Source organism: Bradyrhizobium oropedii (genome assembly GCF_020889685.1).
Classification (GTDB): Bacteria; Pseudomonadota; Alphaproteobacteria; order Rhizobiales; family Xanthobacteraceae; genus Bradyrhizobium; species Bradyrhizobium oropedii.
Genome location: NZ_JACMYO010000019.1, coordinates 1 through 57,671, shown reverse-complemented (window position 1 = coordinate 57,671; position 57,671 = coordinate 1). Strand labels below are relative to the sequence as shown.

Here is a 57,671-nt window from a genome sequence, read left to right as displayed (position 1 = left end):
AGAGCCGCTGTGCCTTGGCAAGCGTCTCCTCATACTCGGCTTCAGGATCCGACATCGCCGTTATTCCACCCCCTGCATGAAAGACGGCCAGGTCGTCGTCGATCACCACGGTGCGGATCGCAATGTTTGTGTCCATCTGTCCATTGAATCCAATGAAGCCGATTGCCCCGCAATAGACCTCTCGCGCCACTCCCTCGATGTCCGCAACGATCTCCATTGCTCGCACCTTTGGAACGCCGGTAACGGAGCCGCCCGGAAAGCAGGCGCGAAGCAGACTGACGGCGTCTTGGTCCGCAGCAAGCGCGCCCCTGACAACCGAGACGAGATGATGCACTGACGCATAGGATTCCAGGTTGCACAGTGCGGTAACCTCGACCGAATTGTCGGTACAAACGCGTGACAGATCGTTGCGCAGCAGGTCGACGATCATGATGTTTTCGGCACGATCCTTCTCGGACGCCAGAAGGAGTTCGGCGCGGCGTCCATCATCCGCGGAATCGGCGCAACGCGCGATCGTGCCTTTGATCGGGCGCGTTTCGACCCGCCGCCCGTCAAGTTTCAGAAATCGCTCGGGCGAGCTCGATGCGATAGTCAGCCTCTCGTAGCGCAAGAGAGCCGCGAATGGTGCCGGGTTCAATGACCGGAGCTGGCAATAAAAGGTGAGCGGATCGAACAGGGGCGAAACCCTGGCACTGAAGCGTTGCGCGATGTTCGCCTGGAATATATCTCCCTCCAAGATCAAACCGACGACGCGCTGGACCGCTGCGATGAAGCGTTCACGGCTATAGTTCGAATGCCATGTGCCCGCCGTGCCGGGGATTATGATCCGCGGCGATCTTGGCCTGGCAAGCAGTGCTGCAAACTCGTCGGCGCGACGACGCGCGCGCTCGGCTCGTCGAGTGAGGTCCCGCTCCGGCCATCCGGTCGAGACGATCCAGCACCTGTGGTCCCGGTGATCGAAGCTGACCACCACATCGTAAAAATGCAGGATTGATTGGGGCAACCGGAGACCGGGAATTGAGGGCGCCGGCAGCCGCTCGAGCGTTCGGTTCAGATCGTAAGCAAGGAAGCCGGCTGCGCCGCCCTGGAACGGGGGAAGATCGGGGCGATGCGCTTCTTTGTATCTGGCAAGAAGGTCGCGGAGGACTTTCCATGGATCGCCTATAAGTGCCTCTCCATTCCAACTTGCTTGTCCATTGGCAACCAAATAGGTGCTGAACGGCTCGCAGGCCAGATATGAGTAACGCCCAAGCAGCTCATGGCGTGTCGCGCTATCGAGAAAGGTAAGGTGTGGCCGCTTCGCAAGGCATCGCAGCGCGTTGACAGGATCAATCCACGGCAACTCGCGGACATTCATGGGCTAAGCTATCGGTTGCCGACGACCAGCAGGTTGCGAGGCCCGCTCCGATCGTGATGCCGTCTTGGAACAAACGCTCCTTCCGTCCGATGCGTACAAGACCGTGAGTTCGATCATCAGGCTACTTGCGGCTGGATGGTCGGCTGCGCCGAGCAACTTGGCTTAGGCCTGCGGTTCCGGCGAAATACACATTTGTTGACAGCTCGTAGTCAGCCGCAAACCGCAGCTCCCGGAGTGGCCGTACGCGCCGGATCGCTTCTCGATACAAATCGTGCGTTTTGTACGCAGCGAGATCCGCCTCGCTGTCGAATTCACCATACACCACGACATCGATGTCGTTGCCCAGCTGATCGCCCTTGCCGTTGCGGGCAATCTCGAGCCGGCGTGCACTTGGGATAGAGGTAAGAACCGACAGACCTTCAATGATTTGGTCGATATCGGCCTTTTCCTTGGCTGTGAAGAAGACGATGTGACGGATCATGGTGGCCGTAAATCTAACGCGCAAGTTGGCTGCCTTCTATATCGGGATCTAGCTCGAGGCAATGCCGGTTGGCTTCGACAGCCGAAGAAAGGGCACGATCGGCGAACGTCCAGACGCCGTGTTTTGGGCCGACGCGAATTCGATCTTCGTGGGCAACTTGCTTTTGACAAACCGTGATCGTAAGTCGACGCAACGCGATTGGCCGGCCCGGCACGACGTCAGGTCCGCAACCTCGCTCGGTCAAACAGCGCAGCACGTGCACCGTGAACACTTCAGGATAGACGATCCATGCAGGTCACATTGATGAAGGGAAAAATCCATCGCGCCTCGGTGACCCAGGCCGATCTGCACTATGAAGGCTCGATATCGATAGATCGTAGGTTGCTGGATGCGGCGGGTTTCTTGATCAACGAACGCGTCGAAATCTACAATATCGAAACCGGAGCGCGGTTCGCCACTTATGTGATCGAGGCTCCGGAAGGATCGGGCACAATAGGTCTAAATGGCGCGGCCGCGCGACTCGCGATGACCGGGGACAAAGTGATCATCGTTGCATATGCCTCTTTTGACGAGATGGAAGCCAATGCATTCAAGCCGCGCATCGTGCTGGTTGATGCGGAAAATCGCATCTTGGCGGCCTGAAAGCGAAAGGGTCGAATCATTTGGCATTCGACAGGCCATGGACTCCTGCTCGATACAGCGGAAACAATGAGCTTAATCGAGCCGACCAACGTGACCGAGTACGTAAGCCGCCGTGTACCTTTTCGAATGACACCACCGGCTGCGCTGCTTCAGGCCGCGGACAGGGCTGATGGTGCTTCGAATGGTGATTTCGCGCCAGCAAGCGCAGCGCGTATGAAGACGGCCATCTTGGCTACTCGAGGGCGGAAGGCGGTCGGGGCGACGGGGCGGGGCTCCTGCGCAGCTAGCGGGGAGCACGACAGTCTCGAAGCGGTAGCTGCCCTCTTCTTTTGGGAAGAGACGGCGGTTGTTCTTTGGCAAGATTATCGTGATCGATGAAGCGAAAGTCGGCCCAGCCCGCTCGGCGCCGCCACAAATAATCGTGCGCACAAGTCGAAACGCGAAACTGTGGCGGCCGATAGGGGGCGATCGATGTTTCCGGCCAGAGAAGCCGTACAGTGGTCGCTCGACGCGTACCGTTTTTTCATCTGTTTGGATACATCCTGCCGCACGTAAATTCCTTGGTCCGATCCGAACAATATTTGTGCGTCGACAACAATCTCAATCTGTCACAACGCATGAAACGCACTCAGGGATGGCGCGATGGCATGCGCGGCAAACTTCCATCGTCCAACATATTAAGTTCGACATCCGGCCGCTTGCAGAGCGCAACAGAGCATCGATCTTGCCCGAACGGCAGGGAGCCTGGGATACAAAGCAGATGCTCAGGTCATTTCGCTTCGACCGCACAGGTCGTTTTGGCAGTATCGGCGCTCCCAGGGGGCCCGGTACAGCGGTTCACAAAGCGTGGGCGATCCGATCCTTGCGCAGGTTGTTTCCGCAACTCGCGGATATTGGGACCGCAACGTAATCGCTTGCATAGCCGCCGGTCTCATGCTGGCCCACTCGGTCAAATCGCCAGCCGGATTAGCCGAATAGGCACGGAGAGCGAAATTATCTGTCGTCGGCACAGCGGGCGCCCTCATTGTCGTCTGAAACGTAGCAATGGCAGAGCTGTCGCGTTGTCCATCACGGGTCGCGTTGGGAACGTCACTGTCCGCAAAACGATGATGCGATGAGCCAGCTCAGCTGCCCAAGCCGGGCAGCCAGCTGACCGCTGTAGGAATTGGAGTGTCTGGACCCTTCAAGGGGGAATGCTAGATGAACGGCTACGTTTGATGCAGCACGATAGCGGCGGCGACGTCTGCGCCCAGCCGCTCATGGGGAACAGGGAAAACAGCGGCTTCCTCATTATTCGAGGCCACGCTCTGCGAGCACCCGGTGCATGACCTCGCCTTTGATCTCGCCTGCGATTTCGTTTCGGACTTGGGCTCCGAGCACCCGCTCGGCATCCGGGTCGCCTAGCAGACCATGCTCGGCCAGTCGCTGCTCCAACCGGGTTTGAAACTCCTCGCCCATGGCCTCGACGAGGCGGTCTTGCATTGCTGCATGTTCGTCCGGGGCGATGCGCCTCAGCACCGTCTCCCAGGGTTGCCAGCGGGTTGCCATGTAGTCGGTGAATTGGTTCGCTTCCTGCTCCCGAACCAGGTCCAGCGCCCGCGCCGCATCATCCGGGGTCACGTGAGAGACCGCCAGGAAGCGCATGTCAGGGGCGACGTGACTGAGCTCGAGCGGCTCGCGCAGCAAATGTTGATAGGCCAGGTAGACTTCGACGTCGTCTATGCTCGGGTCGACGCTGAGGAGCGAGTTGACCCTGTCGCGCGCGATCGCGTCCAGCGCCTCCAAGCGGAACGCAACACGGCCGCGCTGGATCAGTTCGCCAAGCCGATCGTCATATCGACCGTCCTCGACGTCAGCGTTAAGGCGCGCGGTCTGCATACCGTTCCAGTGCAAAGTAACACGATCCTCGCAGCTCGCGTTGGCCTCGGAAGCCTGTGTGAAAAACTGCTCGCGCAATCTCGGATTGGCCGCCGCCTGTCGCAGGTCATCAGCCACTGCCTGCCGAAACTCGCCATTGCCATAGTTCACGGTCCCTCGCAGCCTCTCCAGGAACCGCGCGTAGTCCTGGGCGCCAGGCTCATCCGCAAAGTGCTGCCATTCGGCCAGCGTCGCCGGGTCGTCGGCGAGCCAGTGCGCGGCAGCCTCATATAAAGATTGCTGTGCAAGCTGCGGTGGCATTGCAACCGCCGCCAGATTAGCGAGGACATCGTCCGGCAGCGGGTTATCCCCGAACTCGAGGTTCTCCAAATGCGGGTAGTTGAGACTAAGATGCGGTACAAGACCCTCAACAAGACCCTCAGGCAGGCTGGTCAGCTGGTTGCCGCTAAGATTGAGCGATTGGAGCGTGCTCGGAAGGGGGTCGGGGAGGTTGGCCAATTGATTGCTGCTGACATCGAGTTCAATGAGCCCCCATGGGAGGGATTCGGGGAGGTCGGTCAGGTGATTTCCACTAACCGCGAGCGAAGTGAGCCTGCTCGGGAGAGGGTCGGGCAGGCTACTGAGTCGGTTGTCATTTGCGTTCAGGATCTCGAGCCCCGCCGGGAGGTTGGCCGGCAGACCGGTCAAGCTGTTATCGGCCACCTCTAGCCGGGAGAGAGTCGCCGGAAGAGCGTCCGGCAAACTGGTCAACCGGTTATGGCTAATGAGAAGATGCTGGAGACCGGGTGGGAGCGTAGCGGGCAGGCTGCTTAGCTCGTTGTGCCTGGCGCGCAGTTCCAGCAACCTTGGCGGCAGGGCGGCGGGCAAAGCGGTCAGGGAGAGGGAGGACAAATCTAGCGAATGCGAGCCCGTGTTGTCCGCAGCCCTAATTCGCGAGCGCCCCTCTCGCCGATTCTCGGCTTCGCCCCGCCCCTCTTCGGCAACCCAGTTTTCCAGGACCCGCGCGCGCGAGGAGGCGGGGGTCCGATACCCTGTCAAGGCTTCGACCCAATCCGCCACGGCTCGGTTGAAGCCGCCGAGGTAGCTTTCCTGCTCCCCCTCATCAAAAGTGTCCGGGGAAGAACCTGCACTCCGCTGCGCCTGTCCTGCGTCCATCAATTTCTCCATCGTCAGAACAAAGAATACGCCCGCCGCTTCTCAGCCGCGAAGCAGGTGGTTGTGATGGCCATTCGAGAGCCAGCGCACGTGCGCTGCGGCTCCAGCCCCGACTCGAGCCGATACAGGTTCACACGAATCCCACCGCGGCAAATGGATCGATACTGGCTGCGAGGCTTCCTGCCATTTCGTTGACCAGATAAGTCCGGAGGACCGTCAACGTGGAAGCGTTCTGCCCTTAGCAAGCCTACCTGTCGATCAGCTGACGAGTGGCGCTGCCGAACATCCTTTCGCTCGACTGTTGCCATCAGCGACCAAAGTGGGTCCACCTTGCGTAGCCGATATCGGCGACACTTGGCCGATCTGCCGTTGGCCCGGCGGGTCGTATCGCTCCTGGTGATCACCCGCCGCTTCCGCTGCGACGCCGTCCTGTGCGGACGCCAGATCTTCCTGAGCATTTCGCCGACGGATATTGGCGCCATCGGCGCGACGCACGGGCGCGGCTGGACGCTATCGTCCATTATCTCGATCTGGTGCTTGGCGGCCGACCCGCAGCGGGCTTCGCAAAACGCCTGATGCTGCCAGTAAGCAGACACGCTTCTGCGTGTGTCCGACGCCGCAGCCGTTCGCCGGCCGATTGCCTCAAGGTCATCGGCGTCGACGACTGGGCCTGGCTGCGCAATCACCGATACGCCGGCATCATCCGCAATCTAGAAAGGCGTCACCTTGCTGTCGGATCGCGAGCCCGTGACCGCCCAGCGCGAAGGGGCGAGGTGTTTCGGACGTCCTGCCCGCCTAAATTGACGATCGCAGCGACAATCTTCTGGCTTAGCTGATCGTGCAAGCCTTTCCGGCCGATCCCGTCAACACCGGCCCGGCTTTGTTCTGGAAGACGCCGTCATTTCAAGTTCCCTGGAGCCGGTGGACGGCGACGAGAACGCCGGAATTGTCTTCACCCAGGCCTCCCAGAAAGCCACATGGCGCGTTGTGTCCGGCATGACAGCCGGTCTCGTTACGCAGTTACCAATCTCTTCGTCATCTTCGGTCCACATCGGGGTTGGCGCCACGTCGAGGTCACCGACCGTCACGTCGCTGTGGACTGCACTCACTGCATGCGTGATCTTGCCGACGTCCATTATCCCGCCGCCTGCCATGACCCGCCATGAAAGAGGAAGCATAGGCGAACAGCTAGTCCAGTCGGGGCAAATTCCCTGAATCGCGGAGTCTTGGATCTTGCCCAATCTTACCCAACGTTCGTTTGAAAAGCCGCTCTAGGTGGAAAAATGACGGATTAGCATCCCTGCACTGCGGCCCTGGAAGAGGAGGGCGCGTGGGTTTACGGGCCAAAGAGCCCAGAGGAGGGAATGATGACAAGGAAGCTCGCCGCTTTTCGCGGTTGTTCGATGAGTCTTGCCCGAAACGTTCTCATCTGCTCCACGCTTTTGGCCGGAACGGCCATGGCGTTTACCCAAGCCAAGGCTGACGATATCAATTGGCGCCAGTTCGAAGGCGCGTCGATCGTCTGGGCCTACGACATTCATCCGTATGCCGACGCGGTCGCGGCCCAGTTGCCGGAGTTCGAGAAGCTCACGGGCATCAAAGTGACGCCGGAGCTTTATCCGGACGATGCCTATTGGAATAAGTTGACAATCCAGCTCAGTACCAAGTCATCGAGCTGGGACGTTGTGGGTACGGGCATTCAACCAGCTTGGGATCTTGCGCCAGGTCAATTGCTTGAGCCGCTCGACCGCTATCTGAACGATCCGAAACTCACGGCGGCGGGTTACGACTACAAGGATTTCTTCCCTGCACTTCGGGATGCGCTGACCTGGAAGGTCAAAGAAGGGCAGATCGAGCCGGGAAGCGGACAGGTCTGGGCCATTCCGCATGGCTTTGAGAACATCCAGCTGTTCTACCGCAAGGACATCCTCGATAAGTACGGCGTTAAGGTCCCAACGACTCCGCCGGAGATGTCCGCGGCCTGCGAAAAACTGAAGGCTGCGGACCCCGCGATCACACCTTTGGGCGTGCGCGGCGTGCGATTTTGGAGCAGCATCTACACGGCTGCGATCTCGATTGCCAGGTCCTACGGGGTGCATGATTTCGTCGTCAAGGACGGCAAGGTGGACACCGGCCTCGACTCGCCAGAGTCGATCGCGTTCCACAAGGACTATGTGGACATGATCAAGAAGTGCGCGGCTCCGTCCTTTGCCAACGACAACTGGTATCAGGTGGTCGATGGCATCAATTCGGGAAGAACGGCGATGGCGATCGATTCCAATATGTTTGGCTTTTGGAATGACGTGGCCGGCAAGCCTGCCTCGGGGAAGATCGCGTTCGCCCCTCCGCTGCGCGCTCCCAACAGCAAGAATTTCGAATCCAACATCTGGATCTGGTCTCTTGCGATGAATGCCGCGTCTCGGAAGAAGGGGGCAGCCTGGATGTTCATCCAATGGGCAACGTCGAAGCAGGTCGAGCTGAACAGCGCCGTCGCCGGCAAGCTCGTTAACTCTCCGCGTGCCTCTACCTGGAGTGACAAGGCCTGGCTCGAATATGCGGCAAAGCCGGAGTTCAATAACTTCGTCGATACGTTCAAGACCGTGCAGGATAGAGCGAAACTCGCATTTACAGCTCGTGTTGGCTTTGCAGAAGCAATGAATGCTTGGGCCGTCGCTATGCAAAAAATGGTCAATGGAGCTGACGTGAAGGCCACGCTGGCCGACCTCGCCTCCGAGATCCGCTCGTCCATGTGAAACGCGCTGGGCGGAGAGCACATCGCCGCCCCTGCATTTTAAAGATGAAGTGAGATGGACATCCGAGGATCCCACGGAATCGTGACGCTGCAGTCTTCGACCAGCCAACTTGCATCGCCAAAAGACAAGGCGGTCACGAGCGCACAGGATTCGCGCCTTGATTGGTGGAGCATTGCCGCAATCACGCCCGCTATCATCGTACTTCTTGGTTTTCTTTTCCTGTTTTTCTATGGCGTGTTTCAGTCGCTGACCGATCTCAAGTTCGGTCGGCCTCTAGTCCACTTCATCGGCCTCAACAACTACGCGGCGTTGATCAAGACAGGAGATTTTTGGAACAGCGTTCGTGCCACTCTCGTTTACGCCGGTTCGGCAGTGCTTGCGCAAGCTGTATTGGGTCTGGCGCTTGCCAAGCTGTTCGCAACTGACGTCTTCCTGGCGCGTGTGATGCGGCCCGTCATTCTCTTGCCGCTCGTCCTGCCTCCGATGAGCGTAGCGCTCATGTGGACGACAATGATGGACCCGCAAAACGGGATTATGAACTACCTGCTCTCCCTTGCGGGCATAAGCCGATTTGCATGGATTTCAGATCCAAACACGGCGATGTTCTCGCTGGTCCTTATTGACGTGTGGACCTATACGCCATTCTTCGCGCTAATCATCTTCGCCGGTCTTCAGGGCATCAATGAAGAGATCAAGGAGGCCGCGCGTGTAAATGGCGCGAAGGGGTGGGCAACCTTCTTGCACATCGAGTTGCCGCTGATTACGCCATACATTCTGATCGCCGCCGTGTTTCGGCTGATCGAATCCCTCAATCAGTTCGACATCATTTTTGGGACAACGCAAGGTGGGCCTGGAAATAGCACATCAGTACTTTCGGTGCGGGCTTACATTACCGCGTTCCAGAATCTCGCCTTTGGGCGTGGTGCCGCACTTATGGTCGTCAATTGGATGATCGTGTTGATCGGAACGTTTGCCATGGTGAAGCTATGGCGCCTCGTTCGGCAGCGCGTAGGCTGAGGAGGCAACCTATGCGATTGAAACGCCCGACCTCCACCAATTTGATTCTGAACCTGCTCGTCGGCATTTGCGCATTGATCCTGGCCTTTCCACTCGTCTGGATCGTGATGACGTCGCTAAAGCAGCAGGCTGAGGTGATGACCTGGCCGCCAACCTTCCTGTTCGTGCCGACACTGGATAATTTTCGTGTCTTGTTTGATGTCGCACAGGCCGGGGCGACCAGCTATGGCACCATCAAAGTCGACTTCTTAACGCCGATCACGAACAGCGTCGTCATTGCGCTGGGCTCCGTAATCATCTCTCTGCTCATTGGGGTGCCCGCCGGCTACGTCCTGGCGAGGCGAGACATACCCCTCAAGGAAGACATTGCCTTCTTCATTTTGGGCTTCCGCTTTGCCCCGGTCCTTTTGGTCGTCATCCCGCTCTTCAGCGTGTTTCAGGCGATTGGACTGTATGACACCTATATCGGGATGATCTGGGTCTACCAAGTCGTCACATTGCCAATGATTGTTTGGCTGAGCCGCTCCTATATCGAAGAGATCCCGAAAGACATCGAGGAGGCAGCTGCCATGGATGGCGCCAAACCGGTCCGAGTCGTGCTGCACATCGTACTGCCGCTTCTGAAACCGGGCCTGATCGGAGCCTCGTTGCTGATCTTTCTACTCGCTTGGCATAACTTCGCCTTAGGTCTGATTCTTAGTTCGACCAAGGCGCCGGTAACGGTCGCTCTTCTCAAGTTGCTCAATCCAGGCGTGCAGTTTTACCCGGTCATGGCCGCAGGGCTGGTTGTGACGATGGTCATTCCCGTCATTCTGATCGTAATCGGTCAGCGTCACCTTGAACGCGGCCTAACCTTCGGTGCCGTAAAATGAGCGTCCGGCCATTGATGTTCTTCGGAACGACGAATCTCGATCTGTGCTTCAATGTCGAGCGGCTTCCAACGCCGGGTGAAAGCCTGATGGGTACGGTGAGCCGTCACCCTGGAGGAAAGGGCGCGAACCAAGCCGTTGCTGCCGCCCGGCTCGGCCTGAAACCACACTTCTACACGCATCTCGGTGATGATGATGCCGGTCAGTCGCTTTTAAAATCGCTGATGGAAGCTGGCGTTTGCACTGACGCAATTACGGTCTGTGCAGGCGAAGTCTCGGGCTTGGCCTTGGTTATGGTCGCTGACGACGGCTCCAACATGATCGTCATAGACCCAGGCGCCAATTCGAAGGTGGGGCCGGACATGATCGAGAGCGCAACCAAATTCATCGAGCGCGATTCAATCGTCGTCGCCGAAATGGGGATGCCGATCCCTGCGCTCAATCGGCTCTTCGAGATGAAGCGAAAAAAAGGCTTTGAGCTTATTTTCAACCCGGCTCCGGTGAGGCCAGGTCTTCCATCGGCGGCGTGGAGAAGCGTAGATTTCGTCACGCCGAACCAGACGGAAGCGTTCGAGCTGACAGGCATCGAAGTGTGTGACTTCGATAGCGCCGCGCGCGCGGCGGGGAAGCTGCTTGATCTCGGGCCCGGTGCCGCGCTGATCACGCTCGGGGCGCAGGGAGCTTATTATGCTGATGCCACGCGCTCCTTTGCTCTGCGGGCGTTTCCCGTCAAGGTCGTCGATACCACGGCCGCAGGCGATGCTTTCAATGGTGCATTCGCAGCATCGCTCGCTCAGCGGCTGCCTCTAGAGGAAGCAGTGAGGAAGGCGCTAGCGGTTGCAGCGTTATGTGTAACACGGCGCGGTGCTCAAAGCTCAATGCCGACAGCCCAGGCAGTTGACGAGTTTCTACAGTCTCAAACGATCTTGGAGTTGGAATGACCGAACAGTTCTCAGTTTCAGACCGAACGGTGCTCGTCACCGGGGCAGGTGGCGGTATTGGCTCTGCCATTGCTAATGCGTTTCGCCAGGGAGGCGCGAACGTCGTCGCCACCGATGCCAATCTAGAGAACCTCAGAGATACTCTGCCAAGACTGCCCTATGGCAACGGCATACTGCCCATGGCTATGGATGTCGCGCGCGAGGAAGACGTCGGAAGGGTCCTCGAAGAGATCGCCAAGCACTTTGGCCGGCTGGACGTGTTGGTCAATAATGCAGGCATAAAGTCGGCCCAGCCATTGCTTAGCGGCAGCGCTGAGAAAATTGAACGTACGATCCAGATCAACTCAATCGCTATCCTGCGCTGTTCAAAACTGGTCGTCGAGCGCTTCATGAAAAGCAAGGGCGGCCGCATTGTCAATGTCGGCTCCTCCCTGTCATCGCAAGGTGCAGTTTTCAACTACCAGGCCGGCGGAGGCGACTATTGTCTTTCGAAGGCAATCGTTCACGACTTAACCAAACTACTTGCCTATGAATGCGCGCCCCTCAGCATCAACGTGAACGCGATCGCGCCTGGCATCATTGATACTCCCATGCACGGTCGACCGCGGGAGGAGACCGAAGCGCGCCATGGTGGTCGGATTCCGTTGGGACGGGTTGGAGTGCCAGAGGATATCGCGGGGCTGGCGGTCTTCCTCGCGAGTCCTGCGGCTTCCTACATGACAGGACAGATCGTTCACGTGAACGGCGGGATGCTGATGAATGGCTAGCCCAAGCTCTCACCTCAACTGGCCGTCGGTCGCTGGGATCATTTCGGATCTCGATGGCGTCCTCTATCGCGGAGATGCCGCAATTGTCGATGCCATAGAAGCGTTTACGCGATGGCGGGCGGCCGGACTGCCGTTCTGCTTCGTGACAAACAATTCGACCCACACGCAGGAGGACGTCGCTCGCAAATTGGAAGCGTTTGGCCTTGCAATCGCGCCGAACGAAGTGGTTACTAGCGCGATTGCGGCCGCAGAACTCGCGCGCGCGAAGTACCCGGACGCGAGCCGCGTATATGTCATCGGCGCGACCTCCCTTGTGAATGCGGTCGTCGCGGTAGGTCTGGACGTGACTGACCAAGAGCCGGAGATCGTGGTGATGGGTCTCGATCGCCACATCACACATGAGAAGATGCGGATTGCTGTTGAGGCGATTTTGAACGGAGCCGCCCTCATCGGCACCAACCCTGACCTCCTATTGCCGACCGCCAATGGATTCGAACCGGGAGCGGGAGCAACAATTACGGCTGTGGCTGCTGCCGCCCAGGTCAAACCCCTGATCGTTGGTAAGCCCGAGCCACACATGATCGAAACGGCGCTTTCCCGCTTAGGGACGGTGCGCAGTGCCACACTGATGATCGGTGACCAGGTTGCGACGGATATTCAGGCCGGTAAGCGAGCTGGCCTTCCAACCGTGCTGGTCACGACCGGCGTTCCGCCGCGAGAGAACCCCACCCTGGCGCGACCAGATTTCATCGTATCGAGCCTGGCAGACATTGAGATCCCGGCCCTGGTTGGAAGCCCGCGACAGAGGAGAGCGTGATGGCCGACGTTCGTCTGGAAGGCCTCAGCAAGGCCTACGGGACTATCCAGGTACTGCGGAACATCGACCTGGTAATCGACCATGGCGAGTTCGTCGTCTTCGTCGGACCATCCGGGTCGGGTAAGTCGACGCTGCTGCGCATGATCGGAGGGCTGGAGCGAATTAGCGGTGGGCGTCTGCTGATCGATAACGAAGTCGTCAACGACGTTGACGCGGCTGATCGTAACCTTGGCATGGTGTTTCAGAGCTACGCTCTCTATCCGCATATGACTGTCCGCGAGAATCTCGCCTTTCCTCTACGCATGGCGAAACTTAGTAAAGCCGAGATTGATACCAGGGTTGCGCAGACTGCGTCGCTGTTGCAAATGGATCATCTCTTGGATCGTAAACCTCGACACCTGTCCGGCGGGCAGCGGCAGCGCGTGGCAATCGGGCGTGCCATTGTGCGTGAGCCAAAGGTGTTCTTATTCGATGAGCCGTTGTCCAACCTGGATACGGAATTGCGCGTCCAAATGCGGGTTCAGATTTCCAAGCTTCACAAGCAGCTTGGCAACACGATGATTTATGTGACGCACGACCAAATCGAAGCCATGACCATGGCCGACAAGATCGTCGTGCTCAAGGACGGCGTTATCGAGCAGGTGGGAAGCCCACATGATCTCTACCACAATCCGGCGTCCCGGTTTGTCGCGGGATTCATCGGCTCGCCCAAAATGAATTTCCTAGGCGGCAAGGTCGAGGCAGCGCATGAGTCGGGCATGGACGTTCGACTGGACGCGGGTGCGGTGGTCTGCGTCCCCGTGGAGCCCGACAAATCGCTCGTCGGCAAGCCGATCACGCTTGGCATTCGGCCCGATGATTTCTCCCCATCGTCCGCAGAGAAGGATATCGCGATCGATCTCGATCTCGATTTCGTCGAGCATTTTGGCAGCGTCACTTACGTTTATGGCAACGCCGGAAAGGAGGCAGTCGTGGCAAAAGCGTCAAAGCCCGATCCGCTCAAAGGCTCCGGCAAAGTTCGTCTTGCGGCTTCGCCGGCGGACTGCCATCTGTTCATGACGGACGGAAAAGCCCTGCGACGGTTGCATGCACCCGCAAATTGGAACTAATTTTAGTTAGTCGCGCCAAAAAGCGAACGCGGTCTATAGCCACGGACGGTCGAGGTGAAGGGAGGCGGTATCAGGCAGTTCTTCCGGAATTCCCGTTCGTTTGTGCTGGGGGCGGGGATCGGATCGGGCATGGCTGCGAGAGCGGCCGAACGAGCAGGGGCAGATTTCGTGCTTGCGCTCAATGCCGGCCGATTTCGCGCGATGGGCGGCTCTTCACCCGCCTCAATCCTTCCAATCCGCAATACCAATGAATTCGTCGCCGGCTTCGGTCGGACCGAGATCCTGCCCAGCACGAAATTGCCGGTATTCTTCGGCGCTTGTACCTTTGATCCGCAGCTCGATATCGATCGCTGGCTCGACCGGATCAGTAGATGGGGTTTTTCGGGGGTCACTAACTTCCCTTCGGTCATCCACATTGATGACTACAGGAGGTCGTTGCTTGAGAAATGCGGCCTAGGTTACGCCCGCGAAATTGAGCTGCTGGTGAAGGCGGCAAAACGTGGCCTGATGACGATCGCCTATACTCGGACCCAGTCCGAAGCAAGGCGCATGGTTGAAGCCGGTACTCAGGCCATCTGCATCAATTTCAATCTCAACCGTGGCGTTGAAAGCGCATCTGACCCATCGATCAGCTTGTCGGAGCTTGCCGCGCGCACGAGCGCAGTTGCGCGTGTGGCTCAATCCGTCGACCGAAACGTGATCTGCCTCCTTGGCGGCGGACCGATAACGAAGCCTGACGAACTCTTGGATATCTGCGGCGAAACGGGTGTCAAGGGCTTCATCGGGGGCTCCTCGCTCGATCGGGTCCCGCTAGAGATGTCTGTCCTTGAGGTCACCTCCGGGTTCAAGACTCTTCACTTGTTGCGGGAGAAGGTCGATCTTCTTGAGCGCCAACTCCAGTTGAGCGGCTTCAGGCACGGCGTCATCGCACAGTCCTCAATCATGAAACGCGTTCTTGAGACTGCAAGGCGCCTGGCGTCCCATCCCAGTCCTGTGCTCGTTTGGGGCGAGGCCGGCTCGGGCAAGCGGAGGATAGCCAGCCTGGTCCATGCCTTCAGCGACCGCAAGCACGCGAAGGCAGCGTTGTTTCAATGCCGACCCGGTTCGGCCATCGATACGGTCGGTGCGCTTTTCGGGGCCGAGCGCGATCAGAGCAGGAGACGCCAACTGTCGCTGCTGGAAAGTGCAAGCGATACGACCGTGTTGCTGCTGCATCTCGATCAGCTTTCGCGTGATGGACAGGAACGGCTTGCCGATTACCTCGAGACTGGTAGTTTCGCGCCCTTGAACGGCGCATCGATTGTGCGCTCCAGTGCTCGAATTATCGCAACTGCGACGGTTGCTCGCGGCGCGGGCCTTCCAACGGTGCTATGTCCCCGGCTGCTCGGCTTGTTTTCGGGGCTTGACATCAAGCTACCTGCCTTGCCAGACCGACTGGAGGACCTCCCTCAGCTGGTTCAGCATTTCACAGTCGAGGCGAAGGGGGATTCGAATGCCCAAACGCTGGCGATCGAAAATTCTGCGTTTTTGGCGCTCGCTGGCCATAATTGGCCCGGCAATTTAAGGGAATTGCGCCAGATCGTGAACCAGCTCGTGACGCTCCCAGATGCGCATATCAGCGCGGGCGTCCTCAGGCCGCTGTTGAATGCGTCGGCACCAGCTAAGCCGAAAAATGCATTCTCCGAGCGGGAATGGATCATAGAAGGCTTGAAACGGAACAGGCTTCATCGCGGAAAAACAGCTAGTTCTCTGGGGCTTTCAAGAAAAACCCTCTACAACAAAATCAAAAAGCTGCGGATCTTAGAGTAGCAGTCCCAATGTTCACGTTGCTCAAGCTAGCCGCCTCGAAGCGGCCCCGTCAAAAAGCGTGAACATTGGTTAATGACGATCCGTGCTGGCCACGGCTTACCAGCTCCATTTGCTCAGTGAATTTGGCGTGAAGCACACCGTCGGTCGCCAATCGCTCGCTCGCTACGGAGCTTTCGTCCACAGCATGCCATCGCACCATATGTGTTCCACGCGTCCCCACTCGCAGGCCGCTGCGACATGCGGGAAGAACCCACGCCCATGTTGGTTGGCGCTCGTATTGCAAAGCAGCGGAATGCCCGTGAGCGATTCGTATTCGACGAGAAGCTCGGCAATTTTGTGCCGAGAGGTCCTGCGAATCGTCTGCAATCTCGCAGATCCGTCGAGATGTACAACAGCGGGAATTTTATCCCGCCATTCTGCTCGTGTCTGGTGATCGAAAAGCATGTAAGGGTCCGGCGTCCCGGGACTGAAAATATCCGGCGCACGATCTTCCAGGCATATCGGCGCCACTGGCCGGAAGTGTTCGCGATGTTTGATGTCATTGAGATAATCCTTCATTCGCGGCGATGTGGCGGCTGCCAGAATGCTTCTGCTACCCAATGCCCGAGGTCCAAGTTCGCCGCGGCCGGCAAGAAAAACCACGGGCTTGTTACTGGCGAGAATAGTTGCGAGTTCATGCATGCTACACGGCACGGCGTCCCATTCGGGCGGCACATCGCTACCATGCAGTGCCGGACCACTGTAAACCGACCATTCCAGCGGCCCGAAGCCTTTGTCCGCCGCCATTGCAGAGCAAGCGGCCCCGATCGCAGAACCACTGTCGTTCGGAAAGGGAGGCACCCAGACTGCGTCGAACAGGGCTGTCGCACGTAGTGCACTGTTCCACTTGATATTGAGCCCGCAGCCACCGGCTATGCACAAATTGCGTGTCGCAAAGCACGAGTGCCGCTGCAAAGCAATTGCCAATTCGCGCACGAGCAGACGCTCGAGGAAGCAATGAAACGATGCGAGCACATCTTCGGGTGCCTTGGCCTCCAACCGGCGCTCGCTAGCATCGAAGAAACCATGCACAGCCGCAAGCTCAGATTCCATACTCTGGATGTCGGTACGATAAGTGGCAAGCTTCGTGTCAGCCGCAAAGTGCTGCTGGTAGAGCTCCTGAAAGAGCGCGACGATGGTTTCTTCAACGGACCCGAGGGCGATATAGGCCATCAGCTTGCCTGCAAGACCCAAGTTGAGCTTGCCAGCACCGCCAGGGTCCAGCTTGCCGGGGTCGCCCAGGTCCCAGTTGGCGCGGTTCGCCTGCTTGTACGGTCCAAAGTGAAGGCCTGCAGCGGCATAGACGTGCCCAATCACCGGGAACAGGCACTCGATGAACCGGGCGCCCTGGCGTCCTACATGATAGAGACGTGGAAAGGTGCCGCCATCCCACAAGAGGCAGAAAGCAGGCTGTCCAGCTTTGGCAAAGGGGCTGGTGCAGTACGCGGCGGCGAGGTGGCTCGTGACGTGCGGATAGCTTCTATAAGGGAAATCCCTGCCGTCGAGCCTGAGGCCAAAACCGTCCTGCGAGCTCAGAAGGCCCTCTGCGTGGCGTTCAATATACGATGCGCCTTTGAGAGTAATAGGAACGTTACCGCTGAGGATCTGGAACTCGGAGGCCACCTTCCCAACCCAGCCGTCGATGACGAACTGATCAACCTCCCGCGGGTCTAGGCCATGTTCCGCCAACGCCAGCACGATTGCATCGAGATTCTCGATCGTTTGATACCGCGGATTGTTGCTCCGCTTCTCCTGCTCGATACAAAAGATAAGCCGCCCGTCCTCAACAAGGGCGATCGCTCCGTCATGCGTCAGCTTGATACCGCAGATGCGCATAATGCCTCTGTGTCTAATGCGGGCAATTCGATTATTCGAGGATCAACTCGGACCGCGAGGGCATGCGGGTAAGCAGTCGCCGTGGATCGAATTATGCACGCGCCGCTCACCCTCAATCTCGATCAGCATGTCATCCAGCGCGTATGTCCTGACGGTGTTGGCATCAGCGGCGTGCTCCAACCGGAGGTCCGATCATTAGATGCCGCGCGTAGTGCAGTGCATGATTTGCGCCAATGCGAAGGAAGCCATGGTGGTTTCCCGGTCGACTCTCGCATTCACGACCGAGCAGTGCATCGGGATCGAGAACGCCGCTCAGTACTTCAATCCGATCTCGACCATCGTGAAGGGAGGGATTCCTTTGCAGAGGAAAGTACAAGCTGTAGCAGGGGCGCGGGACACCTCATTCTCCTAGTCAGCTCCAATTGGCTCGCTTCGCCAGGGTCGGTTGCGTCTTTGCAACATTGTCTGTTCTCGCATGATCACAGGACGGGACGACTTCTTAATTTCAAAGCGCGTGCCAATAGCCAGTGCTGCTTTTCTTTACTTATTCTCATCGGGCGGGTGTCGCGAATAGAACGGAATGACCTGATCCCGACAGTGCGTTTGGCGCCCAACGGAGAAGTGGGGATGGCCGCAGAGGCTGCCAAACAGCGACGTCTAGTAACAGCGCGATGGAGTGACGGGGCCATGACGTTCAGGGCACCAGGGTTTGCGTGGATTGGATGATAGACGCTGGAGAGCAGGCAATTATCGTAAGAAATCGCGGCCCGCTCGGGGATGCAGTGAGGCGCTGCGGGCAGCGCGCCGAAGAGGTCCCACGGGCGCGAATACCTTAGGACTGGGCGCATCCTCGTCGTTGCGCTAATCTTGGTCGCTTACGACTCTGCTTCGACACTCCAGTCGAATTAGTCGAACTGGGCCTTTCTGCGCCTGGAGCCCACACAGCGCGGGCGGGCTGTAATGTCCTTCGGCATTTCGATGGTTTCAGCCAAGGCAATCGCACCCAGAATAAATCAGCTGTTTGGCTGCGGTCGCGTATTCAAGCTGCCGAGCGCCACACTGTTGGTCGACAACGTACGCGATACTGTCAGCCTTTACTTACTCCCGCCGAACCTGGTTCCTTGTCCTCAGCATGGATAAAGAAAAGTGAGACTTAGCCGCTTTATCGCAAGCAGCCGGCCTTGCGGATAATAGTGGCGTAGCGGAAGGTGCATTCCAGCTCCGTCAACTTGTCAGCCAGACTCGAGATTTGTAGTGAACAACGAACCCTTGATGCCGGACATCCGCGAGTTCCTAGGGCTCTGGGAGCGAACTTTCAACACGCACGCACCGGATCGTCTGGCTGCGTTATACACAGATGACGCGATGCTTCACGGTACATCGAGCGCTAAGCTCTATATCGGCGTCAAAGAGATAGGCACTTATTTTCACGGCAGCGCTACCGTGAAAATGGACGTATGGCATTCCGTGGTGTTGGCGCACAACGTTTCCTTGGTGGTGGGAAGTTATGTCTTTTCACAGCTGTGGAAAGGTCATCAGGTAACCACGCCGGCTCGATTCACTTTCGTACTACGTCGCCAGGACGGCGAGTGGAAAATCGTACATCACCACTCATCCGCGACCCCAGACTGAAGGCCGAACCAAGCTAATACGCGCGGATATGCAAGCTCGTCAGCTCTTCATCCCGGCTATGCGGGTCCGAGAGGCATCACACTGCGGACGCCGGCTACTTACCGCCTATGGCTCTTCATTTTGACTGATGCGTTTACGCCGGCAGCGGCAAGGTGCCCTAGCCGCTTCTGCCGAGCCGGTCGCCACATACAATTATTGGTTGCATTTTCAGCATGCGGTCGTGCGCGAAAAGAAGCGCTGCCGATGGCGTGTGAGTGGAAAATTTCTGCTCTCGGCGGCCTCTTTCTTGGCGGAATTACCCAAATTTACCCACTGTGAACGATCCACTTCAGGTTCGACCAACCTGCAGTCGAATAGGCTTGCCGTATTGAACCCATCGCAGAGTGGGTCTGCCGTCGGAAAGTACAGGAGCGCCCAGTGTCAGTTGTCCCGCCCACACCCGCCCAGTTGCGTGATGTCGCCTCACAATGCGGCCTTTCACTTACCGACGAGGACATCGTCTCCTTCCGCGGCCTGATCAACCAATCCCTCGAAGCTTACAGATACATCGAAGCCGTTCCGGACGAGTTGCCTCCGGTGAAATATGCGCGCACCCCGGGTTATCAACCCCTGGTAGAAGAAAATCTGCACAACGCCTGGTACCGCAAGGCGAGGATCGAAGGAGCGCCGGGCGGAAAACTCAAGGGTAAGACCGTCGCTCTAAAAGATAACGTCATGTTGGCCGGGGTCCCAATGATGAACGGTTCGGCGACACTCGAGGGATTCGTACCAGATATCGACGCAACCATTGTCACTCGCATGCTTGATGCGGGTGCCGAAATTGCAGGTAAAGTGCATTGCGAATGCTTTTGCACATCCGGTGGTAGCCATACCGGTGCGCTCGGACCGGTGCACAATCCTCATAGAATGGGTTACTCTGCGGGCGGCTCCTCTTCGGGCTCGGCTGTTGTTGTGGCGCTTGGCGAAGTCGATATGGCGATCGGCGGCGACCAGGGCGGCTCAATACGCATGCCGTCCTCGTTTTGCGGTATCTACGGGATGAAGCCTACTTGGGGTCTTGTCCCCTATACCGGCATCATGCCTAACGAGCTGACGCTCGACCACACGGGCCCGATGACCGCAACGGTCGCCGACAATGCGTTGCTCTTGGAGGTGATCGCCGGAGATGATGGTTACGATCCGCGCATCAAAGCACCAAAAGTCGAAGAGTACACGAAAGCACTCGGTCAAAGCGTCAGCGGATTGAAGATCGGCGTTCTGAAGGAGGGCTTCGAACAGCCCGGGGCGGAAGCTGGCGTCAATGGAGCGGTTCGTGAAGCGGCCAAACGCTTCAAGGACCTTGGGGCCTCGGTTGAAACGGTCTCTGTACCAATGCACCTCCAAGGTGCCGCGATCTGGACGCCGATCGGCACCGAGGGCGCCACACAAACCATGATGTTCGGCGACGGCTTTGGTACCAGCCGATCCGACCTCTTTTCACTGTCGCTCATGGACTTCCATCGAGGGTGGCGCCAGAAGGCGAACTCCCTGTCCGAGCAGGCCAAGTTGTTCCTGTTGCTCGGCACCTACGTAAACAATACGTACGGGCCGCGATTCTACGGCAAGGCCGTCAACGTGTCTCGCCGCCTGAGTGCAGCTTACGACAAGACCCTTAAGGACTACGATCTGCTTCTTATACCGACGACGCCGATGAAGGCGACGCAACTCCCTCCACATGACGTCAGCCGAGAGGATTATATCGCTCGCGCGACAGAGATGTTCACCAACACGGCTCCGTTCAACATCACGCACCATCCGGCTATGTCGCTGCCATGCGGAATGGTGGATGGCCTGCCGGTGGGCTTGATGCTCGTTGGTCGCCACTTCGAGGAAGCAACCATCTACAGGGCGGCGCATGCGTTCGAGCGGATCGGAGACTGGAAGAAGATGTGACTAGAGCATGATGCCGGCAGCAACGGACCACCGCAGCGTCCGCGTTACGTTGTGAAACTCTTCGCTTAGCCGGGGTGACCGTTCTGACGGATAGGAAAACACGTTCTCTGTTCCGAATTGTTCCATCGTGAAGACGTGCGCCTGCCGACCGACGTAAACGAAAGGCAAATCATCTACAACAAACAAGTACGAGGAGGGTCAATCAATGCGAAGACTGTCGACTTACCTTTTTGCTACCGCGGCATTCCTGGGCGTTGCGGGTGGTGCGAGCGCTGAGGATGTCCTGTCTGAAGTTTCCACATTGGAAAACGAATATTTCAATAACTGGTCGCAAGGTGCCGAACAGGCCGCAAAATCCCTTAGTCTAAACTATCGCATCCTTTCGGGCAAAGGTGATGCCGCAAAGCAGATCGAAATCTATGAGGCTCAATTCGGTGCCGGTGTCAGGATCACGTTCGGCGAGAATCTCGTTGCGGCGAACATAAAGCCCATCGTTGAGATGGCGAAGAAGGTCGGTGCGGTGCATGTTGCCGTTTGGGAATCGTTGCCCGGCTTCCATCCGTTGGATGCGGGGGGCGACAACTATGCTTTTGCAACGTTCTTCTCGCCGGACGATGTCGAAAATAGCTATAGAATTGCCAAATTGCTTTTTGACAAGATCGGAGGAAAAGGCAACGTCGCGCACATTACTGGTTTTCCCGGGGTAGATGCAGACATTTCCAGGACCGCGGGTTTCGATAAAGCCTTAGCCGAATATCCCAACATCAAGCTCGTCGCGCGCCAACCGGGAAAATGGAATCAGGTTGACTCTCGCAAGGTCATGGAAGACCTGTTAGTGGCTCACTCCAAGATTGATGCTATCTTCGGGCAAAACGACTCGATTGCACTGGGCGCGATGCAAGCCGTCGAAGACGCTGGTGTGCACATTCCGATCGTCGGCCTCGATGGCAATCGAGAAACCCTCAAGCTGGTGAAGGAAGGCCGCATTCTTGCGACAATGGGCTTTACCCCACAGTGGCAAGCCGGTTTTGCCCTCGTGCGGGCATACGATGTCGCAAAGGGATTTAAGCCGAGCCCATGCGAACGCATGATGTACACGGGAGCCACGCTGATAACCGCTCAGAATGTGGACAAGTATCAAGCGTTTCTCGCCGGCGAGAAGCTTCCGTTTGATTGGAAGAAAATGTCGCGGGTTCTTCATCCCAGCGACTGGGATGCTCAAAACTATGTGTGGCCGATCGACGTGAAGACGTACTGGGGAGCGCGCACGCCGGCCGGATACAAATTTCCGAAGGCTTATCAAGACGCCGTTGATTCCGGTTGCGTGGATCAGCTCAAGGCCGAGTATAACGGCCACTATAAGCAGCGCATTCCCGAGTGATAGCTTCGGTGCCCCTCTCTCTCGCTCTGGAGAGGGGCATCGTGTTTACCTCACGTTGACGGACCGCAAAAATGCTAGAAGCGTCGGTGGTTGGACGTAGAGATAGCGAGCTATGGCGGCGTGCCATAACGATCGTCGTCTTTACCATCGCGATTATATCTTTTGGTGTCGCGGCTCCATCGTTCTTCACCATCGCAAATATCAGGGCAATCGAACTATCGAGTTCTGTCCTCTTGATCGCATCCATCGGGGCGACCTTCGTGATCCTGATGGGCTCTATCGACCTATCGATCGGAGCGGTTGCTAGCTTTTGCGGCATGCTGGTCGCTCGGCTCGCGCCAGACCTGGGCTTATGGTCGGTTCCCATCGCGTGTTTGGTCGGCTTGGTGTTTGGTGCGATCAATGGGCTGGTCTACGTCTATCTCAGAATTCCCTCGATTCTGGTGACGCTTGGAACAGCAACAACCATTTCAGGAGCGGTGCTTTTCATCTCAGATGGCCGGTCCTTATCAGTATCGCACGCGGCCGTAATCGATATGGCCCAGGGCGCGCTGGCCATTATGGTCCCCAATGCGGTACTGGTTTCGGCGGGGATCTACGGTGTTGCCGTTCTCGTAGGTGATCGCACGCGTTTCGGACGGATGACGCTCGCGATCGGAAGCGACGAGCAAGTAGCCGCGCTCATCGGAGTTAAGGTCAATACGATCAAAATCCAGGCGTTTGCATTGTCCGGCCTTCTTGCAGGAGTTGCCGGTGTCCTGTTGGCCGCTCGTCTGGGGTCCGCCACAGTCACAATGGGCAGTTATATGACTCTCGACACGATCACCGCAGTGGTCGTTGGCGGAACTGCGATAACGGGCGGGTTAGGCAACGTGCGCCTGACGATAATCGGGGTTCTTTTCATAACGATCCTTTCAGACGGCATGAACATTCTTGCCCTGCCGCCCTATCTACAAACAATCATTCAAGGGACCGTCATTCTGCTCGCTGTTCTTCTGAACACGAATCGTGCGAGCGCGGAGGACGTGAAATGAGCGGCGTGCCGACGCCCATCTACACGATGCGCAATGGGTCGAAGCGCTTCAATGGCATTTGCGTGGTCGAAGGGATCGATCTCGATGTATTTCCGAACGAAATAGTTGGGATTGCCGGCGAAAACGGAGCGGGCAAATCAACGACCCTCAAAATGATTGCCGGCATCCATACACCGAACGCGGGAAGTATGAGACTTTTCGGCAAGAGCTTCACGCCGACAAGCTATACTGAGGCCGTCGAGGCCGGTATTTCGATGGTCTTTCAGGAGCAGGCCCTTATTCCAAGCCTGGCTGTCTACGAAAATATATTTCTCTCTTTAGAAGCCAACTTTGCCAATCGGATAGGCATCGTCGACAGACGAGCGATGATAGCCGTCAGCGAAAGACATCTCAAAGACCTCGGTCTTGACTACATCGATCCGTGCCGTCGCACAGGCGACTACGCGTTTCACGATCGGCAGATGATCGAGATTGCCAAGGCGTTCGTTTTGGCCGAGCATTGCCATATTGATCATCCAATCATCCTGCTCGACGAACCGACAGCGGCAATCGGCGAGCGACAGATCAAAATTCTCTTTGAGTCGATTCGACGGTACCGTCGTCGCGCTTCATTTGTACTTATTACTCACCGTCTCGTGGAATACGTAGAGCTTTGCGACCGCATCTACGTGTTCAAGGACGGGCGAAATGTTGGCGAGTTCGCAGGAGAACAGATCTCCGAACAAAGCCTTCATCGGGCAATGGTGGGCCGAGCGCGAGACGACGAATACTTCATGGAAAAGCGCCAGCTGAAACTCGAGGGGGCGCCCATCGCGGTCTCAGTCAAGGGTCTAAGCGGCCACAACGTCCAGAATGTCAGTTTTGAGCTTCGCAAAGGTGAGATCCTTGGAATTGGTGGCCTCGTCGGATGCGGCAAGGAGGCTGTAGCCAAAGCCGTCGTCGGATTTGAACCCTTTCCCCCAAACGGCACCATCGAAGTGGGCGGCGAAGCGTTGCCGCTTCGCGGACGTGGAAAAGCGGCGATGTTGCGCGGCATGGGTTTTGTCCCCAAAGAACGCAAGACCGAAGGCATCGTGCCTTACATGTCGGTTCAAGCAAATATGTCTTTGGCCTCGCTTCCGCTCGTCTCGCGCCTATCTGGTTTCATTTCACGCTCCCGAGAACGGCTTCTCGCCGAAAAGTACATCAATCGCTTGCGTGTGAGATGCAAAGGGCCAGCACAGCTTTGCCAGTTCCTTTCCGGGGGTAATCAACAGAAGGTGGTGATAGCTAAATGGCTGGCTCGAAAGGTTCAGGTGATGGTCCTCGACAATCCCACGCGCGGCGTCGATGTCGGCGCTAAACAAGAGATCTACGGCGTCCTGAGGGACTTGGCTGAGGAGGGCGTAGCTGTTCTTCTCGTCACAGACGATCTGCCTGAGCTTATTGGAATGTCAAACCGCATCCTCGTGATGCGAGAGGGAGAAATTCAGTTCTTGTGCAACGCGCCTGCCGATAACAAGCCAACGGAGCAGGAACTTGTCCAACACATGGTATGAGCCGCAGACGACTGGGTCGACAGCAGGTGTAGAAGCAAAAGTGCAGATTGCCCAGTTTTACAACCGTCACCGTCCCATCATAAATGCAATAGGGCCATTGTTGCTGCTGATGGCGATGGCCGCGGTGTTCGCCTCGATCAATCCGCGCTTTTTGAGTTGGATAAATCTTTTTAATCTGATGCGGCAGTCCTCGATCCTGCTGATCGTCTCAACAGGCATCACATTCGTAATTCTCATGGGAGCGCTCGACCTTTCGGTTGGAGCCATCGTGACACTTGTGGCAATTTCGTCTGCGGTTCTGATCCGTGACTTTGATGTAGGTGCGGCTGGAATAGCCGTCGCTGCCGCAGGCATTGGAGCTCTGTGTGGCCTCGTCAATGCTGCGCTCGTCCTTCGACTACGGCTGCCGTCTTTCGTTGCCACACTAGGCACGATGACTATTCTTGGCGGCGTGTCCACGTGGATCAGCGGCGGTGCCAATGTGTTCTTTCAGAGCCCCAACCTGACGTGGATTGGTTCCGGTTCTGTGATCGGTCGTATTCCGAACTCTGGAGTTTTCGCACTTCTCATTTTTGTCGTCGCGTCCTTTGTCGGTGCGAGAAGCCACTTCGGAAGAGCCCTTTTTGCGATCGGCGGTGGTGGCCTAACTGCTCGACTTTCGGGGATTGACGTTCTTCGCACCAAAGCCGCCGCATTTGTGGTCTCCGGAATGCTTTGCGGAGTTGCGGGCTTGCTCCTTGTCGCGCGGACATCGACGGGAACGTCGCGCATGGGAGACGATCTGCTGCTCCAGGCGATCGCCGCGGTCGTGATGGGCGGAACCGCGCTATCTGGAGGTTCAGGCGGAGTCCATCGAACGCTGACCGGTGTTCTGGTGATCGCCGTGCTGCAAAATGGTCTCAATATCGCAGGCGTACATACATACCTGCAAATCATGGTGACGGGCCTCATCGTAGTTCTATCTGTTACAATAACTCTCGATCGATCTAGGCTAGCCTCCATTAAATAACGGCGCGTTGTAGTCGCGATATGGACCGACAATTGCCTCCGTCTGGCCCGCGCCATCGAAACGCACATTATGCCGATAACAGGATCGGCGGCCGGATCACTCGAGCGTTTGAGGAAAAGGTACGGTCGGTCGACATCGCCGGTTAGGCTGCTGATGGCGGTTAGAAGCGAATGGCGGGTCGAGAGCTCCGTTTCTGGATGTATCAGTCGAATACCTGTCCAACTTGTTGCCGGCCCGATGTCATCAGAAAATTGCGATCGGTGAGAGGCTGCTCGCGTACACTTGCATTGCCGCGAGCATGCGGGTCCGGGCGTGGCTTCGGAAGCGAGCTGCGCTGTCGGACCCGTCGATATCTCTCTGTCGCCGGTTCCTGTGCAAGCACGGGTGTGCGGTAAGATTCCTCTGCACTAGGAAGGGAGCTCGGTTGCAAGTGATGACGAAGTGTCGGTCGCTCTGACAGCCGCGCGGGCCGATAGTGCCGGCGAGCATCTGTTAAGTGAACCGTGCCCGTGACATTCCGCAAGCATCGGGTTTCTACAGCCGTGGGCAGCTAACTGTCGCGTCAGATGGAAAAGAGCTGCGCCTGATGCGGTCGGTTTACCCAATGCTACCCAGATGCTGAGCTCGTACGCCGTGACCAATCCGACATCATTTGAATAATAGCGACCGGCGGCCAGAATTCTGTTCTGATCTCTTGGGTCCGCTGGCAGACCGGCTCGTCTGCTTTCTCCCGAGACTTGAGCCGCTGCCGGAGAAAGCCCGGCGGCGGTTTTTTTTAGCTTCATCATCGCAGTCGAGAGAGTGAGCTGATTGCAGCCAGGCCGACGGGACAGCGTAACGATGGTCGTGCCGAAACACCCGGCCCTTGCGCAATCGCATTTTAACGAAAAGAAATGACGGGCTGCGAACGAGATCATTGGACGGAGCGGCACTGGAAACGATGTGACGAGTGCTTCAGGCTCATGCGAGGCTCAAAAGGAGCTGGCGAGTTCGTCGACCTGGACGCGCGCGCTGTCCCGATGCCGTTGCACCCCCGTCGCAAAGTCGCGCGCTCGGAAATCTGTGATCCCGCGGTTCTTCAGCGGCGTCACGACGATTGCCCCATATTCTGTGACAATAGCCGCAATAGCAGCAGTTAGCGATGGGGCCGCATCCAACTGCTAGCTAATGCCTATTGCAACGCCGGCTGCGACTGATTCTGCTAGCGACGAGGTCACCTCGCGAGGCAGCCCGGCGTTGTCGCTCCGAGCAGGAAATGCACAAACTGCGCGCTGAATGCCCCCAGATGGTGAACCAGCTGTTGACGCTTCCAGATACGCATATCAGGACGTCCCTGAGACCGCTGTTGATCGCGTCCGCACCAGCCAAGTTGAAAAATGCGCTGTCAGAGTGAGAATGATTCATCGAAGGCCTGAAACGAACCAGGCTTCATCGCGGAAAGGCGGCCAGTGTTGTGGGTTTTTCAAGAAAAACCTCTCCTCAGGAAGCTGCGGATCTTGGAGAGCAGTCCCGCTCGTCACTTTGCTCAGGTTGGCCGCGTCGAAGCCGTCCCATCCAAAAGCGCGAACATTGGTAATGACGATCCATGTTGGCCAAGGCTTACCAGCTCCATCTCCTCGCTCATCGTCCGTGTAAGAGCCTCTGCTGGTAGATGGATGAGTCCGTCCAGATGGGAGCCAAGTCGCGTCTCCGCCGCGGTAATTTCGGAATCGCTCGCGATGGCAAACAACGCCTTGAAACCAAGGCTTGTGAACCATTCCATCCGCCGAAGTTCGAGCTCCTGTCCGGCATCAACAGGCACGCCTGCCGCCGACCGCTCGATCATAGATGCCGGCGGGAAATTGGCGACGCCGGTGATGCCGGCATCCTTCAACGATTCGGCAATATCCTCCCAGCACGCGAAGGGATCGATCATGAGGATCGCCGCATAGACATGAGGAGCGGACGTTGCCTTGTCGAGGGTACGCAAGTCTCGCATAAGACAGTCGTTCCAGTCGAGGATTGGCAGGGTCGCCATGACCAGCAGGGAGCCCGCCGGAAGGCTGCGCAAAGAGGGCGCGTAGACTTGCAATTGTGCGCCTTTAGCTATGTCCGACATGTGGGTGGCAAGTTTGCCGGGAACTCTCGCTCTCACCGTTTCTACCCAATCTTACCCATTTGGACGCTTCACCGATCTTATACCCGGGTATAGCCGGGTCTAGACCACCTGTTGTTAGGAATGGTTCTGGGAGGAAGATCGTGTCTCACCATTGTACGGACGACCAAAGGTCGGCCCGGGATGGTAACCTGTCCGAACTGGCGACTGGATCCGCGACCACGGACGCGGTCGCGATCGTGGCCACGCTGGATACCAAGGGCCGCGAGGCATCTTATCTCGCCGACATTATCGAGGCCTGTGGCCGCACGACCATCCTGGTCGACGTCGGCACGAAGAGGGATGACGGCGACAAACAAGCCGATGCGAAGGCTCCCGCCGAACTCCTGAAGCGGATTGCTGAAAGGACGCGCGTTAAGGTTGGTGACCTCCTGGGCTCAGGAACGATCAGCGCGATTGTCGGGGTTGCGGGGGGCAGGGGGAGCGCGGTTTTCGGCGAGGTTGTGTCTGAGCTGCCTTATGGCTTTCCGAAACTTCTGGTGAGCAGCGCAAGGCCTGCGCTACTCGCCGAATTGGCCACTCATAGCGACATCATCCTCTATCCGACGCTGGTCGATCTCTTCGGCATCAACGCCTTTACCACAAGGGTGCTCGAAAACGCGGGGCGGGCCATTGCGGCCACGCGCTATGCTCCCGTCAAGCTTGGACGAGACAAGAAGATCGTTGCGATCACTGCCTTCGGCGTGACCACGCCGGCGGCCAATCAGTGCGCAGCGCGGCTTGCCGATGCCTGCGTAGACGCCATCGTCTTTCCGGCGAACGGGGCGGGCGGTCGTAAGATGGAGCAGCTGATCGCGGCTGGTGAATTCGACGCCGTCATTGATTTGACCACAACGGAGCTCGCAGACGAAATCGTTGGAGGCACCGCAAGCGCCGGTCCGGATCGGCTCCAGGCAGCGTCGCGGCAAAAGATTCCGCAAGTGATCGCGCCCGGTGCGGTCGATATGGTCAATTTTGGCTTGCCATCGAGCGTTCCTGATCAGTTTCGCGGTCGCCAGTTCTACGCCCATACGCCTTACACGACGCTCATGCGCACAACTGCGTCTGAGAACGCGAGCATTGGCCGGCTCACGGCCGAACGGCTATCGCGAGCAAAAGGACCCACAATGGTCCTTTGGCCGGCGAAAGGCGTGTCCGATTACGACCGCCAAGGGGGCATCTTCTACGATCCCGACGCCGACAAGGCTTGGCTGGACGCGGTCAAGGAACATGTCCCCGCGCATGTCATGGTCCGCGACCTGAACTGTCACATTAACGATGGCGAGTTCGCCGAGGCTGCCGCAGCATGGATCCTGGAACAACTCACGCAAGGAGGTTCATCCCATGCGGATGTTTGAGCGAACCGAAATTCTTTCCAGGATCGAAGGACAGGTGGCGGAGCGAAAAGCAATTCTCGCGGCAGGTAGTAGCTGCGGCCTGGTCGCCAAATGTGCCGTTCTTGGAGGTGCCGACATGCTGGTGGTCTACTCGACCGGCCTATCGCGTCTGATGGGGCTTCCCACGAGCCGGATTGGCGATTCCAACGCGCGCACGCTCGAGCTTGCGGCGGAAATTCGTAATGTGGTGTCTTCGGTGCCGGTGGTTGGCGGTATCGAGGCTTGGGATCCTCTCCGGCTCGACCTCGATGATCTTTTGGACAAGTTCTGGGCTGCAGGGTTCTCCGGCGTCATCAACTATCCGACGATCTCCACCATGGGTGACAACTGGCGTGACCGCCGCGGCCGCGTCGGCCTCGGCTTTGAACGTGAGGTCGAACTGATCGCTCTCGCGCGCAAGAAGAATATCTTTTCGCTGGCCTATGTCGCGAGCCCTCAAGACGCCAAAGCCATGGCAAGTGCAGGGGCCGACTGCATCGTCCCCCATGTCGGCGCAACACGCGGCGGGCTTGTCGGTCATGAGGACGGCCAATCCATAAAAGAAGCAATCCGACGCATCAACGAGATCAACGCAGCGGCGCGAAGCGTCCGGCCGGACGTGCTCTCGCTTTGCCATGGTGGGGCAATTGCCGAGCCTGAAGATACGGTCGAGGTCTATCGGGCGACCGAGTGTGTCGGCTTTGTTGGCGCATCCTCAATCGAAAGAATTCCAATTGAGCGGGCGGTGAAAGCAGCGGCGGCGGAATTCAAAGCTGTCCCGCTTCCGCAGACTCATTGACGTTCACTGCAACACGTGCAGCGAGGCCGCATGAACACGCCAAATAACCGTGCTAAACCTGACACGATCGCTTTCGCCTCCAAAGGGGGGGCGAGACCGGATCAGGACTGGGAAACAGATGTCGTCGTGATCGGCAGCGGCGCGGCTGGACTGTCGGCGGCGCTCTATGCGGCAAAGGCCGGACTGCGCGTTATTGTATGCGAGAAATCTCCGCGACTTGGCGGAACGACGGCCCTGTCGAATGGCATGATCTGGGTTCCTTGTTCTGCTCAGGCGCGCGCGGTTAACATCGATGACACCATCGCCAATGCGAGGACATATCTGCAGCATGAACTTGGCGTTCATTATCGTGCGCAATTCATTGATGCTTATCTTGAAGACGGCCCAGGGGCGTTGACCGCGCTCGAGAACGGCACGAGCGTCAAGTTTACCCTGGCCTCTACACCCGATTATCACTCGAGCCAACTTGGCGGCGCTGATAGGGGACGGGCACTGAGTCCGGCTCCTTATGATGGGCGGCTTCTAGGCAAAGACTTCGATTTGATTGGCGACCCCATTCGGCTTGTGCTCGGGGGCATGATGATCTCATCAAGTGAGGTGAGAAGCTTTCTCAACCCGCTCCAATCTGTTGTGTCGCTCAAGCACGTCTTCACTCGCCTGAGCCGCTATGCGCGGGATCGACTCAGCTTCAGGCGTGGCACTGAGCTCAGCGGCGGGAATGCCTTGATCGCGCGGCTGCTGGTGAGCCTGCGCGAGTACGGCGTGGAGATTTGGCCATCCTCTCCAGCGCTCGAACTCATCAAGGAAGGCGGGCGCGTCACGGGTGCCGTCGTCAAGAGGATCAACCTTGACGTCTGCGTGCATGCCTCGCGTGGTGTTGTTCTCGCAACTGGCGGCTTTGCCCGGAACGCGCAATTGAGGGCGGACCTCAGTGGTGCACACCAGCACGACCTTACCTTGGCCCACACCGATGTTAATGGTGACGGCATTGGGCTTGCAACCGCGCTCGGGGCCGCCGTCGACAAAGATGTCGCATCCGCCGGCTTCTGGACCCCAGTTTCAATCCTGAAACGCGGTAGGGGGTCTCAGGTTGTCCCATACGGCTGGCTCGACCGCGGCCGTCCTGGAGTCATTGCTGTCGGTCCAAATGCCAGACGTTTCGTCAACGAATCGAATTCGTACCACGATATTTGCCTGGCAATGTTTGAAAACGGATATCCAGAAGATAAGCGATTCTACTTCATCTGCGATCACCAGTTCGTGCGATTGAGGGGCATGGGACACCTGCTGCCATGGCCCTGGACGTTGAGCATCGGTAAATATGTCCGCCTTGGCTACATCAAGGCAGGTGAAACGATTTCGGAGCTCGCAAAGCAGCTGGGACTGGATTCCGCTGTGCTAAAAAAAACGATCGAGGAACACAACGCGCACGCTGCCCAAGGACGGGACCCCCTCTTTATGCGTGGGGAATCGGCCTTCAATCGTACGCTCGGCGATCCGACCGTGGGAAAAAATCCAAATCTTGGACCAATCAAACACGGGCCATTTGTCGCGTTGCCGATCGTCCCGGCAACGCTAGGCACGGCGACGGGATTGGCGACCAATAGTTACGGAAACGTCCTGGATACACAAGGCAACGCAATCCAGGGTATTTACGCTTGCGGCAACGACATGACTTCGCCGATGCGCGGAGTTTATCCCGGGGCAGGCATAACAATCGGTCCCGCCATCGTATTCGCATATCGCACCGTCAACGCAATAGTGCTTTCCGCAGATCAGGAGCAAAAAGCCGTCGCTTCCGGAGCTTGACCGTCAACCACACTCGTGCGTGGCGGGGGAGTATGTGTTCGGGTCCGGGGCGCGCATCGATAGAACCGGAGCCGGACAGCCTTCTCATCGGCAGCGGACGTGGGTTCCCGACGCGCGACATTCTCGAGATGGCGGCCGGGTTCGAGGTGGTAAGCCCCGGCGGACGGTGAGATCGCCGCACCAACTGTCTTCGATGTATCACAAAGGGCTGGGGTCCCATAGGTGTTACAAGGCATATGACAGCGGGAGAAAATCGATCGTTCAGCAGCTTGGCTGCGTAGTGACGAATCGAAAATGTCAGGACAAGCCGCGCAGGCGTCTGCTTCCCCGAGGCGATCGCAATCCGTTGGCCGCGAGGCAGTGATGCAACTCGACAAGATCGATTTTCGTCTTCTTGATCTCGTCCAACGAGACAATCGCCTCTGTAGCGAACAACTTGGAGGGAAGGTCGGCCTATCCGCATCCGGAGTTCAACGTCGGCTGAAGCGCCTTCGATCCAAGGGTATCATAGAGGCCGACGTTTCCATCATTTCTCCAAAAGCAATTGGGCGGAATGTGACGGCAGTGGTCCTGATTTCGTTAGAGCGCGCGCGTGCCGACACCGTTGATCGCCTAAAGCGACAAATTCGCAAGATGCCCGAGGTGATGAGCGCGTTCTACGTTACGGGTCTAGCCGACGTCGTCTTGCTAGTTACCGTAAACGATATGGAAGATTACGAGCGGTTTGCCCGGCGTCTTACCGACGAAGGTTCAGACATAAAGCGCATTGAAACAATGGTTGTCATGGATCGATTCAAAGCAGGATTCACTTTGCCAATAGCTTCCATCGCATGGTGTTGAGCGCGACTGACGAAGAGGACGTTGGCTTGCTCAACCGCCGTCGAACGCGGTCCTTAAGCCACTGCTTTGGACTTTAGCGCTAGATCTATCGCATTTTTTCACATGGAGGGATACGTTGCGTCGCTCGCGTCACGCCAAGATCGTGGCAACCGTCGGCCCGGCAAGTGCCGGACTTGAGAAGATACGTGCTCTGTACCTTTCCGGGGCAGATATCTTTCGGCTAAACTTCAGTCACGGAACCCATGAAGACCATGCCAAGGTCTATGTGTGTATCCGTGAACTCGAGCGGGAATTCGGCCGGCCGATAGGCATCCTGCAGGATCTCCAAGGTCCAAAGCTCCGCATCGGCTCCCTTGAAGAAGGCAGGCTGGTTTTGCGTGCTGGTGAAACGGTCCGCTTTGTGATCGATGGAGCCAAAGGAACAAAGCAATCGATACCCTTGCCTCATCCGGAGATTTTTGCAGCCGTCCATCCCGGACAAGAACTTCTCATTGATGATGGCCGGGTGCGCTTGAGGGTCACCGAGCCAGGAGATGGAGAAATCGTTGCGCAAGTGGCGGTTGGGGGCCCGATCTCGGACCACAAGGGGTTCAACGTGCCGGGGGCGGTGCTCGACTTATCTCCGCTCACCAAAAAAGATCGGACCGACCTCGCGTTCGGCATTGATCTCGGGGTCGACTGGGTCGCATTGTCCTTTGTTCAGAAACCGTCCGACCTGATCGAGGCGCGCGCCCTGATCGGAGAGGCAGCAGGTCTGATTGCGAAATTCGAGACGCCGATGGCGCTCGATCGCATCGACGACATCATCAGCTTGTCAGACGGCGTTATGGTCGCGCGCGGTGATCTTGGCGTCGAAATCCCGCCCGAGGAGGTGCCTGGCCGGCAAAAGGAGCTCGTGCGCGCCTGTCGGCGTGCCGGAAAACCCGTCATCGTCGCAACGCAAATGTTGGATTCCATGGTGGCAGGGCCAACGCCGACGCGCGCGGAAACCTCAGATGTCGCGACCGCCATCTATGATGGAGCCGATGCAGTGATGCTGTCTGCTGAATCGGCAAGCGGGGCGTATCCGATCGAATCGGTCGCCATGATGGATCGCATCATCAAAAGTACGGAGCGGCATCACCTCTATCGGCCGCTGATCGAGGCTTCTCGAGCTGACGTGGAGAGCACCCCTTCGCATGCCGTCGCGGCTGCAGGCGCAGATCTTGCCGCTACCATTGGCGCCAAGGTCATCATCGGCTTCACGGCAGGCGGGACGACGGCCGCTCGGATTTCGCGCAGCCGGCCGCCAGTGCCGATCCTCGCCCTTACTCCGGATGAGAGGGTGGCTCGGCGCTTGTGCTTGTCGTGGGGAGTGCACAGCGCCGTGTCCAGCGATCCTTCCGGCTATAAGGAGATGACGCAGATCGCCACAGCAGCCGCGCACCGTGAAGGCTTTGTTAGATCGGGCGACCTAGCTGTCGTCGTCTCTGGGGTGCCGTTTGGACTTACAGGAGCGACAAACAATCTTCGCCTTGTCGCATGTTGAGGCCATGTCCTTCGCATCGAACTGCCGGACGCGACCCAGATTGCCATATGGACCATGCTTGGAATTCAGGTGTGACCAGCAGCTGATATTGCAAGAGTCCGAGGGCAGCATCAGCCTTCCAAGCTGAACACGAGGGTTCGATTCCCTTCACCCGCTCCAAATCGATTTCTATCAAAACAGTCGATTGCGTGTGTTTTGGACGCCGATTTTTCCGCCCGCTCTCGATTTTCATACAACCGCCGTACAAACCGGCTCAAATCAGCTCATCGCTGTAATCGAGTCCTTCGTGCGCCGACGACTGTTCTGCCGCATTCGAATCCTTTGAGCAGCCGTCCTGCGGGGCTGCATGACCGGCGCTGCGCACACATTGTCCCCTGGCTTTCGGGCCAACCTCGGGACGCGGGTCGGAGAGAATGCGGCACTGGCGGATGGATTGCGACGCCATTCAGCTGATGTCGAGCTTGAGATCGTTCACCAGCCGTTTTCCTCGATCAGCTCCTTCCAAAGTTCATGTACTCTTCCGGCAGCCATCCGCACGTCGACGTAGTCCTGCCCATTGCGGACAAGGATTCTCAGGCGAGGTAGCGAATATAACGCGCCGCCGCCCATGCCGTGGCTGCGGGGATCGAAGCCGCCGCTCAGTCGGACCTGTATGTCGGGCGCACCTTCCAGCGCCGTCCGCCTCTGATTGAGCACCAGGTGCTTTGTTGCGTTGGCGATATCCGCAACAATCGCGAAATGAGGTTCCAGCTCGCAAAGCTGCTTTAGGAAGTCTTTCTTGCCTGAAGGGATGGCCGGACGAGGCGCGCCCCGATAGGTCCAGCGCTTGCCCTGGTGCGTTTCGATCACCCAGTCGCTGAGCGAGAGAAGCGAATTGCACGCGTGATAGGCCAGCCGCAGCTCCGTCAGTCCGGGTCCCGCAAATGACTTCATGTCCGGATCGACCACGTGCGTGAGAAACTCCTTCGGAGTTTTGAGTCCAGCTATCATTTCAGTTCTCTTTTCGGGATGTTGTGTTGCGTGGATGGGTTGCCGTCCAGTTAGGACGGAAGACTCTTCGATGTTGCAACGACGCAACAAATGCGAGTAATGTTGTTCACTATGCTTTTCTACGTGTTGCACGTAGAGGTCGAAACGTATTGCACTGTCCCTCTTAAAGAAGCGCTTATTTCGTCGAGGGGTTTTTATGTTCGTATCGCCAGCCGCCCCATTAGGGCGTGTTTTAGGACGCTTCGCGTTCTTGCTTCTGACTATCAGAGCCCACGGAGCTATGCGCGCTGTCTTAGCGATCGTGCTGGCGGGCCTGCTATGGATCTCGCAGGCCGGCGGTGCGTCCGCGCAGTTGGCGAAGAACTCGGATTGCTCTACCAGCCTAACATCATCGCCAGCGCATATTGTCTGCTTCGATGGCGAGTTGAGTGTCCTGGCCAGCGAGACCACATCGGTCTATCGGCGAGCACTAGCTGCGCTGCAGGGCGCGCCTCGAAGCAGACTGGTCGACGAGCAGGCTGCCTGGGAGGCAGGTCTTTCGACCCGATGCGACCTGTGGCGCTGGGTGAGCCCCGATTACGCGCTGACGGCTAGGCCCTGCTTGACGCGGGAATATGTCGCGAGGATCTCGAAGCTTGGTAAGGAAGTGACGCCTCAGAACGAGAGGCTTCAGAGTCGCCAAGGCGCCCGCAGCGCGCGGCGCTATTTCACAATATTGTCGCGACACGAAAATCCTACCGATGCCATCAACGCATTCGCACAGGCGCGATACAGTTACCCGTACGAGAGCTTCGAGCTCTACCCGCCGCGCGGTGCGAACGGGCAATGGCTGCTCTCCTTCGCATCCTATGTTCCCGTCGGCACGGCAACAAGGGCGCGCGACCTGGCCAGAGCGCTGGCGATATCGGCGCTGCCAGACGTCTGGCTGGCTCCAGAGTACCTCGTCGAAGACACTGACTGGAATCCGTGCACCATCTCAACCGACGCCGCCCGAACGATCGTCTGTAACGGCAAAACGTATGACGCTCTGCTGAGCGACAAGGCGACGGCGTCATCCATGCTCTCTGGCCGATTGAACGATCAGCCCAGCGAGGTCACGCTGGCGTCGTCCTATTTCACGATCGTTCGGTCTGCCGCGAGCCGCAGCGAGATCAATGGTCTGCTGAATTCGCTGCTGTCGAACTACAAGTCGATCCAGTTCGATCTCTTTCCCCCTTTCAACGAGACGGGAAAGTGGGAAATTATGATCGCCTCATACACAGACAAGGAGCGGGCCGAGAAAGCCGCCGAACTCGCCAAATGGCTCGGGATGGGCGCTGACGTTCGCGTTTGGCAGATGCCGGAGCCGTTTAAGCCACCGGCGGATTGGAAGCCGATTGGATTGCGTGAGGTTGTTTTGAAATGCCTCGCCCAGGACGCGCGCACGATCCTCGAGATGTACGCATGCTCCGGTAGCGTGGTGACGCCACAGGTGCTTCAGAGCTGCGTGAAGCGCGGGGTTTGCGAGCTCGGATTCGGGGCGCTTTCAGCCTCGGCCTATCTGACCAGTCAAAAACTTGATTGGAACACGCCGCTCAATGTTCAATTGACGCTGCCGAACATGGATCAGGTGAACAAGTGTCTCGATGACCACAAGAAGGACGAGAAGGGGTATGTCGACTGCGCGATCGGTATTGTCAGGAGCGCGAACGCGATATCGACATGCGATCAGAAAGCCCAAAGTGGCGAACTCGCAAATTGCCTGTTGCAGTCGGCGGGCGTGCGGCGCGCACAAATCGAATGTTTGAGCAGCGCAAGGGGTGATCCTCTCAGCTGCGTCAACGCCGGCGCTTCCAAAGCCTGGGTCGAAGCAAAGGATTGCCTATCAAAGCATACAAATGCGGCCGAAGCAGCGTCGGCCTGTGTGGGCGTCAGTCTCGATGACTCGGCGATCAAGCTTGGCAAATGCCTCAACGAGCGCGGCGCCGACAAACTCCAATGCGCAGAATATTTGCCTAATGCGCAATCCACGCTTGCGATGGTCCGATGCCTCAGGGCTGCGCAATCGGGTGCTTCGGCGCTGCTCAGCTGCGGAAACCTGGCCGACGCAAATCTGAGCTCGGCGGACCTGGATTGTTTAAGAAAGGCTTCCGGCTCCGACGGGTGGCAGGCGAGCTGCTTCGCAAAAGGACTGCAGGGGCCGTCATCCTGCTTTCCGAGATATTCCGGCGACAGGGAAAACGTGCTGAGCTGTATTGCGAATGAGAAGCCTGCCATCCGGGACACCTTGACTGCGATCCGGTGCATCACGAACGGCAAGGCAGCCGTCGATCTGATCGCGACCTGCACACAGTCCTTCGTCAAGGATCCCAAGGTCCGTCAGGCACTAGCTTGTGCGTCGCAATCGAACAACGCGCAGGCTTTTGGGGGGTGCATCGCCGGCTCGTTCCTCGGTGAGGAGGAACGGCGCTTGCTCAATTGCGCTACACAGTCCGGCAGTTATGCGGGCATGGCGCTTTGTGCGGCAGGGCCAAAAATGAATCAGGAATGGATGATCGCGGCGCAATGTGCGGCGTCATCTGGAGGAGTGCCGGTCACGGCGGCGGCTTGCACGGCAGGCTGGCTGACATTCAACGAATTTGGCAAATGTTTTTCAAAGGGCATTGGGGGATCGGGTTGCTTCGGCCCGGGGAATTCCATTGTCGTGGCAGTCAACAACGCAATTCACGACATCACAAAGGGGCCTGGCGAAAACAATGAAGCGGTCAAGTTCCTGAAGAATGTCGCAGGAATCGAAATCAAGGACGTGACGTGGGCGACGCCTTTGGGCGGGGAGAACGCATTCATCCCCAAATTGGGCAGAGACATCGGTCGCGTTTTCGGGTGGTAGAGTCTCAAAGATCCGGCGGGGATTCTGATCTGCTTCGTACGTATCATCTTCCAGACCTCGTCCCGGGGAAACACAACGCACGTCCTCCTTAACGAGGAGCCTAGTAATCGTTCGCTTCGGGCGCGGGTGAAGCTTTGCGAAAAATTGCGAGCAGTGAGGCAATGATCGAAACAAACAGGAGCAGACCCAACACTGCCAGCGCTGGATCGGTGACGTACGGCAGATATTGATCGACATATTCCAACGGCTTGCCGTCGGCTGCGAACCGATTTCCCATGGCATAGCAGGAGCTTTTGTCGCAAGTTCGAGTGAATGCTTCTACGCGGCTTCCCCAGAACGACTCGACCAAAGGGGATCTCTTTTCCCATTCGTGGATCTTGCTGTCCGCGTACATGTTGCCAAAGACGATCAGCGCGGTGATCAGGCTGACCATGTACGTCACAGCGCAGCCCCAAGAGATGACGAGGTTGCGGTCAGTGTCGCTTTCGAACGTGGTGTTAGGGGGGATGGCGACTGCCTTGGCCTTGCGTGCTTCCTTTATGTAAAGCGTCAGTGTCGATATCAGCAGGACTCCCACCAGCAGCGAGACGCCAAGCCCCCAATAGGCTCTGGAGATTTTTACGCCTTGATCAGGGCCGTTGCGGACAAAATAGCCCCACGCAACGGCGAGCGGAACGTAGTAGTTGCCGAGCCAAGTCCAGAATTTTGCAAGAGGAAGCATGGGTGTGATTTCATAACCTGTGTCGTGCGACCTTCGTCAATTTGGCAAATCCGCCGCCTCGAGAAAAGGCCCAAAACTGTTGACACGGGAACTTAAAGGTGCGTAAACGCACTGGTTGAATGCCCAAACGTTCTTCGTTATGTTCAAGCAGGATCTGACCGAAGAGGTGCGGCGTGCGTGGCCTGCTGATCGTGTTTTGGTTTGCTCTGTGCACGGCGGCGATCGCCGAGACCGCTCCGGCCAATGCTCCCGCGGCCGCGCAAAGTGATCGAATAGCTGTCGGCCCGATCGTTCTTAGCCAGGACGTGCAAGGCATTACGGTCAACACGTCGGTTACCATGAATTTTGCGGTCGAGACGAAAGCCGACGGTCTGCAACTGTCGCTTGTCCTCGATGCCAGCCTTGTCGATTTGCAGCAGAAATTTGCCCAGATCGTCGGTACGTTGCCGCTGCCACGTGACAATTGCAAAAGCTTCACATTGGTCAATCCTGTCGTCAGCCTGACCGATCGCACGTTGAAGGCTGAAGGTGACACGGCGGTGATCGCGCTATCGGGTGACGTCGACGGCTGGACCTGCCTTGAAAATCCCGTGCCGGAGACGTACTGGGACTCAACGGGCTGCCGGGGTGACCTCCCGTTCGGGGGCCACTACGTGTTTGGCTGCCCCAAGACCCGGCCCGGAAGCCCGATCAAGAACAAGAGTTTCACCCAGCCATTCGAAGCCACACTGCCGGTCAACCTCCAAAAGACCGGAGATGCGTCGCTCGGCTTGGTCTTGGGCGAACCGAACGTGAAGCTCGGCGGGCAGTTTGTCTTCATAACAAACGGGCTTCTCAGCATTGCCGGCATCAACATCAACGATCAGGCCAAGAAGGCTCTGGAACGGGCGATCGATCCCAACAGACTGACGATTTCCGTTCCGAAAGAGTATGCCGATCTCAATCCGACGGTTGTAGACGCCTCGTTCAGGTCGGATCAGGGTCAACTGGCGATCCGGCTAAACATGACGGCTCTGCTGCCGCCTGCGCGCATCAACGAGATCCTTGGTGGCCTGGTGAAGAGCTTGAAGAAGCCCTAAGAGGATGGAGCGGGAAGCAGGTCAGCGCAATTGCGCCGGCGGCTCGGTTGAGAGGCCGCTAGCCTTGATGACGTCTCCTTCGGCCAGCCACCCAAATTGAAGTTCCTGAAAACATCGGGTGAAACTGCGGCGCCAGAGACACGATCGAGTTGTCTGGCTGAAGGAACTGGTGACAGGCACCCGGAATAAGATCCGGATCGAGCGGAATCCTTGCGCCCGGATTGTGAAAGACGGTCATTCCCTCAACCCAAGTCTCGGAATATCGCGGCGCGTGAATGACATGAACAAACGGCGTTCGATGCTGATCATCTTGCGCAACGCCGCTGCGCACCATCCGGACATGCTTGCTGCCAAAGCCGGCGAGATAACCGAGCCGGTTGAATTTTGGTAGCGTGCCTTGAGCATTGACGATGACGGCCGAGACATTCTCCGCATTCGGGAATGAGAAGAAGCCGGACTGCTCGCGAAGCTCACCCCAAACATGCTCGTCGATGAGTTCAGGGCTGCCATCGACCAGACTGTGCCGAACGCCGAATACATAGTCGCTCATGGCCGCCGAGATGAACCTCATGGCGCCGGGACTATGGAAGTCCTGCACCGCGATAACGAACGGAATTCCGTCCATTTCCGGCCTCTCCCAATACGGCGTCGGATGCTCGAGCTTTCGGCGCAGAACTCGGCCAAGTCGGATCGGCACGTAGTTTTCGATGTAAGCCAACAGCTCCTGAGGACTGGCGGGCGGGGGGACCAGCGCGCCTGGATTCACGGACGTCGCTTCGATTCCGATTGCGCCATCCGGGCCCAGGAAGATGAAGTCAGGGATTGCAAGCTCCGGCGCCGGTGCGTAACCGAGCTCGGCAAAGGTCGCAAACAGATATAATTCCCACAATCGCGCGTCGAATGCCGTCGTCGGCAATTGCTCGACAAAATTGCCGTCCATGTCCTCGTAGAATCGCATCATAGCTTCGATGATCTCGCGGGCCGGCGAGTAGCGGGCCTCTGAAAGCAAGATACGGAAGCCTTGATTTAGTTGATCCGGTGATACGATAGGTGTGAGGAAGTCCATGGGCGCGCCCGGCGCGTCTGCCTGATGGAAGGCCTCGTCGGGCTCCCCATTATGAAATTCCATTTCTTTCATGAGGTCGCGCCGCGCGTCCGCGATGGACGCCATGGAACTGTTGGCGTCGATTGCGCGATAGCGGAGCCGTTCGTCGCGGCCCAGAATGATCCAGCCCCAGTCGTTATCTTCGATATCTCGAACGACCATGCCGATGACCCGTTCGTCGCCGGTGGCGTACCATTCCGCTTCTTCGAACACGGTAACCGTCGCTGGATCGCGCGAATAGCCTGCGAGCGCGTTGAAGCGGCGGAAGGAGAGCTCCTTGATTTCGACAAGGATCGTTAGCATGTGCTTGACCTTGTCGATCATCCGTGAACGCAAGGGGTGTTCTCCAAGGTTCGCACGCGTCCAATTTTGTTGAGCCCCAGACCTATGAGCGTGCGCCGCTGATACGCCGGTCGTCGGATCGGACTACCGGTCTGGACGACCTTGATGAGGCCTCGTGCCATGCCATGCCTCTTGCATGCTGTTGCTGACAAAGAGCGATCACGCAACTATAGCGAGAGCCGTTCGAACGGCAAACCGGCGACTACACGGGCGCTGTGAAGACCGCAGCTTCGCAAAGGCAGGACGAGTCTCGTCACTTCGCAGCTGCGCCGCGGCTTGGCAATGTGCCGACACTAATCGAGCCCGCGTCGATCGGCTGGGGAGACCGTCATTTGGCGTCCGCGGTGACAAGCGCTTGCCGCGCCTCTTCGCTCTGCTTTTGTTGAGCGGTGACGCTATAGCACTCGCCCGCGACCCAGGCGGAAATGAGCTGATATTGTGGATTCGATTGTATCTTGGCCGCTTCATATCGCCGGGATTCGACATGCGCCATGCCGACACGGACGGCCGCGCGATTGCCGGTCGCCCGCTTCTCAAAGGCCGCCAGCAAGCATCCAATCGACAGGCCTTTGCTCGACAAGGGCGACAGGACAAATTTTGCGCCGCCGGCGAGCTTGAGACTGTCTTCGTAGCGCGCCATCGTCTGCATCAGCGAGCGATAAAGCTGGAACGGGTTCCATTCGGTCGCCCGCAAGATGTCGCGGATATCGACGTCGTAGCGGTCAAACAGAAACTCGCCCAACGCATTTATGATGTTGTCGCCGCGACGAGCATCCGCGGACTGAATGGGCAATACCGGGCAGATCTCATCGGGATTGGTGCGTTCGCCGATGCGGGTGAGCTGCTCGAGCACGTCCTCCGCGAGCACCGGAAACCAAACGACCGGCCAGCCCAATGAAGCCTCTTCGTCGAGCCGGATCCCCAAGCTCTGGATAGGTGCAAGATCCGTATCGATCTCAAATTTGGTGATGGCATTATCAATCACCGCGGATTCCGCATAAACGACGTGAAGGTTGATCGCGGAACCAAGTGGTGTTTCGGAGCCAGGCTTCACAAGATGGGTAAGCAACGTGTTGAGCAGAGTGAGATAGACGAGGCGAGGGAGCGCGCTGATGTCGACAATGATGTCGGTATAATCGGATATCCAGGTCTCAAAATCGGCAAATAGAACTGCGGCACTCCGCGAAACGTCTCGAATTCCATCCGTGTCGGTCGTGACCAGTTCTCTGACCTCGAGACGACCGTCAGGAAACAGCGTCTTCAGGCCGGTGAGGTTTTTCTTGCCAAGTTTGGAGGCCGCGGCGTCCGTGCCATATCCCTCCGACATGTCGATTGCCAGGCACTTGCGCGCGGCGTCAGGCCCGCAGGCAATGATCTCCTTCGCCGGGCCCATCACGCGCGGATCAAATCCCGCTCCGACGATGAACAGCAGGCGTCGCTCTCGATCTTCCAGGTGTTTGCGCCAAAAGGCACTGAACTGGTCGGATCGATATAGATTGTAGGGGTCCCACCACATGCTATCAGACCAATGTTATCTTTTCATTCGCGCGCGGTACCACCCCGCGCGACCAATCCTGAAGCCGTCGAAGAGAGACGCGCTGCCAACCGCCAACGTGATAGACAAGATCAAATTGCGCGCAAAATAGCCGGTTTAGATACAGAACGACCCACGTCTTGTTGTCCTGCTTGTGATTGTCGCGCACCTCGAACAGATTTTGCGCCACGCAAGAACTGATCGTGGATGCGAGTTCGAAATACGGGTTGCCGGGACCGTCCCGGCCGGCTTGCACCAGTGCCTCGCGATCCTGCGTGGAAAGGGCAATACCCGTCACGCCAGGTGCATAAGGAGCGTTTGGCTCGTAGGTTTTCTCACGGCACATGAGCCCGATTGCTTCGATGAGGCGTTGCGCCTGGGGGCCGAGCGCGAACAGGCGTGGCAGCTCCTTAAATCTCTTCTCGGCAAGTTTGGTCAGGGCGTCGTTCTGAATTTTTGCGCTGACCGATAACGGACCGCTGCCACGTGAGCGCGTGATCTTCTGCGCATAAATATGGTCATATAGGACTGCGCAGATCTGGAGAAATTCCTCGACATTGTAGGAACTGAGCCGCACCACGCGGTCAATTCCGTAGAAATAGGGTACGTCGTGCCTGCGACAAACAAACCGCTCCGCAGCGGCGGGCACGCCAGAGCCTGTCCGCCCTTCCAGATCGTCGTCCGACAGGGGCGCTAGATCCAGGGATGCTTGAACCTTCTGCTTCTCTCGCGTGATGAGAATGCCAATTCGGGTCCATTCGATCGCCTTGTCGAAAGGTTCTGCCGTGGAGGAAGCCGCGCTGGAGATCCACTCGTCGAAGAGGCCGCTACCACTTGCAAGGTCGCGAACACTCTGCTCCATCTCCGGCAGGGCCTTTGCGATTTTGTCTTGAGTCGCGTAGTCCGTGACAGTGTTCGAAAGATAGTCGCCGAAGCTCTCCAGATCGGTGCGCATCTGTGCCATGCGTCGGTTCGCGATCGACGTCACAAAGTTCAGATACTGCTTGGATTTGGCCGTGCTCCAGGCTTGCTCCATGCGCACTTCTTCGTAGTCCCGTCGCGGGATCGCGCCTGTCAAAAGCTCAGAAGGATTGATCACATAGGTTCGTTCGGCGAACCAGACGGATGCCCCCTGTCTGTGATCGAGCAGTTCGCTGTACAGCAGAGTTCTTTGCCAAGGGCGGAGCCGATGGACATCGTCGAACATGACGATTGGCTTTGCTGCGACGATCCTGCCATGAATGACGAATGACACCTGCGACAGCCACAGCACAGCATCAAATTGCATGTGAAGCGGCAGATCTACGGACGTGTTTCCGACGGCGTCGAGTTGAGCGAAGCAGCGAGACTCGACGTCCTCGGCCCATGCGCGCAGGGCGCCGAGGTCGGCGTTTCGCGGAATGGGCCCCTCGTCGAACAGCGATGCGGCGTACTCGCAGGTGATCGTGCCCAAGCCATTGGGATAATCGAGGTCATGGAGCGTGCACAGTGCTCGCAACGACCTGAGGATGATGCGAGCATTCACCAGAGCGCGAAACAGCGCGCGAGAGGTGCGTTCTTCAAGTTGAGGGCCGATTTCGGCGTATCCACTCGCGCAGGGAACGAGGATTCCAAATGCGAGCGCCGTCGCCTCGTCGACCACGCCCAGCTGAGCCAGGCTTCGATGAATTTCGTCGTGCGGAGAGAGATGACGATTACGAATGACCTGGATCAGGGGACCTGGGGTAAATATTCGCAGAAGCGATGTTTTGCCCCCGCCAGGGGCGCTTCGCAGCACCAGCGCACTTGTGGCGAACAGATCCTGCGGGAGAATACTCAGAACCTCGGGCGCAAAGTATCGCGAGAATACGTCGTCGGGGGACGATGTCTCCGAGGTCCGGATGGCAAAGGCATTTCGAGCCACTATGAGACCTCGCGGTGACGCACAATGCGCGGGAAGAGGCCACGCGCGCTGCCGACTTCGAGAGGATCGGCCCAGAGCAGATAGATGCTATTGTTAGGGCAGTTGTGGGCCAGGACCAGCGGCAAGCCACAGGCCGCGAAGCCGCGCTTGATAGTGTCTGTTCCTCCCTTTGCCTCGTGCTCATCAAGGGGGCGAGTACGATAGTAGGAATTGGAATCGACCAGCGCGAGAAACTCCTTGTCGCGAAGGGAGGCGAGGGCCATGTCGGGCGCAAGCTCGTAGACGGCGGTGATGCTTGGGACGGGGATCGATTGCTCTTTGCAGTAGGTCGCCAACTTGTCGCCGATGTAATCGACGGCCGCCTTGGTCGCCACATACAGAACGATGTGCATCTTGATCGCAGAATACTTGATCAGACAGGACGCGTCTTCGTTAGGCTGAAACTGCTTCAATGCCTTGACCAGCTTGCCCTTCCACTGATCCTCCTCTTTGCGGATATAGGAAATGCCGCTCGCCGAAAAATCGTCGATCAGCACGATCCTGGCGAACTGGGCATTCGTATCGCCGAGGGCTGATTGCAGGTCTTTGAGCATCCCCGCCGATTTCGGTTTACCGATTTCGTACGCCTGCCAGACTTGCTCATTGTCGAGGGAAGCTGCCCGCCGAAAGATATCCATTCTCGAGCCGTCACTCAGCCCCAGGAAGAGCGTCTGACGCAGCGAACGTTGATAGTCGGGATGACGGACCACTTCAGTGATGCAATGGGGAGCGATTCCGATGGAATTGGCGACATCGGCGATCAAGGACGGGCGGATAACGTCGGGGAAACTGGACTCGACGAGATGGCGCATGTCGGCTGCAGAAACGAAGACGACGCGATCGCGCACGAAGGCGTAGGCAATCTCACGTTCGGCTTTGGTGGCGAACTGCTTCAACCAGAGGCAAAGGGCTTCGAGAAACTTTTGACCGGGACCGAACTGCTGATACTCGTCGTACTTGAACCGGGCCATCCGATCCAATCGCGGAAGTTCCTGGGCAAGTCGATTCTCGTCCCACTCCATGACCAGAGCGAGCAGGCGCTGCGCAAGTTCTTCCTTCATTCCTCCTCCGGGATGGAGCTCTCACGCGACGCAAGCGGGGCAGGCGAGACTCTCCGCTTCGACGGTCGCCTTAGTGGATGCTGGGAGAGCCGGGGTGCCGCCCTCCAGCAGCTTTGCAATCTGCTTCTGAAACACGTTCTTGGTCGAGGCGTACATGCCGCCTCGAGCTCCTTCAAAGCCGCAATTCCAGGCAGCGACCGCTTGGCCATAGTGAAGCGCCTGGGTCAGTTGGCCAGCCTTCAATTTTGACAGGCCCTCAGGTTGCAGCCTGAATATCTCGGTGAGAAAGCCGGCGCTGAACCAATCACCGGAGCCGCAGGTGTCAACCAGCCGGGGTGCACTTATGGCCGGTATACTCAGCCAGTTGCTTCGCTTGCTGCCAAGCTTGTGCCGGTAGCGCAGCCCACGGCCACCCATGGTCTGGATCTCGATCGCAGTTGCCGCGCGCTCAGTCCAGGCCTTCTCGATTTCGGAAAGGCGCGCATCTGCGTATTTCAAAACGTGAGCGAGTTCGATCGCCTCCCGGAGCAGCCGCGGTTCGGCGACGCCGGATGGTTCGTACATGATGAGAGCGCCATTCTTGGCAGCCAAAGCAGCTAGGTCGAGAATGCCTCTCGACAAGCGATCCATGAAGAAGACCTTCGCCGACGCAAGGTGAGGCGCAATCGAATCCACCACGGTTCGGGTGATCGGCTGGAAGCTGGGCAATCGCTTGCCACAGCGAGGGCATGCCCAGGAAAACGAATGAGTGGGGGTGCCATCGCGTTTGCGGCGGATCTGCTGGACGATGATCGGCGTGTGCGCACTGGGGGTGCAGCGGGCATGATCGAGATGCACGCCCCATCGGCTCATGTCGGCCTGCAAGACCTGGGAGGCGGCATCGTCGCCGAGCCGCGCAACAGGATAGGAGTTCCACCCCAGATAGGCGAGCACGGTGAGCACATTGCCGCAAGTCCCGCCAGCATGGGCTTGAAACGACGAGGACGAATCGGCGTTGACGATGAGATCGAGCGCAATCAAACCGGATCCGAACGCGGTGAGGCGTTTGGTTCCGGTTTGTTTCGTGCCGCGCGCCTTCGATGACCTGACGGCCGGCATTGGCTCGGCATCGCGCTGGGATCTGACGGGCATTTACTCTGCTCCCTTCAGGGGCGAATTGAACAGCCAGGTTACAACTTACGTGTGCATAGGGCGACCCGATTGTCGATTTCTCGGATCATTCCCACAGGAAACGACCGTCGTGCGGTCGCAGTCTTCTCAAATATTCGAGCAGAACCGCCGGGCCACGAGATCCTTCGGACCCCAGATGCCAACACGTCGCAGGATCGAGATTGACCTCGTCAACGCTCAGCGAAAGAGGTTCAGCCAGCAATTCGTGATCGTTTCCGGGCCAGCGCCCCCGATCGCCTACGCACAGTATGGCGCCGCTCCCAACCCGGTTTCGCATTGCATCAACGACTGCTCCCTTGGCGCGCTTGGCGTCGACGATGTCGATCGAGTGACTGGATCTCACGACGCGAACGCCGCTAGCCCGCTCCGACAAAATAGCCTGCTGAGCAAGGAGCCAAAGGTGGTCTTCTCGCAAGGAATGCTTGGGCTCCAGGGTAATCTGGCGCGCGCGATCCGTCTGCTCCGCACAAAGAGAGACCTCCGGTTGGGCCCGCAGACGAGCGGCAATAGCGGCCAGAGCCTCTGTCGGCCGGGTCGTGTCGTTCGGTGATCGATCGTCACTCAATGGCGCGATCTCGAGGCCATTGTAATAGCCGATCGTCACACTCGGCCACAGCACCGTCGGCAGGACTTCGCGTAAGGACAGGCGTACCGATTTTCCGCGCCCCGTCGCGATGGCCAAGATCAAGCCATTTTCGATGAGGTGGACAAGAGCTCGCACAATATCTTTGTCAGGAGGCAAAGTGCGCGCGCGGGCGTCCACGATTGTGCCGTCGTAGTCGAGCACGGCGCCGGCAAACGAGGCCGCACGCAGTCGTTCGTTAAAGTCGTTGTAGGCGCTCTGCCAGAACTTGAATTGCTCACGTTCGACAAGCAGCTCGTGTGAGGCGAAAGCCTTTCGTTCTATCGCCGCAATGTCTGCGCCGCGACGGGATTTTACGGATTTCTTGAGCGGGAGACCGTAAAGCTTTCGACCAAATTCGGGGACGCCGGGCCTGCCAGGATCAATCGCTCGAGCCTCGCCCGCCCATCCTGTCAGAAGGAGTGACGCTGCGAGGGCGCCAAGGGAGACCGCTTCCGGCGGACCAGGCAATCGGAGGCGAGAGATCGGAATATCATCCGGTATCAGGGCGAGCGTCCGTTCCGCGAGCGCTTCGTCTTCATCGCCGATAAGTGCAATGATCGCACTCTCATTTCCGCGTTTAGCCAGCCAGTGATGACGCCCGTGCGCGAAGTTTCGCCAATCGGCGTAATGAAGGTTCCCGATTGCGGCTTCGGTGAATTTTGATTCCAGATCTATCGCACCGACTCGGGCGTTCGGACTGTGGAGAATGACCGTGGTCGACCGTCCCCAAACTTGTGCGGTGGAGTTGCGCCAGGTCGTTTGATTTTCTGCTGAGAGCAGGCGAGATATTTGCTGCTCAATGGCGGTCCAGTTGGTACCTGCTTGGGTCGCTTCCAGGTAGGCCCGCAAGATCAAAGCGGAAAAGCCGAAGAGGGAATTGGTTGCCAGAAAACCATCCTTGCCGGCTGGCAGCTCATAGAGCAGCAGATCGCAATAGGGATGCTGCTGCGCTGCGTCCGACAATCTGCTCTGCGCGCGTCCGCACAGGACTGCAAGCTGGCGTGGTTCCCGTGCCACCGCGTCGCCGAAAGCCCCGTTAATATCGACGTTGCTCCCACCGGCGCTCAAGAGCCAAATCGCGGCCGAACGTGGCGCAGGCTCGTTCAGCAACTCGGAAGGGGTCGCTGTCAGTCCGAGCTGCCCGGACAAGCGCTGATGGGTCTGAGCGAGGAAATGTGCGGCGCTGAGCGAGCCGCCTGAACCAACTGCCACCACAGGGCCAAGCGAGGCCGTTCGCGCAGCGCGAACCAGATCTTCTACCGAAGCCGATCCGGCCCAAGCCAGCGTTTCGGCAAGCTTTTCAATCTCTTGCGCGTACGGACGAGCCACGTTTCTTCCACCTTACGACTGGGGTCTGCGTTCCTATCATATACAGAACAAATAGGGAACAAATACATTGGGGGCCAGTTGTCGCCACTTTCAACAATCCCCCCATCGTTATCCTGCGCTCCGCCTGAGCGGCACCTCGGTCTTGTCGCCAAGACGGCGCTACGCGCCAAAGGTTGCGCGGTCTGCCACTATCCTCAACTCACATCAGCCACGCTTGGTTTTGCGGCCGCGCGAGCTAGGCTTAGCCGGCACGCTCGCTCCATATTTGTGCCACCAGGCCGTCAGCGCCTGCATCGTCGGTCCGAGCCCGCGGGCCTTCTGGGTGATCCCATATTCGACACGGAGCGGCACCTCCGCGAACACGGTGCGGGACACCAAACCGTCTGCTTCGAGCTCGCGGAGTTGGGCGGTCAGCATGTGTTGGGTGATGCCGGGGATCGCCTTTCGAAGCTCTCCGAAGCGGTAGACGCGCTGGTTGAGCAGCCACATGATCTCGAGTTTCCATTTGCCTGAGAGCAGTGCGAAGGCGCGTCGCATCTCCTCGTGCATGTTGATCTGTTTTTCGGCCATAGTCAGGTTTTCAATACTAACAGCAAGTTATTCATCCTACTTGCCAATATCAATCTTAGTCGACATTTTCCGCGCACGATATGGGATTGCGCAGATCGGATTGCGCATCCGGACACATCAACAAAACCGATGAAGGGGCTGTCGCCGCCGCGACAGTCAAGGATACCGCATGGCCTCGATCTACACGTATTGGATCAGCACGGGACTTCTATCCCTGCTGTATCTGACGTCCGCAGTTATGTACCTCACGAAACCGGACTTCGTTCGGAAGGCGCTCGCTGAGCTTGGATATCCGGCCTACCTTAGGCCGGTCATGATCGTCGTGAAGGTCCTGGGCACGGCGGCGATCCTGTCGCGCTTCAATGTGGCGCTTAGCGATCTCGCTTACGCCGGCATTTTCTATCACCTGTTGTTGGCCGGCTTGGCGCACATCGCCGTAAGGAAGCCCGCTGAAGCCTTGCCCGCACTCATCGGCCTCGCGTTGCTGATCGCTTCCTTCGCTACGCAAAACGCCGCCCGCGCAATCCCGTCGCCCTATGGCTTGGCGGCGATGTTCTGACGAAAAAAGATCACAAACACAGAAACTAGCCAAGGAAAATGAACATGAACCGACTCAATGGAAAAGTTGCCGTCGTGACCGGCGCCGGTCGCGGCATCGGCCGCGCTACCGCGAAACTGTTCGCGGCGGAGGGTGCGAAGGTCGCGGTCCTTTCGCGTACGCCAGCGAACGTAGACGCCGTCGTCGCGGACATCGAGGCTGGCGGCGGCACTGCCCTCGGTGTCGTCTGCGACATCGGTGATGGCGGTCAGATCAAGGCGGCAATAGACAATGTCGTTGCGGCCTATGGCGGGGTCGACATCCTGGTGAACAACGCCTTCGACCCGTCCGTGCCGAACTCGTCCATCATCGATCTCTCGTCGGAGCAGTTGCAGCGCAATTTCGAGACGGGGCCGATCGCCTATCTTCGGATGATGCAGGCCTGCTATCCGCACCTGAAGGCGAGCGGAGAGGGGCGGGTCATCAACTTCGGCTCGATGGCCGGTGTCATAGGCCTGGTCGGTTATGGCCCCTACAACATGGCAAAGGAAGCGGTGCGCGCCCTTACCCGGACCGCCGCGCGGGAATGGGGCGCCGACAAGATCACCGTGAACAACGTGCTGCCGCTCGCGCAGACGTGGGGCGCCGCCGCCGACGTGCCTCCCGCGGCCAACGCGCTTGCCCGTTATGGGTCGCCTGAGGCGGACGTGGCGCCGGTCGTGCTGTTCCTCGCAAGCCGTGATGGACAGTTCTTGACGGGCTCCAGCCTCACCGCCGATGGCGGCGCCATCATCGACAGCGCACGCTGAAACGCGAACGGAGCGTCCATGCCTGTGCTTCCCATCACATCGATCTTTGCTGCGGTGTCGGCCCTCGCCCTGGTCGCTCTCTCGATTCCGGTTTCTCTTCGGCGCACCAAGGTCGGTGTCATGGCGGGCGAGTGTCCGGATGAAACGCTGCATAGACGTATCCGTGCACAAGGCAATTTCATCGAATACGTGCCTCTCGGATTGATCTCGTTGGGTTTGGTCGAGGCTCAAGCAGCCCAGGCGTGGATGGTGGTCGTCATCGGGACCATCCTCGCCTTCGGGCGGCTGCTGCATGCGATCGGGATGCTTCGGGGATCACCACCCGTGCGGGGCTTCGGGATGCTCTTCACCTATTTGGCGCTGGTTGTTGCGGCCGGACGCCTCCTCCTGGACACCGGTTCCTGGAGAAACGGAGACGACCGACGCGAACGCCGCTTGCGACCTCAAGCCGGCAATGAGCGCTAGCATGCCCGTCATATCGCCACCGGATGCGCTGACCCGCGCCCATAGTTGATAAGAGGTCCATGAGTATCCTGTCCCCACGTTAATCCTGATATGTAGCGTACCGTCGCGTCGCTCTATCGTTTGTCCGGCGCTTCATGATCAAATTTGCTTTGGGGGGGAGATGCCCGCAACTGCGTTTTCAGTCAGATTCGCCCGCGAACTCGATGTCGACCAGCTCGCGACGTTGATGACAGGCGAGAATCCTACGTCGGAACGAGATGGAGCTGAGCTTCTCGGCGCATCTGGCGAGGCGATCCGCGCCGATATTCAATGCTCATCGTGCGGCAAGCTCGGTGCTCGCGTGGTTCGCTCCGCAAGATCGCGCACATCAAAGGCAGTTGTCCGGCAAGCGCACTTCAGGTTCGTCGATCCCAACGGTGGCGACGCCCACCACCCATTCTGCGAGTTCCACGGCGATGACGAGAATCGATCCGCGCAGGCAAGCCTCCTCGACTTCGGTTCGGAGAAAAGCACAGAAACCAGAGCCGTCAGGCTCCTCGTGTGCAAAGGTATCGAGCAAGGGCTATTTGACCAGCGGCGTATTCGGGACATGCGCCAATGGTTTTTCGATCTCAAGTCTGCCAGCCGCTTCACCCTGGCAACGACGCCAGAGGCGATTTCCTGGACGCGAGCGCTCCATCGTCATCCAAGCTACCAGCGCTGGACATTCCACCCAGCTCAAGCGGAAATGCCCGCATTCAATTGGAAGAACGCAGCCCGGTATCAGTTCACCGAAGATCATCAGCATCTGTTCCATCTGATAAAAGGTATCCCAATCGACGACGGGATTTGTCGACAAGCCGAAGAGCTCCTTCGGAAGCACTATCAGAGCAAGGTGTTCGACCCCACCGTACTCCAGCGCTACTACGACGCAGCGGTCTCGCTTGCCGGCTTCGTGGCCACGAATGGCGGCATCGATTTTGGTAAGGTTCGTCCGGACTACTATCGGTTGAAGGGACCTCCGGTCGCGTTGCTCGCCCTGTGCGCGCTCGTGCTGTTCGTCTCGAATTGGGAGATGAATACTGCCATCGCAGCCTTCTCCAGGCTGTTGTTGGCGCCGGCGCCGAGGGATCTCACGCTCGGTAACGTCATCGGCCTGAACCCATTTCACGACTACGCGGCGTGGCGGATCCTTATCCTATCTGCGCAAGTGGCCGCCAAAAGCCCCAATGGACTGGATTACGATCGCCAGCTTGCCGCAACTGAGGCCGCGCTTCGTGAGCAGCATCGTCGCTGGAAGGAGCAGCAATCCTAGCAGGGCCCGCGCCACATCCGAGCGCGCTCCACAGGCCGCGCATGGGACGACTGTGCTGTGGCGCGGTGTGGGAGGAATGGCATCGAGCTATCCAGCGGATGATTGGGCTCAATAACCAGCAAGAAAACGAATTCGGGCCGGTGACGACAATGCTCGGCGCCCCGAGACAACGTCATGGTCTGAGAATTTTCTCCATGGACTTTCCACGCGCCAGTTCGTCGATCAACTTGTCCAGGTAGCGGATCTCCTGCATCGTCGGCTCTTTGATGTCCTCGACGCGCACGCCGCAAACCACTCCCTTGATCTGCGCCCGCGACGGATTGAGCCGAGGCGCTTGTGCAAAGAACGTCTCGAAATCGGCCCTGCGTGCCAGCTGCGCCTCAAAGTCCTTCTGACCATAGCCCGTCAGCCACGCGATGATCTGATCGACCTCGGCCTTTGTCCGCCCCTTTTTCTCGGCCTTGGCAACGTAGAGCGGGTAAACGCTGGCGAAGCTCGTTGTGTAGATCCGGTGTTTTGCCATGGCGCCACTTTCCCAGAGATCGCTGGTCAATCGACAGGGCAAGCATATCAGGCGCAACGGACTTCAGTCCGCGACATACGGTATCGCTGAGCGCTTGATTGCAAGGCGCATCTGATGGGTGGCCAGCAGTGCCTCCACCGCCCAGGCCTGCTGCGCCGCGAGGGCCGGACCGACGATGATTTCCTCGATGCCGCAGTTGTTGGGATGTGAGGTCGAAGTTTGGATGATGACTTCGTCGAACCGACACGACCGGTAGGGGACGAGCCCTGCAGGGGAGAGGCGCGTTTTCAGCCCGGGCGGCCAGGATATATCGGCCCAGACCAGACGGGATTCGCACTCTTCACGGAAATGCTCGTTCTTGAGTACGAGCGCTGTTTTCAGCGCATGCGGCCACCATCGCTCGATCTGGGCGCGGGCGGCTTCCGGCTCGCCGGTGCCTTCCAGCAGAAGTGCGATGAGCAGGGCGACAGCCGCGTCGGCGGCCGCGTGCTGATGTTCGGTGTCGTAGATCACCTGCGTGATGTCGAAGCCTTGCGATGTGGCATTCTGCAACAGCCAGTCGGCGTCGAAGCCTATCGAGAAACCCTGTCCGCGATTATAGCCGCGCCATTGCGACAGCAGATCGCCGTTCGAGGTAAGGGACCCGACGAACGCATGGACGCTTTCGCTGTGCTGGCGAAACAGATTTATCGTTTCCCAGGCGAGCGAAGATATCTGCTGGATCTCCGCGCCACGGCGCTCGATGGCCGCGAGCACGATATCCCAGCCGTGCCGAAACTCGGAGGTGTCGTTGAGAAAACGGTAGTGCGAGGTCCACAGGGATTTGCTGGCAACGATGCCATGAAGACCCGCGGCGGAGGTGTAGTGGTACAAAATCATGCGGTTTGGATGGCCTGGCGGTGAACTTCAGACAATGACGATGCCGGGCTGCTTACGGTCGACCTCGACAAGCAGATCGCGAATATCCCGAACGCTGATTGAAACCGAGACCGTGCTTCGCGAGAACGGGCGACGGCGGGCGGTGCGCCAGCGGGCGGTGACGCGAATGATCTGATCGGCCTGATTACCCTGCAGTGTCGTCCTGAGAATCCTGATCTCGGCCCTTTCGCCGGGAGATATCACGGCAATCGGGCGGTCCTCATTTGCACCATTGACCTGATGCGTTGCTGCCCTGAGGACGTCGCGCAGGGCTTCTCCTTCGGAGAAGCCGAGGAGCGACGGCGAGGCCTGGACGGTCTCGACGATGATGGTCTCGTCTCTTGTGTTGAAGACGTGCAGCTCGATGCCGCCGCTTGTGGTGTCAAAGTTGAGCCGGGGCGACTTTCCGACCACGCGGTCATAGACCGCCTTCGCGGCAGAGGCCGCGCCGGGCAGGAGCTTGGAGAGGCCAAGCCATTCGCTGATCACGCCGCAACCCGTGACAGAGCCCGGATCGTTGCCTCCTCGATCTCACCGGCGGCGTCGATCAGCCGGCAAAGACGTGGCGACCCGTCCTCCAGGATGTCCGCGGCATCGAGGCAGGCTCTTGCCCTCGATAGCGCGTCGAGCCAGATGCGCGGGACGTCGGTCGATGACGGGGAGGCCAGCATCTCGTCGAGCTCGGTGCGAGGCGGAATTCCGGCCGAGACGATGTCGGATCGTTGCATCATGTCGTGACCTAAGCGTGGAAGCTGATCGGGCCGAAAGCATATCCGATTCGGCTTCTGCTTTGCGCGGGGAGGGGCGGTGCCCCCGACTTGGCGGAGCCCGCCTGGCAATGGTCGACCAGCCGTGCAGGGAACGCTAGAACGCGGCCGCTCCGCCTCGGGGCTGAGCCCGGCTCCGGGGCAGCCAGGCGTCCAATCAAACCAGCGAGGAAAACCGGTGCACAGGACACGTCAAAACGTATTCATACGTTATAGCGTGTTTTGTCCCGGCGTCCGAAATGCATCATCCTGTCTGATGAGGCCCCGGAAACCGGCATATACCCAGCGATTGCTTGCGCAGAACGTGCGGGAACGTCGGCTGCGCAAATCATGGACGCAGTACGATCTTGCCGACGAAACGGCCTTGCGTCAGGCGCTGGTCAGCCAGATTGAGGCGGAAAAGGCCAACCCCACTCTGCTGTCGCTGCACAAGCTCGCGTCCGCGCTCGGTGTCCAGGTCGCCGAGCTGCTGCTGCCACAAGACACCGTGCTCGCGCGGGGCACGAAGCCGGCCTCGCGTGGCCGGGGAAAGAAGCCCACGAAAAAAGCGGGAAGTCCCGCGAAACCGCGCCCGCGCTAACCAGGCCAACCTCCGACCGGAATTCGGGCGGGCTCAATGCTCATGCCTGTTGGGCATGCCGGCAACTCAAATTCGAAGCGTGCGCGATCGCTCGACCGGACCTGCTACAGAATGTGGCCGTCCGAATGCAGATAGTTGACGCGGCCGGCTCGCTTCAGGCGGCGGCTCAGCCACCCTTGCGGGTCGGAATAGATGGGATCCTTGAACTCTTCCTGGATCCTGGGCAGCCAGAGCGCGCGAACGTAGAGGAGCTTCGAAAGCAGAGGCGCTTTGGGTTCATCGCAGACCTTGTGGAAGGCTGTGGAAGCCGCGCGCGAGATTGTCGAGAATGCAGCATCCTCCCGTCGGACCGTTCCGGTGCCGGATTTGTCAGGTTCACTTTCAACAGGTACAATATCTGGGCCGCTGGCGGTTTGGTTAGTTACAACTTCGGTCCTGTACAGGTCAGCGTTTGGGGCACCCAGGAGCTCTCGTCGAATGCTTCGGGTGGCACCGCCGGGCCTCCCGGAATCGATACGGCGACTGTTACCAAAGGGTTCTCGGGTTTCGCGCAGCTCAACTATCGAATCTGGGCGCCCGATGCTCCAAGCGCTCCGGTGATCCCGAAGATCCACAAGTAATCCCTTGATCGAGAAGAGACGGCGTCAAATCCTGTCGGTCTTTCTCGATAGCCTGAGGCGCGCAATTTGCGGTTATCGCTTCTGAATCGAGCAATTTGCTTTGCCGCTCCAAGGCGCGAGCTGGTTGCTCTTCCTGATCTTCATCGGCTTTCTCCAAGTTGGCCGATGGAGAACAGCAATGACGGCCGAACTTTCTCCCCCGGCCGTTATTGCTGCCCCTTGGGGCATCCTCACTAGCCTTGAGCCCTGCGCCTGTTCAGGCGCTGGGCTCATTTTCGTTACGGGCCTCGAAATCCAAGCATTGCAGCAAACGTATCCGGCAACCTAAAGCCCAGCGCAGTTGCACAGACCTGAGAAGGCCGAATGTCTGATCGAGAACATAGCATGCCAGGGAAGTCCAGATTTGGTCTGGGAAGCCTTGTTCTTGTGCAGAATACAATCGGACTTCTAATTCTTGGGCTGACGACGATCGTTGCTTTTCAGGCTCAAAGTGCCAGTGCGTTCTGGCTGATACTTGCCATCGGCATCGCTGCAGCCGTCGTCGTCCTTGTCTTGACAAATTTCGTTCTCGCCCCGATCTCCGAAATTGTCGGTTGGATGAACAAGATCGCCTCCGGCGCCACCGACATGACCATCCGGTATCTGCCACGGCTCGACCAGGTTGGAGACCTGGGCCCGTACGGCGGAGAGACTTCGGATAAGGGCACAGCAAGCAGCGGGACAAGAGAAGGAAAGCAGCCAACTGCGCGACCGGTTCGAAGCGGATAAGGCCGCGTACCTCTTTGAAATGTGCGATCTGCTGAAAGCAGATCTCGACAGCGCGGTCGCTGAAGTATTCTCCATGAGCGATGAAGCGTCGCTTCGAGGCGCCAGCGCCGCGACGGATGCTCAAAGCATAGCAAATCAAGCCACGGTCCTTGCGGCGTCGTCAGAACAGGCCAGCAACAACGTGACGTCAGTCTCTGCGGCGGCAGAGGAATTGTCTCTGACCGGACGCAAGATCGCCGCCCGGACCGCCGACGCGGCGAACTACGCGAGCCGCGCGGCTGGGGAGGCGGCCAAAGCGAGCGAGACGGTGGCGGCCTTGAAGGATGCTGCCGAACGCCTCGTAGATATTGTTTCCACGATTTCGGAGGTCGCGGCTCAGACCGATCTTCTTGCGTTGAATGCGACGATTGAGGCGGCTCGAGTCGGCGATGCCGGAAAAGGCTTTGCGGTGGTTGCCCACGAAGTGAAGGCACTGGCGCAGAAAACGAGCAGCGCGACTGAGGACATCGCTCGGCGGGTCCATAACATCTGTACGGCCACCAACGACAGTGTCGTAGCGATCGACTGCAT

The 57,671-nt window shown here is 58.3% G+C and carries 49 protein-coding genes and 1 pseudogene (1 of these 50 running past the window's edge); 30 read left to right on the top strand and 20 right to left on the bottom strand.

All coding sequences use genetic code 11. The annotated features are described in order from the left end of the window. Positions 1–1,357: the 5' portion of an aminodeoxychorismate synthase component I gene (gene pabB / locus H8A95_RS08160; RefSeq protein ID WP_229167519.1), read on the bottom strand. 38 nt of this gene lie to the left of the window's left edge; the window shows 1,357 of its 1,395 coding nt (coding positions 1–1,357); its start codon is at positions 1,355–1,357; its stop codon lies off the left edge, out of view. A 121-nt stretch (positions 1,358–1,478) separates the two neighbouring features. After that, positions 1,479–1,838 (bottom strand): Dabb family protein, encoded by a 360-nt coding sequence (locus tag H8A95_RS08155; RefSeq protein WP_229167520.1) that lies wholly within the window; start codon positions 1,836–1,838, stop codon positions 1,479–1,481. A 288-nt stretch (positions 1,839–2,126) separates the two neighbouring features. On the opposite strand from H8A95_RS08155, the gene panD reads away from it, so the two are divergent. Both panD and H8A95_RS08145 read left to right on the top strand, forming a co-directional pair. Continuing rightward, a complete protein-coding gene (gene panD / locus H8A95_RS08150) occupies positions 2,127–2,480 on the top strand; it encodes an aspartate 1-decarboxylase (protein WP_229167521.1) in 354 nt (117 codons plus the stop codon). Between the two features lie 715 nt (positions 2,481–3,195). Continuing rightward, a pseudogene (locus H8A95_RS08145) lies at positions 3,196–3,375 on the top strand (FAD-dependent oxidoreductase); the annotation flags it as partial. 395 nt (positions 3,376–3,770) lie between these two features. Here H8A95_RS08145 and nopM read toward each other — a convergent pair. Further along, positions 3,771–5,513, bottom strand: coding sequence for a T3SS effector NEL-type E3 ubiquitin ligase NopM (nopM, locus tag H8A95_RS08140; protein ID WP_229167522.1), 1,743 nt, complete (start codon positions 5,511–5,513; stop codon positions 3,771–3,773). A 354-nt stretch (positions 5,514–5,867) separates the two neighbouring features. Here nopM and H8A95_RS08135 point away from each other — a divergent pair, with 354 nt between their 5' ends. Beyond that, positions 5,868–6,089: a hypothetical protein gene (locus tag H8A95_RS08135; RefSeq protein WP_229167523.1), complete on the top strand. Its 222-nt coding sequence runs from the start codon at positions 5,868–5,870 to the stop codon at positions 6,087–6,089. Between the two features lie 287 nt (positions 6,090–6,376). Here the strand turns inward: H8A95_RS08135 and H8A95_RS08130 are convergent, their stop codons facing one another. Then, complete coding sequence (locus tag H8A95_RS08130) at positions 6,377–6,649, bottom strand: hypothetical protein (protein WP_229167524.1); 273 nt, start codon at positions 6,647–6,649, stop codon at positions 6,377–6,379. Positions 6,650–6,880: 231 nt separating this feature from the next. On the opposite strand from H8A95_RS08130, the gene H8A95_RS08125 reads away from it, so the two are divergent. The 8 genes from H8A95_RS08125 (at position 6,881) to H8A95_RS44110 (ending at position 15,595) form a co-directional block, all read left to right on the top strand. Next, positions 6,881–8,266, top strand: coding sequence for an ABC transporter substrate-binding protein (locus H8A95_RS08125; RefSeq protein WP_229182704.1), 1,386 nt, complete (start codon positions 6,881–6,883; stop codon positions 8,264–8,266). 81 nt (positions 8,267–8,347) lie between these two features. Further along, a complete protein-coding gene (locus H8A95_RS08120) occupies positions 8,348–9,283 on the top strand; it encodes a carbohydrate ABC transporter permease (protein ID WP_229167526.1) in 936 nt (311 codons plus the stop codon). 11 nt (positions 9,284–9,294) lie between these two features. Then, positions 9,295–10,155 carry a carbohydrate ABC transporter permease gene (locus tag H8A95_RS08115; RefSeq protein WP_229167527.1) on the top strand — a complete coding sequence of 287 codons (861 nt, stop codon included), beginning with the start codon at positions 9,295–9,297 and terminating at the stop codon, positions 10,153–10,155. Continuing rightward, entirely contained in the window at positions 10,152–11,093 is a 942-nt protein-coding gene (locus H8A95_RS08110; protein ID WP_229167528.1) for a ribokinase, read from the top strand. Before H8A95_RS08115 ends, H8A95_RS08110 begins: the two co-directional genes overlap by 4 nt. Then, positions 11,090–11,860 (top strand): SDR family NAD(P)-dependent oxidoreductase, encoded by a 771-nt coding sequence (locus H8A95_RS08105; protein ID WP_229175322.1) that lies wholly within the window; start codon positions 11,090–11,092, stop codon positions 11,858–11,860. Before H8A95_RS08110 ends, H8A95_RS08105 begins: the two co-directional genes overlap by 4 nt. Further along, positions 11,853–12,677 (top strand): HAD-IIA family hydrolase, encoded by an 825-nt coding sequence (locus H8A95_RS08100; RefSeq protein WP_229167530.1) that lies wholly within the window; start codon positions 11,853–11,855, stop codon positions 12,675–12,677. The genes H8A95_RS08105 and H8A95_RS08100 overlap by 8 nt, the downstream gene beginning before the upstream one ends. Then, positions 12,677–13,786 carry an ABC transporter ATP-binding protein gene (locus H8A95_RS08095; RefSeq protein ID WP_229182703.1) on the top strand — a complete coding sequence of 370 codons (1,110 nt, stop codon included), beginning with the start codon at positions 12,677–12,679 and terminating at the stop codon, positions 13,784–13,786. The genes H8A95_RS08100 and H8A95_RS08095 overlap by 1 nt, the downstream gene beginning before the upstream one ends. A 54-nt stretch (positions 13,787–13,840) precedes the next feature. Beyond that, on the top strand, positions 13,841–15,595 hold the full coding sequence (locus H8A95_RS44110; RefSeq protein ID WP_229167532.1) for a phosphoenolpyruvate hydrolase family protein: 1,755 nt from the start codon (positions 13,841–13,843) through the stop codon (positions 15,593–15,595). A 162-nt stretch (positions 15,596–15,757) separates the two neighbouring features. On the opposite strand, the gene nodU is transcribed toward H8A95_RS44110, so the two are convergent. Continuing rightward, positions 15,758–17,470 carry a nodulation protein NodU gene (nodU, locus tag H8A95_RS08085; protein ID WP_229182702.1) on the bottom strand — a complete coding sequence of 571 codons (1,713 nt, stop codon included), beginning with the start codon at positions 17,468–17,470 and terminating at the stop codon, positions 15,758–15,760. Between the two features lie 1,254 nt (positions 17,471–18,724). On the opposite strand from nodU, the gene H8A95_RS08080 reads away from it, so the two are divergent. The 6 genes from H8A95_RS08080 (at position 18,725) to H8A95_RS08055 (ending at position 25,996) form a co-directional block, all read left to right on the top strand. Further along, positions 18,725–19,102, top strand: a complete 378-nt coding sequence (locus H8A95_RS08080; protein WP_229182701.1) for an SgcJ/EcaC family oxidoreductase — start codon at positions 18,725–18,727, stop codon at positions 19,100–19,102. Between the two features lie 417 nt (positions 19,103–19,519). Continuing rightward, positions 19,520–21,034, top strand: a complete 1,515-nt coding sequence (locus tag H8A95_RS08075; protein ID WP_229182700.1) for an amidase — start codon at positions 19,520–19,522, stop codon at positions 21,032–21,034. A gap of 205 nt (positions 21,035–21,239) precedes the next feature. Further along, the gene (locus H8A95_RS08070) at positions 21,240–22,415 is read left to right on the top strand and encodes a sugar ABC transporter substrate-binding protein (RefSeq protein ID WP_229182699.1); all 1,176 of its coding nucleotides are present in this window, start codon (positions 21,240–21,242) and stop codon (positions 22,413–22,415) included. Positions 22,416–22,486: 71 nt separating this feature from the next. Beyond that, entirely contained in the window at positions 22,487–23,449 is a 963-nt protein-coding gene (locus tag H8A95_RS08065) for an ABC transporter permease (protein ID WP_229182698.1), read from the top strand. After that, positions 23,446–24,987, top strand: a complete 1,542-nt coding sequence (locus H8A95_RS08060; RefSeq protein WP_229182697.1) for a sugar ABC transporter ATP-binding protein — start codon at positions 23,446–23,448, stop codon at positions 24,985–24,987. The genes H8A95_RS08065 and H8A95_RS08060 overlap by 4 nt, the downstream gene beginning before the upstream one ends. Further along, on the top strand, positions 24,968–25,996 hold the full coding sequence (locus H8A95_RS08055) for an ABC transporter permease (protein ID WP_229182696.1): 1,029 nt from the start codon (positions 24,968–24,970) through the stop codon (positions 25,994–25,996). Before H8A95_RS08060 ends, H8A95_RS08055 begins: the two co-directional genes overlap by 20 nt. A gap of 1,525 nt (positions 25,997–27,521) precedes the next feature. Here H8A95_RS08055 and H8A95_RS08050 read toward each other — a convergent pair. Beyond that, entirely contained in the window at positions 27,522–28,094 is a 573-nt protein-coding gene (locus H8A95_RS08050; protein WP_229182695.1) for a hypothetical protein, read from the bottom strand. 140 nt (positions 28,095–28,234) lie between these two features. Between H8A95_RS08050 and H8A95_RS08045 the strand changes: the two genes are divergently transcribed. From H8A95_RS08045 to pyk, 5 genes are all read left to right on the top strand, one after another. Continuing rightward, a complete protein-coding gene (locus H8A95_RS08045) occupies positions 28,235–29,488 on the top strand; it encodes a Tm-1-like ATP-binding domain-containing protein (RefSeq protein ID WP_338027795.1) in 1,254 nt (417 codons plus the stop codon). After that, on the top strand, positions 29,475–30,305 hold the full coding sequence (locus H8A95_RS08040) for a phosphoenolpyruvate hydrolase family protein (RefSeq protein WP_229182693.1): 831 nt from the start codon (positions 29,475–29,477) through the stop codon (positions 30,303–30,305). The genes H8A95_RS08045 and H8A95_RS08040 overlap by 14 nt, the downstream gene beginning before the upstream one ends. A gap of 30 nt (positions 30,306–30,335) precedes the next feature. Continuing rightward, entirely contained in the window at positions 30,336–32,114 is a 1,779-nt protein-coding gene (locus tag H8A95_RS08035) for an FAD-dependent oxidoreductase (protein WP_229182692.1), read from the top strand. A gap of 363 nt (positions 32,115–32,477) precedes the next feature. Next, a complete protein-coding gene (locus tag H8A95_RS08030) occupies positions 32,478–32,954 on the top strand; it encodes an Lrp/AsnC family transcriptional regulator (RefSeq protein ID WP_229182691.1) in 477 nt (158 codons plus the stop codon). A 115-nt stretch (positions 32,955–33,069) separates the two neighbouring features. After that, positions 33,070–34,482: a pyruvate kinase gene (pyk, locus tag H8A95_RS08025; protein WP_229182690.1), complete on the top strand. Its 1,413-nt coding sequence runs from the start codon at positions 33,070–33,072 to the stop codon at positions 34,480–34,482. Between the two features lie 471 nt (positions 34,483–34,953). Here pyk and H8A95_RS08020 read toward each other — a convergent pair whose 3' ends face one another. Next, positions 34,954–35,472: a hypothetical protein gene (locus H8A95_RS08020; RefSeq protein WP_229182689.1), complete on the bottom strand. Its 519-nt coding sequence runs from the start codon at positions 35,470–35,472 to the stop codon at positions 34,954–34,956. Positions 35,473–35,752: 280 nt separating this feature from the next. Between H8A95_RS08020 and H8A95_RS08015 the strand changes: the two genes are divergently transcribed. Beyond that, positions 35,753–38,341, top strand: a complete 2,589-nt coding sequence (locus H8A95_RS08015) for a lysozyme inhibitor LprI family protein (RefSeq protein WP_229182688.1) — start codon at positions 35,753–35,755, stop codon at positions 38,339–38,341. A gap of 100 nt (positions 38,342–38,441) precedes the next feature. Here H8A95_RS08015 and H8A95_RS08010 read toward each other — a convergent pair whose 3' ends face one another. Beyond that, the gene (locus H8A95_RS08010) at positions 38,442–39,062 is read right to left on the bottom strand and encodes a hypothetical protein (RefSeq protein ID WP_229182687.1); all 621 of its coding nucleotides are present in this window, start codon (positions 39,060–39,062) and stop codon (positions 38,442–38,444) included. A 173-nt stretch (positions 39,063–39,235) separates the two neighbouring features. On the opposite strand from H8A95_RS08010, the gene H8A95_RS08005 reads away from it, so the two are divergent. Then, a complete protein-coding gene (locus H8A95_RS08005; protein ID WP_229182686.1) occupies positions 39,236–40,141 on the top strand; it encodes a hypothetical protein in 906 nt (301 codons plus the stop codon). Positions 40,142–40,199: 58 nt separating this feature from the next. Here H8A95_RS08005 and H8A95_RS44370 read toward each other — a convergent pair whose 3' ends face one another. The 8 genes from H8A95_RS44370 to H8A95_RS07970 all read right to left on the bottom strand — a co-directional run bounded on the left by H8A95_RS44370 (position 40,200) and on the right by H8A95_RS07970 (position 49,819). Beyond that, on the bottom strand, positions 40,200–41,570 hold the full coding sequence (locus tag H8A95_RS44370; RefSeq protein ID WP_420839350.1) for a hypothetical protein: 1,371 nt from the start codon (positions 41,568–41,570) through the stop codon (positions 40,200–40,202). After that, positions 41,567–41,710: a 50S ribosomal protein L30 gene (gene rpmD, locus H8A95_RS08000; protein ID WP_420839349.1), complete on the bottom strand. Its 144-nt coding sequence runs from the start codon at positions 41,708–41,710 to the stop codon at positions 41,567–41,569. Before rpmD ends, H8A95_RS44370 begins: the two co-directional genes overlap by 4 nt. 206 nt (positions 41,711–41,916) lie before the next feature. Further along, the gene (locus tag H8A95_RS07995; RefSeq protein WP_229182685.1) at positions 41,917–43,104 is read right to left on the bottom strand and encodes a hypothetical protein; all 1,188 of its coding nucleotides are present in this window, start codon (positions 43,102–43,104) and stop codon (positions 41,917–41,919) included. A 4-nt stretch (positions 43,105–43,108) separates the two neighbouring features. Next, entirely contained in the window at positions 43,109–45,025 is a 1,917-nt protein-coding gene (locus H8A95_RS07990; RefSeq protein WP_229182684.1) for an ORC-CDC6 family AAA ATPase, read from the bottom strand. Further along, positions 45,025–46,125: a phosphoribosyltransferase-like protein gene (locus H8A95_RS07985; protein WP_229182683.1), complete on the bottom strand. Its 1,101-nt coding sequence runs from the start codon at positions 46,123–46,125 to the stop codon at positions 45,025–45,027. The genes H8A95_RS07990 and H8A95_RS07985 overlap by 1 nt, the downstream gene beginning before the upstream one ends. 21 nt (positions 46,126–46,146) lie before the next feature. Next, positions 46,147–47,256: a PfkB family carbohydrate kinase gene (locus H8A95_RS07980; RefSeq protein ID WP_229182682.1), complete on the bottom strand. Its 1,110-nt coding sequence runs from the start codon at positions 47,254–47,256 to the stop codon at positions 46,147–46,149. An 85-nt stretch (positions 47,257–47,341) separates the two neighbouring features. Next, positions 47,342–49,249 (bottom strand): sucrose-6-phosphate hydrolase, encoded by a 1,908-nt coding sequence (locus H8A95_RS07975; protein WP_229182681.1) that lies wholly within the window; start codon positions 49,247–49,249, stop codon positions 47,342–47,344. Between the two features lie 204 nt (positions 49,250–49,453). Continuing rightward, positions 49,454–49,819 (bottom strand): winged helix-turn-helix transcriptional regulator, encoded by a 366-nt coding sequence (locus tag H8A95_RS07970; protein WP_229182680.1) that lies wholly within the window; start codon positions 49,817–49,819, stop codon positions 49,454–49,456. A gap of 169 nt (positions 49,820–49,988) precedes the next feature. Here H8A95_RS07970 and H8A95_RS07965 point away from each other — a divergent pair, with 169 nt between their 5' ends. The 4 genes from H8A95_RS07965 (at position 49,989) to H8A95_RS07950 (ending at position 52,925) form a co-directional block, all read left to right on the top strand. Continuing rightward, the gene (locus H8A95_RS07965; RefSeq protein WP_229182679.1) at positions 49,989–50,378 is read left to right on the top strand and encodes a DoxX family protein; all 390 of its coding nucleotides are present in this window, start codon (positions 49,989–49,991) and stop codon (positions 50,376–50,378) included. A gap of 44 nt (positions 50,379–50,422) precedes the next feature. Next, on the top strand, positions 50,423–51,166 hold the full coding sequence (locus tag H8A95_RS07960) for an SDR family NAD(P)-dependent oxidoreductase (protein ID WP_229182678.1): 744 nt from the start codon (positions 50,423–50,425) through the stop codon (positions 51,164–51,166). A gap of 18 nt (positions 51,167–51,184) precedes the next feature. Then, entirely contained in the window at positions 51,185–51,631 is a 447-nt protein-coding gene (locus tag H8A95_RS07955) for an MAPEG family protein (RefSeq protein WP_229182677.1), read from the top strand. A gap of 160 nt (positions 51,632–51,791) precedes the next feature. Next, positions 51,792–52,925, top strand: a complete 1,134-nt coding sequence (locus tag H8A95_RS07950) for a hypothetical protein (protein WP_229182676.1) — start codon at positions 51,792–51,794, stop codon at positions 52,923–52,925. 172 nt (positions 52,926–53,097) lie between these two features. Here H8A95_RS07950 and H8A95_RS07945 read toward each other — a convergent pair whose 3' ends face one another. The 4 genes from H8A95_RS07945 to H8A95_RS07930 form a co-directional block, all read right to left on the bottom strand. Beyond that, positions 53,098–53,448, bottom strand: a complete 351-nt coding sequence (locus tag H8A95_RS07945; protein ID WP_229182675.1) for a DUF2200 domain-containing protein — start codon at positions 53,446–53,448, stop codon at positions 53,098–53,100. Between the two features lie 63 nt (positions 53,449–53,511). Further along, a complete protein-coding gene (locus H8A95_RS07940) occupies positions 53,512–54,327 on the bottom strand; it encodes a DUF2971 domain-containing protein (protein WP_229182674.1) in 816 nt (271 codons plus the stop codon). 27 nt (positions 54,328–54,354) lie between these two features. Then, positions 54,355–54,855, bottom strand: a complete 501-nt coding sequence (locus tag H8A95_RS07935) for a hypothetical protein (RefSeq protein WP_229182673.1) — start codon at positions 54,853–54,855, stop codon at positions 54,355–54,357. Further along, positions 54,852–55,097, bottom strand: coding sequence for a hypothetical protein (locus H8A95_RS07930; RefSeq protein ID WP_229182672.1), 246 nt, complete (start codon positions 55,095–55,097; stop codon positions 54,852–54,854). Before H8A95_RS07930 ends, H8A95_RS07935 begins: the two co-directional genes overlap by 4 nt. A gap of 325 nt (positions 55,098–55,422) precedes the next feature. Between H8A95_RS07930 and H8A95_RS07925 the strand changes: the two genes are divergently transcribed. Beyond that, positions 55,423–55,713, top strand: coding sequence for a helix-turn-helix domain-containing protein (locus tag H8A95_RS07925; protein ID WP_229182671.1), 291 nt, complete (start codon positions 55,423–55,425; stop codon positions 55,711–55,713). Positions 55,714–56,994: 1,281 nt separating this feature from the next. After that, a partial coding sequence (locus tag H8A95_RS07920) for a methyl-accepting chemotaxis protein (RefSeq protein WP_229182670.1) occupies positions 56,995–57,671 on the top strand: 677 nt, incomplete at its 3' end.

Excerpts from the sequence above, each read along its gene's own strand:
- H8A95_RS08065 (WP_229182698.1), top strand. The coding sequence starts at position 22,487 with ATGCTAGAAGCGTCGGTGGTTGGACGTAGAGATAGCGAGCTATGGCGG.
- H8A95_RS08030 (WP_229182691.1), top strand. The coding sequence starts at position 32,478 with ATGCAACTCGACAAGATCGATTTTCGTCTTCTTGATCTCGTCCAACGA.
- H8A95_RS07950 (WP_229182676.1), top strand. The coding sequence starts at position 51,792 with ATGCCCGCAACTGCGTTTTCAGTCAGATTCGCCCGCGAACTCGATGTC.
- H8A95_RS08115 (WP_229167527.1), top strand. The coding sequence starts at position 9,295 with ATGCGATTGAAACGCCCGACCTCCACCAATTTGATTCTGAACCTGCTC.
- nopM (WP_229167522.1), bottom strand. The coding sequence starts at position 5,513 with ATGGACGCAGGACAGGCGCAGCGGAGTGCAGGTTCTTCCCCGGACACT.
- nodU (WP_229182702.1), bottom strand. The coding sequence starts at position 17,470 with ATGCGCATCTGCGGTATCAAGCTGACGCATGACGGAGCGATCGCCCTT.
- H8A95_RS07930 (WP_229182672.1), bottom strand. The coding sequence starts at position 55,097 with ATGATGCAACGATCCGACATCGTCTCGGCCGGAATTCCGCCTCGCACC.
- H8A95_RS44370 (WP_420839350.1), bottom strand. The coding sequence starts at position 41,570 with ATGATCGACAAGGTCAAGCACATGCTAACGATCCTTGTCGAAATCAAG.
- H8A95_RS08125 (WP_229182704.1), top strand. The coding sequence starts at position 6,881 with ATGACAAGGAAGCTCGCCGCTTTTCGCGGTTGTTCGATGAGTCTTGCC.
- rpmD (WP_420839349.1), bottom strand. The coding sequence starts at position 41,710 with ATGGCACGAGGCCTCATCAAGGTCGTCCAGACCGGTAGTCCGATCCGA.
- H8A95_RS07945 (WP_229182675.1), bottom strand. The coding sequence starts at position 53,448 with ATGGCAAAACACCGGATCTACACAACGAGCTTCGCCAGCGTTTACCCG.
- H8A95_RS08070 (WP_229182699.1), top strand. The coding sequence starts at position 21,240 with ATGCGAAGACTGTCGACTTACCTTTTTGCTACCGCGGCATTCCTGGGC.
- H8A95_RS08110 (WP_229167528.1), top strand. The coding sequence starts at position 10,152 with ATGAGCGTCCGGCCATTGATGTTCTTCGGAACGACGAATCTCGATCTG.
- H8A95_RS07985 (WP_229182683.1), bottom strand. The coding sequence starts at position 46,125 with ATGAAGGAAGAACTTGCGCAGCGCCTGCTCGCTCTGGTCATGGAGTGG.
- H8A95_RS08060 (WP_229182697.1), top strand. The coding sequence starts at position 23,446 with ATGAGCGGCGTGCCGACGCCCATCTACACGATGCGCAATGGGTCGAAG.
- H8A95_RS07965 (WP_229182679.1), top strand. The coding sequence starts at position 49,989 with ATGGCCTCGATCTACACGTATTGGATCAGCACGGGACTTCTATCCCTG.
- H8A95_RS08035 (WP_229182692.1), top strand. The coding sequence starts at position 30,336 with ATGAACACGCCAAATAACCGTGCTAAACCTGACACGATCGCTTTCGCC.
- H8A95_RS08095 (WP_229182703.1), top strand. The coding sequence starts at position 12,677 with ATGGCCGACGTTCGTCTGGAAGGCCTCAGCAAGGCCTACGGGACTATC.
- panD (WP_229167521.1), top strand. The coding sequence starts at position 2,127 with ATGCAGGTCACATTGATGAAGGGAAAAATCCATCGCGCCTCGGTGACC.
- H8A95_RS08155 (WP_229167520.1), bottom strand. The coding sequence starts at position 1,838 with ATGATCCGTCACATCGTCTTCTTCACAGCCAAGGAAAAGGCCGATATC.
- H8A95_RS07995 (WP_229182685.1), bottom strand. The coding sequence starts at position 43,104 with ATGTGGTGGGACCCCTACAATCTATATCGATCCGACCAGTTCAGTGCC.
- H8A95_RS07955 (WP_229182677.1), top strand. The coding sequence starts at position 51,185 with ATGCCTGTGCTTCCCATCACATCGATCTTTGCTGCGGTGTCGGCCCTC.
- H8A95_RS08015 (WP_229182688.1), top strand. The coding sequence starts at position 35,753 with ATGCGCGCTGTCTTAGCGATCGTGCTGGCGGGCCTGCTATGGATCTCG.
- H8A95_RS08020 (WP_229182689.1), bottom strand. The coding sequence starts at position 35,472 with ATGATAGCTGGACTCAAAACTCCGAAGGAGTTTCTCACGCACGTGGTC.
- H8A95_RS08105 (WP_229175322.1), top strand. The coding sequence starts at position 11,090 with ATGACCGAACAGTTCTCAGTTTCAGACCGAACGGTGCTCGTCACCGGG.
- H8A95_RS07940 (WP_229182674.1), bottom strand. The coding sequence starts at position 54,327 with ATGATTTTGTACCACTACACCTCCGCCGCGGGTCTTCATGGCATCGTT.
- H8A95_RS08040 (WP_229182693.1), top strand. The coding sequence starts at position 29,475 with ATGCGGATGTTTGAGCGAACCGAAATTCTTTCCAGGATCGAAGGACAG.
- H8A95_RS08010 (WP_229182687.1), bottom strand. The coding sequence starts at position 39,062 with ATGCTTCCTCTTGCAAAATTCTGGACTTGGCTCGGCAACTACTACGTT.
- H8A95_RS08130 (WP_229167524.1), bottom strand. The coding sequence starts at position 6,649 with ATGGACGTCGGCAAGATCACGCATGCAGTGAGTGCAGTCCACAGCGAC.
- H8A95_RS07970 (WP_229182680.1), bottom strand. The coding sequence starts at position 49,819 with ATGGCCGAAAAACAGATCAACATGCACGAGGAGATGCGACGCGCCTTC.
- H8A95_RS07980 (WP_229182682.1), bottom strand. The coding sequence starts at position 47,256 with ATGCCCGTCAGATCCCAGCGCGATGCCGAGCCAATGCCGGCCGTCAGG.
- H8A95_RS08050 (WP_229182695.1), bottom strand. The coding sequence starts at position 28,094 with ATGTCGGACATAGCTAAAGGCGCACAATTGCAAGTCTACGCGCCCTCT.
- H8A95_RS07960 (WP_229182678.1), top strand. The coding sequence starts at position 50,423 with ATGAACCGACTCAATGGAAAAGTTGCCGTCGTGACCGGCGCCGGTCGC.
- H8A95_RS08100 (WP_229167530.1), top strand. The coding sequence starts at position 11,853 with ATGGCTAGCCCAAGCTCTCACCTCAACTGGCCGTCGGTCGCTGGGATC.